This window comes from Haloarcula sebkhae, assembly GCF_014647415.1.
GTDB lineage: Archaea > Halobacteriota > Halobacteria > Halobacteriales > Haloarculaceae > Haloarcula > Haloarcula sebkhae.
In genome coordinates this window covers 389030-444128 of record NZ_BMPD01000001.1, presented here as the reverse complement: position 1 = coordinate 444128, position 55099 = coordinate 389030, and the positions used below count along the sequence as shown (strand labels likewise).

Sequence of the window (55099 nt, the reverse complement as noted above, 5' to 3'; positions counted from 1 at the left end):
GAGTACCCCTAATTTCAAACCCAGCACGGCCCCACCGAGACGTATGGACGACACTGACTGGATCGGCGAGACGTTCACCAGCACGGTCGGGTGGGACCATCTGGAGACGCTGGTCGACATCGGGAACCGGATGGCGGGCAGCGGCGGCGAACGGGCGGCCGCAGAAGCGACCCGTGATGCACTGGCAGAATACACTCGCGACGCCCGACTCTCCGAATTCGAGATACAGGGCTGGGAGCGGGGCGACAGTGCCGTCCACGCCGATGGGTCGGCGGTCGCGGCGCAAGCCCACGAATGCATCGCCCTCCCACGGTCGCCGGCCGACGAGGTGACTGGTAAACTGGTCGATGTCGGTCACGGGCTTCCGGAGGATTTCGAGGACGCCGACTGCGAGGGCCAGATTGTACTGGCCCGCTCGGACGTACCCGACTGGTACGACCGGTATATCCACCGGCGCGAGAAGTACTATCACGCTGTCGAGGCCGGCGCAGTCGGGTTCATCTACCGCAACCACGTCGAGGGTGTGCTGCCGCCGACCGGGAGCGTCGGTACGGCGGACGCACCAATCGGCGAGATCCCGGCTGTTGGCGTCGCCAGCGAGACGGGGGCGCGACTGACCCGGCGCTACGCCGGAGAGGACATAACCCTCAGTGTCGACTGCGGGACCCCCGAGGCGACGAGCCAAAACGTCCACGCCGAACTGGGGCCGGACACCGACGAGCGACTGCTGGTGACCAGCCACGTCGACGCCCACGACATCGCGGAAGGAGCGATGGACAACGGGGCTGGGACGGCGATGGTCGTCGAGGTGGCCCGCGCACTGGCCGGCCGCGAGGACGAACTGGAGACACGTGTGGAGTTCGTCGCCTTCGGTGCCGAGGAGGTCGGACTGGTCGGCTCAAACCGGCTGGCCGACGAGACTGCGCTCGATGGCGTAACGGCCGTGCTCAATTTCGACGGTGTCGTTCAGGGTCGCACGCTGAAGTGTTACACCCACGGCTTCGACGCGCTTTCGGCCGCCGCCGAGGCTGTGGCTGACCGCCTTGACCATCCCATTTCGCTCACACCGGAACAGGGTCCCCACAGCGACCACTGGCCGTTCGTCCAGCGAGGCGTCCCCGGCTACCACGTGACCAGCGAAACCGGTGGCGGGGGTCGCGGTTGGGGCCACACGCATGCCGATACGCTGGACAAACTGGAACCCCGGACGTTCCGCGAGCAGGCTGTTCTCCTGACCGAACTCGCCGTGACGCTTGCGGATGACTCAGTGCAGCCTGCTCACAGAGATCCCGCGGCAATCGCCGATGCGCTCGAAGCCCAGAACCTCGCCGAAGGGATGCGGATTACAGGTGACTGGCCCTTCGATGACTGACGTAACGCGGGTCCCGTCACCGACACGTTCGACACGCGCGACCTGTGATAAAGAATTGCCAGAATTCTAGTATTTCTGGCCCCACCTGCGTTCCGGCGCCTTGGTCGCTAACAGCGGATTATAATGATTTACTCAGTATAGAAGTAACATATTCCGTAGGTTATTTACCATATGGGTACATGGAAATCGATGGCAGGTCGATTGGTCTACGTACTGAAGCCACACGTGAACGCCGTCACCGGCGTTCGCTGCCAAGCTCCCATGCTATTCGGTCTCGCGGAGTCCGAGGCCGAGCCGACGTGAGTAAACCATCCCTGCCGTCGTCAGTCAACACCAACACCAATACTTGACGCGACGGCCGTCCACGTGCCAAGACGGCCGTCGTGTCCACTTTCGGACCGAACTTCTGCGGAACACCAGCTGGTAGCGCACACTGTAGAAAACGACACCCGGCGACGAGGCTCTATGACTCGTACGCCTGTTCAACGTCAGCCTTCGCCGACGGAATGACCTGCTGTTCGGCGCGGCGCATCGACCGCAACGCCTCGTCGGTGAACTCGACATCGAGCGTGGGGAGGGCCCGTGCGAGACCGCCCAGCACCTCGCCAGGATCGATGCTCAGTTCGAAAGCGAAGGCGTTCTGTTCTTCCTGTAGTGGAACGGAGAATTCGAAATGCGTCTGGACGATCTCCGTCGCCGTCTCCTGATCGTATGTGTCGGTGACGGCCGTCCAGAAGTCGTCCCTGTCGGCGGCCACCAGCGGTGCGAGGTCGTCCCCGAACGAGCGCTGGCGGGCTAGCAGTCGCTCCCGGATCTGATCTCGTCGGTCGCCACGGACGGTGTCACGGAGCGCGTTCCAGTAGATATCCCGGGCCAGCACTTCGTCAGCATAGGTGTCGAACGACGCGTCAGTAGCGGCGTAATCCAGCACCGGCTCCAGCTGGTTGAGTATCTCTTGCTGGTAGGACTGGAGCTTCGGCCGGATAACGTGGCGTTCTATCGGACGGCTGTTGTTCAGCAGTTTGCCTGCAACGCGGCCCCCGCTCCCGTTTGATCCGCGTAGCACGGCTGTCACGTCGAACGCCGCGTACGTCTTGTCGACGAACTGCGAGAGGTAACGTTCGAACTCCCGTTCGACGGCACGTCGTGTCACACCCGACTCTGTGGGCTGCAGTGACCTATCCCTTACGCCGATGTTCGCCACCGATAGTCGCTTGCGAGACGGACTGCAGCCCACCCAGCTCGACTGCTGGGTTTCGGTATCACTGCCGGCCTGCACGGACTGCGACGGAGACCCGATTGGCCACAATATTCATTTTGCCGACAATGTTGTCCTTGTGGACGAAATCTGTCACACCGGCATCCAGCGCCTCGCTAGCGATGGATTCCAGTTTCGTCGTCGTCAGGAGGAGAATCGGTAGTGAGTCCGGGAGGTTCCTGGCCAGCTTGATGCCGGTTTCATCCGGCAGATCGTAGTTCGTCACGACACAGTCGACTCCGCGTTGCGCGACGTGTCGCTCTGCTGCACGGGCAGTCGAAACGACATCGACAGTGAAGTTGTAGCCCCGAAGTGCGTCCTGTAGCTGCGTCCCGAGAAAATCACTGTCTTCGACCAGCAACAACCGAACGGTCGTCATAGTACACGATGGGGACAAAACAGATTAAAACCACCGTCAGTGTGTCTCGGAAGCAACCACCGCGACTGCTGTCCAAGGATCGCGCCTCGGTGCTCCGCTGTGGATCTAGCACGACTGTTATCACTGTGCATACCTAACCCTGTCTGTGTCCAGAGACCTTCCCAGCGACGTACACACGGTGCTGACACAACTCGCTGAAGCGGGCGAGACAGCGATCAGTGACGTGGAGTTCGATACGGCTCGACAGACCGTTGCGACGGCCGAGACGGTCAGCCGGAACAAACTCCCGGAGTGTGAGTTGCGCTCGCAGTTGCTCCACGGCTACGAGCAAGTGCGCACCGCGCTCGATAACGACGATCCCGACGCTGCCGCCGAGTACCTCCGAGCGGTGCACCGACGACTTGTGGCTGTCAACGACGGACCACGCTCCGACTAACGCTCCGACTAACACGCGGAACCGGCTTCGGCGGTTGCTGAGCGACAGTATGTGGTGAAAGCTGTTCTCTAGTCACGGTCCGCTCACTCTCGATACACGTCCGCTACTGCACTCGTACTGTCGGACAGTGACTACTGGACTCTCTTCCGTCTTGGTTCCCGTGTTACCGAGGCACTGGCTGGCCCGCTCCCGTGAGAGTTAAGCCACCGACCGATAATACCGTGGTATGTCTCAGCGACTATCACAGGCCGATGACACGCTCGCCGACGCTGGCGAACGCGAACTCGTCGTCGGCGGTGACCGGCCGCTCCGTATCTCTGCGGGCCATCGGTTGTTACACCACGACGGGAAATGCTCGCGCCCGCACGGACACAACTACGAGATCACTGTCCGCGTCACCGGCGAACTCACTGCTGAGGGGTGGGTCGTCGACAAGGGCGAGATTACGGACGTAATCGACGAGTGGGACCACCGCTTCCTGCTTGAGGCCGGCGACCCGCTGGTTGAGGCGTTCGACGCCAGTGGCGACGGCGACGCCGTGGTGGTCCTCGACCACCCGCCGACAGCCGAGGTCATGGCCGCGATACTGGAACAGCGCCTCGCCGACCGCCTCCCGGAGACGGTGTCGGATGTGGCCGTCTCTGTTCGGGAGACCAGCGAACTCTGTATCCGCTGATGCCGGTCGCGAACGACGCGCCCGGGGTCGATATCGAGGGAACCGACGCAGACGCCGAGTCCGGCGACCTGCCCATCAACGAACTGTTCCAGTCGCTTCAGGGCGAGGGCCGACTGGCCGGCGTTCCGAGCGTGTTCGTCCGGACCAGCGGCTGTAATCTGCGATGCTGGTTCTGTGACTCATATCACACCTCGTGGGAGCCGACTCACGACTGGTTCACCGTCGACGATGTAATCGCGGCTATCGAGGAGTACGACGCCAACCACGTCGTCCTGACCGGCGGTGAACCGCTCATTCACGATTCGAGCGAGGACTTGCTGGAACGCCTGGCTGATAGGGGATACCACACGACGGTTGAGACCAATGGGACCGTCGTCCCCGATGCCCCTATCGACCTCGCCAGCGTCAGCCCGAAACTGGCCTCCAGCACACCGACGCCCGAACGCGACCCTGACGGTGATGGCGAGTGGGCGGACCGCCACGAGGAGCGCCGACTTGACGTGCCGACGCTGGCCAACCTCGTCGAGACGTACGACACGCAACTGAAGTTCGTCGTTACGGGCCGCGAAGACATGGCCGAAATTGAGCGCCTCGTCGAGCAACTCCGCGACACTGCGTCTACCCGCGTTCGTGACGACGACGTGTTGCTGATGCCGGAAGGCCAGACGCGCGACCAACTCGAAGCGACCCGGAAGGCGGTCGCGGACCTCGCGCTGGAGTACGGCTACCGATACACGCCGCGACTCCACGTCGACCTCTGGAACGACGCACCGGGCACCTGACTGACCTGACTGACTACAGATGACTGACGATACCCGCGCTGTCGTGCTCGCCTCGGGCGGCATGGACAGCGCCACGGCAGCCTACGAAGCACAGACTCGCGGCTACGACCACCTGTATCTGCTGCATACGAGCTACGGGCAAAACACCGAGGACCGGGAGTACGAATGCGCCAGCGCGCTGGCCGACCACGTCGACGCGGCTGACTTCCTCCACGTCGAAACCGGCCACCTCACCCAGATCGGCGCGTCGTCGCTGACCGATGACTCGATGGAGGTAGCGGACGCTGACACCGACAGCGACGAGATTCCGGCCTCGTACGTCCCGTTCCGGAATGCGAACCTGCTATCGATGGCGGTTTCCTACGCCGAGGCCAACGACTGCGGGGCCGTCTTCATCGGCGCACACAGCGAGGATTTCTCGGGATACCCGGACTGTCGGCCTGCTTTCTTCGACGCCTTTCAGGGCGTCATCGACGCCGGCACGAAGCCCGACACCGACATCGACCTCGTCGCACCCTTCGTCGAGTGGTCCAAGACCGACATCGCCGAACGCGGCGTCGAACTCGGCGTCTCCTACGAGGACACCTGGAGCTGCTACCGGGACGACGAACCGGCCTGTGGAACGTGTGATGCCTGCGCGTTCCGGCTCGAAGCCTTCCAACGTATCGGCGAACGGGACCCCATTGAATACGCGGAACGACCGACATACGCAGAATAAGCAGCGTTCAGGCGGCTGTCCCCCGCCCCCGACGGGCTAGTCGTCGGCTTTGTCCCGAACCAGCCCTTCGAGAATGTACTCTGCCGAGGTCCGCGTCGTCGCCAGCGGTACGTCGTGGACATCACAGATGCGCAGGAGGGCGGAGATATCCGGCTCGTGAGGCTGCGCCGTCAGTGGGTCCCGGAGGAAGACGATGCCGTCCATCCGGCCCTCGGCGACCTCAGCGCCGATCTGCGTGTCGCCCCCCATCGGCCCGCTCTCTTTGCGTTCGACTGTGAGGTCGGTCTCTGCCATGATGCGCTTGCTGGTCGTGCCAGTCCCGACGAGGTCGAACTCCGAGAGTGTTGATTCGTAACTCTGTGCCAGGTCGATCATCTCGGGCTTCTCGTCGTCGTGTGCGATGAGCGCGACGCGGGTCATACCTGGGGCTCTCGGGCCATCGTCTTATGTCATTTGGACGGGGACGTGTCAGCGCCGGTTACCCGTCGACAGAAATCTCTCCGTCAGCGGTTATCGTCACGTCGTGGCCTTCGACAGCGAACGTCAGCGATTCCGTCGTCCTCTCTCCGACGACCGCACGGAGTGATTCGCTGTCGACGTAGGTATCTAACCCGTCAATATCATCCGCATCCAGATCTGTCGCTTCGAGCACCGCATCGGCAATAACATCTCCTGCGGGTTCGGGGCTCACCCAGTCGTCGGACCCCTCCGTGGCCCGGTTCCGCAGCATATATACGGTCCCCTCGTTCGAACTCATACTCCAGTGTATGTTCCCTTCTCTTATAACAGCGGATGAGCTGTTTCACTGTCTGAAGTAACCGGTGCCACGATGGCGGTCTCACACTGCCGGCTCAAACGACCCAAAACGCAGCTATTCGGCAATATATCGCCCCTAGACCTGCTGCTCACAGCGGGTCGCTGTCCCACCACCATCGCTTCCCACCAGCCGGAAGCCGTTCTTATTCTAGTTACTCCGGCGGTGAGCCGACAAGCGGCCGCTCAGGGGCCGCCAATGTGTTCTGTACCAGCGTTCGCGTCCCGCGACGGAGCCGCTCAGAGGCGGCCTGACTGGAGATTCCGAGCTCCGCGGCGAGGTCCGAGAGGGAGGACTCCCGCGGGACAGTGAAGTACCCACGGTTGAGCGCGAGCAACAGCACTTCCTGCTGTGGGTCCGTCACGCCGAACTGGGGGGAGGCTTCCGTGTCGTCAGTGATGGTCTGAATGTCGATGTTGATATCACTGGACACGAGTACGTCACGGAACGACAGCACCGAACTCTTCTCGGGGAACCGGGCTCGGAACACCCAGTCATCTCCGGTCTGTGCGGCACCGAGGAGGAATCCGTCGGCGTTCAACAACGCTTCTCCGATCGTATCGATTATCGTATCAGTTGTATGCAGGGTGTACCAGTGACCATCTCCTTCTGCCGCTACGTGGGCATAATCGGTGATACTCTCGTCCTGGGCCAGATTCGCTTCGATGGCGGGCCGCTCGACGGGGCCAATCCAGGCGACGGCACGGCAGTCGCCACTCTCGCAGTGAAGTCGCTGTATCCGTATCGCTGCTTTACTCAGCGTTTCAGCTGTTCGCTGCAAGAGGGGGGCATCGATGTGAAATTCTACTATCATGTCTCACTGTCACGCAGCAACGGTGATAAACCCCGGTCAGACAGTTGTCGTACCTGAAAACGGTGCTTGTGTAATTTCCGGGTACTGAAGGCTGACGGCGGTATGGACCGGGGTATAGTTGCTTCAAGCACCAATCGATAGCACTCGGGAAATCCACTTAAATTCACAGCATGGCCTACCATGTCTCGGGCTATGAGACACGTCTGGGACCGCGATTACCCATCAGAGATTCTCACCCTGATATGACCCTTCGTACGTCCCCTCGTGCGCGGCATCGGCGAGCACGAGCTGTGCGATCCGCGCGCCCTGTTCGAGTTCGATCGGGTGATGGACCTCAAGTAGCCCCTCGCCTCGCCCTTCGTAGCCGGCGTCCCAGACTGCCGTATCGAGCATACAGGAGTTGCGGAGCAACGACGACCGGGGAAGGAGAAAGCCGATGTGTCCATCTGGAATGACAACCCGGTCGGCGTACTCGACGATATAGCCGCCGCGGTCGAGCTGATAGACACCGTCGTCAGGCTCGATTTCCTGCCGATCCCCGACGGTCTTGTCGCCGCGTTCGATGCGCCCCGGCTCGCTCTGCTCGTAGATCGAACCGAGCGTGAGGTCGACGCCGTTCGGTTGTACCTGCGATTCTCTCAGGTCGCCGAGAGCATCGGCGACGAACCGCCCACTTTTGAACATATGCGGTTCTGTGCGAGTGTCGTGGAAAGAACTGCCGGTCTGGCCGACCGCTGTCCCGACCTGTTGACTCGCTTCTGAGTGACGGACGGAACGGATTTTTATATGAAAAATACGACGGAATACGCGGGATTTATACCGCCGCGCCATCCATTGACGCACGTTATGGGACAGACGCTTACGGAAAAAATTCTCGACGACCATCTCGTCGAAGGGGAGCTAACACCCGGAGAAGAGATCGGGATCGAGATCGACCAGGTGCTGACACAGGACACGACTGGGACGCTTGTCTGGCTGCAGTTCGAAGCGCTGGGCCTCGAAGAGGTTCAGACGGAACTGGCCGCCCAGTACTGTGACCACCAGACCTATCAGTTCGACTTCAAGAACACCGACGACCACCGCTTCCTCCGCTCTGCGGCAGGCACGTTCGGGGCCCACTTCTCGCGCCCCGGCAACGGTATCTGTCACAACGTCCACAAAGAGAACTTCGCCGAACCCGGCAAGACGATGCTCGGGTCTGACTCGCACACGCCGACCCCCGGTGGCCTCGGCGAGCTCGCTATCGGGTCCGGTGGCCTCGACGTCGCCGTCGCCATGGGTGGCGGCGCCTACTACATCGAGATGCCGGAAGTCGTCAACGTCCATCTCGAAGGCGAACTGCCTGAGTGGGCCACCGCCAAGGACGTCATCTTGGAGCTGCTCCGCCGGCTTTCGGTCAAGGGCGGCGTCGGCAAGGTGCTCGAATACACCGGTCCCGGCGTCGAGACGCTGACCGTCCCCGAGCGGACCACCATCACCAACATGGGGACCGAACTCGGTGCGACGTCCTCGATCTTCCCGACGGACGACCAGACCAAGGATTACCTCGAACGCCTCGGCCGCGAGGACGTCTTCGAGGACATCGGCCCCGACGAGGACGCCGAGTACGCCGACGAGATCGTCGTCGACCTCTCGGACCTCGAACCGCTCATCGCAGAGCCGTCCATGCCTGACAACGTCGTCCCCGTCAGCGAAGTCGAGGGTGTCGACGTCGAGCAGGTCATGATCGGTTCCTGTACGAACGGCGCCTACGAGGACATCCTCCCGGCTGCGAAGATGCTGGAAGGGCGCAACATCGACAAGAAGACTGAGATGATCGTCGCCCCCGGCTCCAAGCAGGCCTCCGAGATGCTGGCCCGCGAGGGCTGGACCGCGGAGATGATGGCCGCCGGCGTCAACTTCTCCGAGGCGACGTGTGGTGCCTGTATCGGCATCGGTCACGTCCCGGCCTCCGACTCCGTCTCCCTGCGGACGTTCAACCGCAACTTCGAGGGCCGCTCCGGTATCGAGGACGACAACGTCTACCTCTGCTCGCCGGAAGTGGCCACTGCGGCGGCCATCAAAGGCGAAATCGTCGACCCGCGGGACCTCGCCGACGAACTCGGCGACCTCGAGGCCCCCGGTCTGGAGATGCCCGACCAGTACATCGGCAACTCCGAGTCGGACCTCATCGCGCCGGAGAACGCTGTCGACGACGAACTCATCAAGGGCCCGAACATCGGCGATGTGCCGCTGAAGGACCCGCTCGAGACCGAAGTCGGTGGTGAAGCGCTCCTGAAAATGGAGGACAACATCACGACGGACCACATCATCCCGGCCACACAGGACATCCTGATGTACCGGTCGAACGTCCCGAAGCTCTCCGAGTTCACGCTCTCGCGTGTCGACGACACGTTCGCGGAGCGCGCACTCGAAGCTGACGGCGGCGTGCTCGTCGCTGGCGAGAACTACGGTCAGGGCTCCTCGCGCGAACACGCGGCCCTGTGCCCGATGTACCTGGGTATCGAGACCGTCCTCGCACAGAGCTTCGCCCGCATCCACAAGGCGAACCTGTTCAACTTCGGGATCGTCCCGCTCACCATCGACGAGGAGACCTACGAGAAGATCGAGCAGGGCGACGATATCGAGATCGTCGACGACGCGGCCGAGGCCGTCAAATCTGGCCAGGAAGAGTTCACTATCCGCGTGAACGACGACTGGGAAGCGACCGGCCAACTCGACGCCTCCGAGCGCGAGCGCGAGATCCTCGCCGCCGGTGGCAAACTCTCACACACGAAGCAGCAGCACGACGAAGGCGGCGCTGCACCTGCTGACGACTAAAGCGAGGTCGCGGAGCGACCTCAAATCCGAGCGGGGAGGAACGACCCGCGACGGAGCGATTCCGAGCGGAGCGAGGAATCGCTTTGAAGTCGAACGGCACCTCGTGCCGTGAGACAGCGCGGTCGCTTCCGACCGCGACTTTTTCTGCGCGGCGAAGGCACGAATAGCGAGAAGCCTTTGTAAGGTCGAACGGAGAGGAACGATCCGCGACGGAGCGATTCCGAGCGTAGCGCGGTCGCCTTCTGACCGCGGTTTTCGAGCAGTGAAACGGACATATACGTTAGCCTCAGGACGGCGCTAGCAGAAGTTTGTCCCGCAACAGTACCCCGTACTTCATCCTGACGCGTGCAGTCGGCGCTGACGGAAGTACTTCTAGGACAACTCGGCAGCGATGGAAAAGTTTGGAAAGAGGGGTGGGGGTGGGGGTGGTGGCACCCAAAACGGGTGCGATTATAAGTAGACTCGTCAAACTAAAGAACCTTCCGCCTTTCTAACCTTGTCTCGGTCGTATCGATGCATGAACTATCAGTACTTATCGACAAACAGTCAGAAATCAGGTAGCTTCGGTCGGCGGTAACACATATGTAGGCCCACACCGAACTATGCATGTGACAACGGTCGCTCCTGACGGACCGGAGACGCCGGATACGCCAGCGGTTCGGCGCGCTGTCCGCGCGGACCTCATCGAGATCCACCGCATCGAGCAGGCGTCGTTTCCACAGCCGTGGCCGTTTTCTGCACTGGAGAGCTATCTCGGCGAAGCGGGGTTTCTCGTCGCCGAAACCGGCAATGACGATGATGACCCGCCCGCTGTCGCAGGCTACGTCATTGCGGATACGGTGCCGAACCACGGTACCCCGCTCGGCCACATCAAGGACCTCGCGGTCCGGTCAGCGTACCGGCGGCAGGGGGTTGCGAGCGCGCTGTTGACGCGTGCACTGGAGGTCATCGGCGAGACGGGTGCTGGCTCGGTCAAGCTGGAGGTCCGGGCCGACAACGATGGCGCACGAAAGCTCTACCGGCGCTTCGGGTTCGAGCACCGCAAGACCGTTCCCAACTACTACAGCAACGGCGAGGACGCGCTTGTGATGGTCCGATTACTCTGAGTGTGGCAGCTATGTCTGATACTGTTTGAGCGCTGTGGGTACTGCATGTCTGTTGTCGGATGACCTTGCGCAGCCAGTTCTCCCGAACCGACCACCGCTCCGAGACCCCGACTACATATACGGCTCCGCATCCACGCTTTGCACACCGATGGGATACGCCTGTCCAGTGTGTGACGACCCGCAAGCCGACGACGTGCACTTGGCGAACCACCTCGCGTTTACGGCGATGACCGGCGGTGACGACCACGAAGCGTGGCTCGACGAGCGCGTCCCCGAGTGGGGCCAGCTCGGGGAGGACGAACTCTCCACCGAGGTCGTCGAGTACGCCGAGGAGACGGAGTTTCCACAGGTGTTCGAGGACACGGTTGACCGCAGCGACGATGAGCATAGCCACGACCACGCGCACGGACACGGCCACGGTGACCTCCCGCAGGGCGCGGACCGCCACCGGGGATCGAACGCGCTCAGCGACCACGACAGCGAGGTGCTGGCCGAGGCTCGGGATCTGACGCGGGAGATGTTGCGCGACAGCGACGCCGAAACCGATTCGGACGCCGGTGACAGTAACACGTCGGAGTCAGACGCTGGCGACGACACCGGTGCGAACGGAGACGAAACCGAGTAGTCCCGCCGGCGGCAAGGGGACGTATGGACACTGAGGGGCAGTTCGCGCCGGCATCGGCAGCCGAAGCCCGCGAGCGCTACGACGCCTTCGGGCCGACGGCGCAGGTCGTTGTCAAGGAAGTCGCGAAGGCGATGGGTCTCGACCCGGAGACCTACGAAGAGCGAGTCACCAGCGAGGTGGTCGAAACCGCCCGCGACGTGCTGTTCGCGGAATCGCTGGCAGTTCAGGTCGGTTCGATGACGGAGTTCGAGGAGTGGCGCGAAGACACGGACTGCGAGGTGTCGCTGGTCGGCGCGGAGAACGTCGACAACGTCGTCTGGCACGCTGCCCCGTTCGCGGAGCAGGCCGTCGCGGCGACGTTTCAGGACGAACGCCGGGCTGCTGTCGGGACGCTCCGTCGCCAGGCCTTCGGCCGCATCTACCGCGAGGTCGTCTGATGCGTCCGGTCACACGGAACACCTTGCTCGGCATCATCGCCGTCGTCGTGCTATTGCTGGCGCTGGGTGCGCTGCCGGGCCTGCTCAAGAGCGGGGACCCCTACTACACTGTCGCCACGCCGACCGACGGCGAGTACAGCGTCGACAACGGCACGGCGATCAACTGGAGCAGTCAGTCCGAGCGACGCTTCCCGTACACGAGCGAGGCGCTGGCCGACGCATCCCCGTCGACGGCCGGGCAATCTGAGCCGTACTGGCGCGGCCCGCTCGGATTCAAGGGCGCGTTCACCCACTCGCCATTCGATGAACGCGACGCCTTGCGACAGCAGTACGATGGGGCTGTGACCGACGACGGCGTCGTCGTCCGGCACAACGGCACGTTTTACCACGTCGCGGTCCGACAAGACGTATGACCCGCGAACCGGCCCACGAGTGGCCCATCGTCGAGAGCAAACGCGAGTACGAAACCGGCTGGTACACCGGCGGCTACGACCGGGTTCGCCAGCCCGACGGCTCCGAAAAGGACTACTACTGGGCTGAACTGCCCGATGCGGCCGTCGTGGTCGCCACGACCGGCGACGAACTCGTCATGGTCGACCAGTACCGCCCGACCATCCGCGAGCAGTGCCTCGAACTCCCGGCCGGTATCGTCGAAGACGACGAGTCCTACACGACTGCCGGGGCGCGCGAACTCCGCGAGGAAACCGGCTTCGAGGCTGCCGGTGTCTCACTTATCGAGGAGTTCTCGTGTTCGACCGGCGTGCTCCGGCACCGCCGTGGCATCGTCTTCGCTGAGGGACTCGAACCGGTCGACCGGGAACTGGACGACAACGAGTTCCTCTCGGTGACAACTGTGCCCATCGACGAAGCGCTGCAGGTCGCCCGGCGCGAACCGGCCAACGACGCGACCATCGAAGGCATCCTGCTGGCACAGGCTGACGGTTTGCTGTAGCCGGTGAAGGTTTAGGTATCGCCCGCTAGCAGCTGGGTATGGACGGCGAAATCGACACCGACGAGCTACGGTCGAAACTCGACGAGGAGGCGGTCCGGGTGGTCGATATCCGCTCGCCCGGCGCGTTCGAGCGGGGTCACATCCCCGGGAGCGAGAACGTCCCGTTCCCGTCGCTCGTCGACGAAGTCGAACGGTTCGAAGGCGACGACGAGGTCGTGACAGTGTGTCCGAAAGGCAAATCCAGCGTGCAGGCCGCCCGCCTCATCGCGTCGTACGAAGGGTTTGAGGGCGACGTGGTAAGTTTTGAACCCGGACTGAACGGCTGGGACGGGCCACTAGAACGTGCAAACGCTGACGAGGAGGCGACGGCAGACACTGCGGCTGCTGACGGAGACACCGACGAAGGCCCTGCTGCACCGTTTTAGCCGCTGTTCGGAGTGAAATGGTGGCTCAGGAATAGTCCATCGTCACAAGGGGCTCAGCGGGGGTAACATCTCGTCATCGCCACCAGCATGTCGTACTCCCCCACTCGGGAAAAGTGCATCCGTTGCGGACGACGTGAGCGGACAGTCTGACAGTACCCGTTCTGGCAGTGACGTTGTCGCTTGAAGCGTATCGGACCACCGCTGACTCCAGCGGTAGCGGTATCGCCGTCTATATAGCGAACATATAAAATACCTATACGACGGCAGCCGTCCGTTCGGTCGAGTACTCCGTGTCTGACACTGAGACGAGCCAGCCACAGATCGAGCAGGCGCTCACTGTCGTTCAGCGGGAGGTCGACTGTATAGCGGCTGAACTGTCGGCTTTCAGGCGCTTTCGGTCCAGGCTCGTGTCCATCGAACCGACGGTGCAATCCGCGGGCATCGCCGACACCGCAGCGGGCGGGGTGTCGGCACTCAGTGCCCGGCGGCCGAAACCAGAGGCGAGCCTGCGTGCCGTCCGGGAAGCCTACCGAGAGACGGTCATGGCTGTGCCACACTTCGAGGCCGAGTACGACGACTCGCTGGAAGCGAACATGTCGATGGAGTTCGGGCCGGAACTCGGCACGCAGATCGCCACGGGAACGCGCCTGACTCCGCAGTTGTACGAGGCACTCCTGACCGCGAGCGAGGGAGCACGCGACGAGCGCGAGACGTTGCTCCCGGCACTTGAAGACGAGCGAGAGTCGTTACAGTCTGTGCGAGCGACACTCGACGACTGTGAACGCCGCGGGGCCGCACTCGGTGCGAACGCACGCCGAACGACTGATCCGGCTCGACTCGACAGCATCGACGCGCAGCTCGCTGATATCGAAGCCGACTGCGAGGCGGCCGCGGCGACCCGACAGCAGCAACTCCACAACCGGTCGGCCGCCGCCCTCTCCGGTGTTGACGGAACCAGTCTCGCTCGGTATCTCTACGGCGACTGTCCGGTGACGTGTCCGGCGCTCGCTGACACTGTCGACTGTCTCGACACGATCAGGCGGCATCGTCGTCACTGCATCGTTTCGACGAGCTAAGGCGACAAGGCAGCTGTCTATCGTTCTGCGTTTTGCGGATTCGTCAGGACTGCGGTCGCGGCGCAGCCTTCTGGAGCGCGCTCTCGGCGATGTTACCGCCGTAGTCAGCAGTCCGGGACAGGGAATCGACGATGAGGCCCAGTACCTGTGCGCTCTGTGGGTCGAACTCGCGGATCTGCCCGTCGACCTCACGGGCAGTCTCGTCGACACCGGGGATCTGGCTCCGGGCCTCGTTTGCCAGCTCGACGGCTTCGTCGGAGTCCTCGGTCAACAGGGCGTCCATCGCGGTTTCGGGGACAGCAATCGCCTCTGCTTCCAGCTGATCGAGCAGGTCGGCGGTTTCCCCGGTGATCTCCCCGATTTCCTGGGAGAGGCTGGCGATCTTGGTCGCGTGGTCGGCGATACGCTCTAGCTGGCGGGCACTAGACTGGAAGTCGAAGACAGTCTCGCGAGGGAACCCGATCTCGTTCGCTGCCGTTGGGTTTCGGAGGACGGTTCGGAACACGCGCGAAACCATGTACCAGAGGCGGTCCACGTCGTCGTCGCGTTGCATCACATCCGCCGCAAGGTCGTCGTCGTCTTCGATGAGTGCCTCGACAGCGTCGGAGAGCATCGTCAGCGAGACCAGCCGCATTCGTGTGATCGCGTTGTGGACCGACAGTTCCGACGAATCGAGCAGGTCCTGCAGGACGACCCGGTCGGTCGTCTCCTCGATCATCTCTAAACCGACCAGTCCCTGGGTCGCATCGCGGATGATGCGACGCTGCTCGGCCGTTATCCGAGTCGCTTCGAGTTGGATGATGTCGAAGCCGCTGACGTACATCGTCATCACCGCCCGCGTGAGTTCGTGCCTGTTTTCGAGTCCATCCACGTCGAGACTCCCCTCCACGCGGCCGTTGTCCCGCTGTGGAGCGAGCAACAGCAGGTCCCGTTCGGCGTGGAATTCGACGACGCTGCCCGCGCTCACGTCGTTTTCTGTCGCCCATTCCTTGGGTAGGGAGACGGTGTACGTCGATCCGCCTGTCACCTGGACCTTGCGTGTCTCCATGTGACTGGCACTCGTTCACGAGATGATATAAATCCACTCATATCTATATACTATATCCGAGCTCTAATATTTGGGGACATATTTACCGGCTAAACGCCGAACCTGCGGAGATATTTACTGGTATGAGAAATTCAACGGGCTGAAAATGCTACTTCCGGACGCTCGCCCACATACGCAGTATTCGGGCCTCTAGTGGCCTGAGGCGGTAAAAGTCCAGATATAGTTATGCTTGTTTGTGGGTTTTTTAACACATCAATTCTATATAGTAGTATAGTACACAATATATCCATCATAGTAGGCTACTCATTATCTGTCTCGTCAGGTTTGTGTTCGTGCGGGTGTACGTGGCGTGCAATCGACCGGACCGCACGTCGAAGGAAATCAAAGCCCACCCTCCACGAGCGAGGCCATCAGGTTGAGCGAAATGTAGGGTAGTTGGCGCACAGTTAGGCGGCCCACTCCGGGCGATTGACGCTCGTATTCCTGACTGTGCGGGTCCGGTGTCGAATTTCTACGTGGACCTGCTCGCTGCGAATGGTTGTGTCGTACCGAACCTGAACTGACCGAATTAGACCTGTCTCTATCACGACCACTTGTGCGGTGACGTTCCACGCCTCGCTCACGGAGAGCGGGATCACTGTTGCCGGGAGGGTCGACAGTTCCATCGGTCGGAGCACAGCGCCGTCAGTGGTCGGTTCAACCGTTCGGGGATAGGTCGACGGCAGTATTAGCTTTTGCACCGGAATTCGCGTCGAAATACACCACAGAATAGCGTACGCCGGTAGTAACTGACGAGCGCGTCGGTGCTTGAAACAATCACGTCGTGCGGTCGGCCGGGCGAAGGTCGTCGAGCTCCGACTGAACGGCGGCCCAGTCGACGGGTGGTTGCCAGTCCGATAGCGCCTGTTCCACCGCATCGACGGACGCCCCGTGACGGTCTCGCCACGCTGGCTGGCCGGCTCGTTCTAGGCTCGAAGCCATATCGGTCACCCGCTCGTCGAGCGCGTCGATGCGTTCCGCGACAGCGTCCCAGTCGGGATCTCCGTCGGTCGCAACTGGCCACGACCGGAGCGTGTCCAGCTCGGCTCGAAGATCCCTGACAAAGAGGGCGAGCGACGCGCGCTGTATCGCTGTATCGGCCCAAGCTGCCGCATCGCCGTCCACCATGACATCCTCGACCGAATCCTCAAGTGCGTCGACTGCTGCCGCGAGGTCGTCCACGTCTGCATGTACCCCGGCAGCGCGTTCGTCTTCGTCAGTCACCCACGTCTCGAACTCCGCAAGAGCGACCTGAACCTCGTCGGCACGCCCCTGAACCGACGAGGCGTCCTCATACACGTCCCGCATCTCCCGGACCGCGGTGTAGGTGACTCCCGTGTCGCGGCCGGTGATCGCTCCGAGTGCCGCCTGGACGGTTTCGAGGTCCGCCGTCGCTGCATCGACCTCTGCCGCCAGGTCGTCCAATCGTGTCTGGACGACAGCCAGGTTGGCGACCGGTTCGGCCGCCGCTCGTGCGTCGTCGAGAGCCGAGACGGCCAGTTCAGTCCGTGTCTCGGCTGTCGAGAGGACCTTCGCCGTCTCGCTGAGTGCCGCTTCGAAGGCATCGATGGTGATGACTCCATCCTCGGCGACGCGGCTCAGCGTTGCCCTCGCCGTCTCGCGGGCAACGTCCTCCGCGGCCACCACGTCGTCGACTGCCGTCTCCAACTGTCGGTCAGCCAGGTTGCGGTCCCCGTCTGCTCGGCTCATGAGCGATCGGTCGCGTCGGAGCGGTATCATCTTTTCCGTCGTTCAATATATAGAAATAATAGCAGTATATTTCCTCACATAGACACTGTATCCATATCTATTGATATTGGGGAGTAGAGAGGGTAACAGGCCAGTATTATAAATCGCTTTAGTTATCCCATCTCCCCTTTCAGTTGATGACGTCAGACAGAGAACGGTCGAAACGGGTGTCACGTCGCAAATTCCTTCTCACATCGGGTGCGGTCGGGGCAGCCGGTCTAGCCGGCTGTGGTGGTCAGTCCAGCTCGGACGGGGGCTCCGATGGAAGCAGCGGTGGCGATGAGACCAGCGACGGTTCTTCGGACATGACCAGTGACGGTTCCTCGGACGAGACCAGCGACGACTCGGGCGGAGGCAACTCGACCGAACTGCTTGACGCCGAGGGTTCCTCGACGGTGTACCCCATCGCGAACAAGGGGAGCTCATACTGGAACTCCAACGCGCCGCCGAGTGACGGCGAATACTGGGGCGAGAACGACGAAGGCAGCGTCCCCGGCTGGGACGAGATCGACACCGACATGCTGCTGGCCGACTACTTCGCCAGCCAGTTCGGCTTCGAGCCCACGGAGCAACGCTCGGAAGCTCCGTTCCAGACCACAGTCGGCCTGAGCCACTCCGGGACCGGCTGTGAGGCCGTCGTCAACGGGCTCGTCGACATCGGTAACTCTTCCGGCCCCATTACCGCGGAGCTGGGATGGAGCGAGGAGAAGCGCGACAACACGGTCGTCGATAACGTCGTCGGTCGTGACGGTCAGCCGGTCGTCGTCAGCAAAGACGTCTCCGACGAAGGTATCGATCAGCTGACGGGCGACCAGATTCGTGCGATATATCAGGGCGAGGTCGACAACTGGAGCGACCTCGACGGAGTCAGCTACGACCAAGAGATCTACGTCATCGGTCGCGCCGAGGGCTCCGGGACGGACACCTCCTTCCGCCTGAACATGCTTGGTGACGCGAACGCGTCGATGGAAGTCGACACCCGCCAGGGCCAGAACCAGCAGGTCGCCCAGCTGGTCTCCCAGAACGACGGCGCCATCGCCTACATGGCGCTGGCGTTCACCAGCGACCAAGTCCTTCCCATCGCCATCGACTTCGAGGGGACGGTCTACGAGCCTGACCGTAACGCCGAACACACGATCTACGACAGCGACTACCCGCTTAATCGGGACCTCCACATGTACACGCTCATCGAGGAGGGCAACCCCAACGGCGGGGGCCGCGACCGGCGTGAGGCCGCCTTCATCAACATGTTCCTGACGGAGTTCGGCCAGACGCTCTTCGTCGAGGACAACAATTACATCCCACTGCCGACCTCCGATCTCGAGGAGATGCAGGAAGCGGTCAACCAAGTCAAGCCCTGACGCTGTCGACTCCGTCTTCGCTTAATGAAATCTTCACGTTCTCATACTGTCAAATCTTAAACTACTACACTCCCCCACATGACTGAAACTACAAACGAGCCGGGGACCGGCACGGGACAACGCAGGATACGGCAGGCAAGACGGTTCGTCGACCGCACCGAGACCGGGGCACTGGTGACTGTCTCGGTGATGTCTACGGCCCTGCTGGCTGCGCTGGCAGGGTTCCTCGCCGTCTCCTCGCTGACGATAGCCCCGTTCGCGCTGTTTTTGATCACTGCCGGCTATGGCTGGCTGCGGCACCAAGAACTGACCGCACGAGCGTTGACGCTGGCGATGACTGCCTCGACGCTCCTGATACTCGGCCTCATCATCGTGTTCATTTTCCAGGCTTCTATGCCGGTACTCAGCTACGAGAGCATGCGGGTGTTCGGCGTCGAGGTGCCCGGCCTCCGGATGTTCCTCGAGACGCGGTGGGACGCCGTGAGCGATCCAGTCAGGTACTCGATGGTCCCGATGATCCACGGGACGCTCGTTGTGACGGTCATCGCGACCGTGGTGGCGGCCCCGCTCGGCGTTGCCGCCGCCCTGTTTCTCTCGGAGATCGCACCGCCGGCGGTCCGTGATATCGTCAAACCCGGCGTCGAGATCCTCGCTGGCATCCCCTCCATCATCTACGGATTCATCGGGTTCACGCTGTTGAGTCCCTGGGCCAGCAGGCAGTTCCAGACCACCGGCCAGGGGACATACCTGTTTGTCGGTATCGTCGTCGGCCTCATGGCGCTGCCGACGGTGGTTTCCGTCGCCGAAGATGCGCTGAGCAGCGTGCCCGAGTCGATGAAGAGCGGGTCGCTGGCCGTCGGGACGACCGACTGGCAGACGATGACCTCGATCACACTCCCTGCGGCGTTCTCGGGCGTCTCCGCTGCGGTGATACTCGGAGTCGGCCGGGCCATCGGGGAGACGATGGCTGCGACGGTGATGCTCCGGGGTGTCCCGCGGCTCACTGACCCGCTCATCAACGTCTTCTACGGGCAGGAGACGCTCACGTCGCTCATCGCCCGCAACTACGGGGAGGCCGACGGCCTCCAGATGGACGCGCTGTTCGTCGCCGGGACCATTCTTTTTGTCACAGTCCTGATCATCTCTATTGGGTCCCAGTACATCGAGTGGCGGATGCGAAAGAAGCTTGGGGGTGAGGTCTAATGGCGAGCGCGACCGAGTCCGACCTGATCAGCGGCAGGACGGACTCCACCGAGGCCGTCGCTGGGATCGCCGTGGGTCTGGCCGCCCTCCTGTTTGCGCTCTCGCTGGCCACGTTCTTCGACGTGGTGTCGGTCACCGGCACCCTCGTGGGAGTTCCGGTCGTTCCGCTGGTCGGTGGCCTGCTAATCCTCCTCGGCGGCGCGATCATCACGTTCGGAATCGGGTCCTACCTCGGCTACGTGGAGACGACACCCAGCCCGACCGCCGGTCTCGTCGCAGCCGTCGCCGCGGCCGTCCCGTGGTTCGTCGCTGGCGTCAGCGTCGGGTCGATCATGCTCGGATCCGGTTCCGCGGGCGGTGTAGTTCTCGGCCTTGTCACCGGCGCAGTCGCGTTCGCGGCCACCGCGTTCCCCCGCGAGGACCTCGGGTCGACGCTCCCGATCGGCGCACTCTCGATACTGGCCGGGCTGGTCCTCCTCAGCGGCATCATCGGGCCGGAGTGGGTCTGGGACCTCGGCTGGGAGCAACAGGCGTCGCTTACCGCCGGGTTCGTCGTCCCGGCGTTGACGCTCGCGACGTCACTGTACGTCGGGTGGGCTGCCGCGAAGGCCTACGGCGGGTTCGGGGCCCGCGGCCGCCACGTCGGCGCGTATGCCCTCGTCTACGTGAACGCGCTATCCATCGTTGCGGTACTCGTCATTCTGCTGGCGTTCACCGTCTTCCGGGGCATCCCGGGGCTGCTCACCGGGGCCGAGATAGGGCTGGGCGTCGGCCCCGAGGTCGGCCTGTTTGGCCTCAGCGTCCAGTTGCCGGTGTCGCTACCGTTCGTGATGAATGGCGTGGCACTGCTGAACGACTACCAGGGCGTCCTGCCCGCCATCGTCGGGACGTTTTGGCTGGTGATCGGTGCCGTCCTGTTCGCGGTGCCGCTCGGGATCGGCGCTGCCATCTTCCTCACGGAGTACGCCGAGCGCGGACGGTTCACCCAGGCCGTCGAGGTGGCCACCAACGGCCTCTGGAGCACACCCAGCATCGTCTTCGGCCTGTTCGGCTTCGCCTTCCTCATCCCCCGCTTTGGCAACGGGAAGTCGTTGCTGTCGGGGATGCTCACACTCGGGTTCATGCTGTTGCCGCTGGTGCTCATCACGAGCCGTGAGGCCATGCTGTCGGTCCCCGACGAGTACCGCGACGCCAGTGCCGCCCTCGGAGTCACCAAATGGCAGACCATCCGCAGCGTCGTCTTGCCCGCGGCCCTCCCCGGTGTCGTCACTGGCGTCATCCTCGGCGTTGGCCGCATCGCCGGCGAGACGGCACCTATCCTGCTGACGATGGCCGGTGGCACCTTCGTCCCCGGCAGCCAGACCGTCGACGTCATTGGGGGGTTCAAGTTCACGGCGACGCCGCCGTTCGTCGCCAATCCGGAACTCCTCCAGGCGACCTCGGCGTTACCCTACCAGCTGTTCGCGCTCATCACCGCGGGCGTGGGGTTAGGCGATAGCGTCGCGAACCCGAACGACTTCCGCTGGGCGACGGCGCTGATCCTCCTCGTCGTCGTCCTGTCGTTCTACGCTATCGGTATCGGGGCGCGCTACTACTTCCGACGGAAACTCCAGTACGAGTGATCATGAGCGAAACCACACATTCAGAGAGAACCGATACAGACAGCACGATAGAAACGACCGCGGGCGAGACCATAGAACAGGTCCAAGAGTCTTGGACTGACTACAAGTTCCAGGGAGAGGCCAAGCTCACCAGCGAGGGCCTCGATGTCTACTACGGCGACGACCACGCCCTCAAGGACGTCACCATCGAGATCCCCGAAAAGAGCGTTACGGCGCTCATTGGCCCCTCCGGGTGTGGGAAGTCGACGTTCCTGCGCTCGCTCAACCGGATGAACGACCGCATCCGCTCGGCGCGGGTTGACGGGTCGGTTCAGTTCGACGGCAAGGAGATCTATCAAGAGGGAATCGACCTGGTCGAACTCCGCAAGCGCGTCGGCATGGTGTTCCAGTCACCGAACCCCTTCCCCAAGTCCATCCACGAGAACATCACCTACGGTCCACGCAAGCACGGCGATATCGAGACGGGTCTGCTCGCGCGCCTGCTCGGCCGTGATGACTGGGACGAGGCCGAAGAGCTAGTCGAGCAGTCCCTGCGCCAGGCCGCGCTCTGGGACGAGGTCGCCGACCGTCTTGACGACAATGCCCTCGGTCTCTCCGGTGGGCAACAACAACGGCTCTGTATCGCCCGGTGCCTGTCAGTCGACCCTGAGGTCATCCTGATGGATGAGCCGGCGTCGGCGCTGGACCCCATCGCCACCTCGAAGATCGAGGACCTCATTCACGATCTGGCCGAGGACTACACTGTCGTCATCGTCACTCACAATATGCAACAGGCGGCCCGTATTTCCGATCAGACCGCCGTGTTCCTCACCGGCGGCAAGCTCGTCGAGTACGACGACACGGACAAGATCTTCGAGAACCCCGAGAGCCAGCGCGTCGAGGACTACATCACCGGCAAGTTCGGGTGACCCATGTCACGCGAGTCGTACCAGCAACAACTGGACGAACTTCGGAAGGACGTGGTCGCGATGGGCGAACTCGTCGTCGAGCGTCTCGATGCAGCGCTTACCGCGCTACGGTCCGCCGATGAAGACCTGGCGCAGTCGGTCATCAACGGCGACGACGAGGTCAACGAACTGTATCTGGCCCTCGAAGCCGACTGTATTGACCTGTTTGCCCTCCAGCAACCGGTCGCGACGGACCTCCGATTCGTCGCGGCCTCGTTCAAGATTATCACCGATCTCGAACGCGTCGCGGACCTCGCGACGAACCTCGCCGAGTACGCCCTGTCGGCCGACCGTCGACTCGCCCCGGATGTCGACGTCGACACGATCGGCCGCGAAGCCACTGAGATGGTCGAGCGCAGTATCGACGCCTATCGGCGGGAAGCTATCGAGGAGTGCCGTGCTATCGCTGCTGACGACGATGCGCTCGACACGCTCTGTCAGCGGGCCAGCGAAACCGTCGCCCGGGACCTCATCGAACGAGAGGCCAACGGCGACGACGGCTGGGCGGTCGAGCAGCTGCTCGACGACGTGTCCCGACTCCTGTTGACGGTCCGGGACCTCGAACGAGTCGGTGACCACGCTGTCAACATCGCGGCACGCACCCTGTATATGGTCGAAACTGATTCGGAACTCATCTATTAACCATGGAAACCCGAAAGGTACAGACCGTCGGCGGCGGCACGTACACCGTTTCGCTACCGAAAGAGTGGGCCGAATCGGAGAACTGTACGGCCGGGACGACGGTGAACCTCCACACACACATCGACGGGCTGCTTGTGATTCAGACCCCGGAGTCCCGGACCGCACCGCGGAACCACGTCACACTGGAAGCCGGAAACGACGACCCGGCGGAGATAGAACAGCTGCTTCGGGCCGCTTACGCCGCCGGTGTCGAGTCCGTCGTCCTCGAAGCTCCCGACAGCTTCACTGACAAACAACACCGGGCGATCGAACGCGTCACTCGAAACTTGACCGGCGTGACTGTCGCCGAGGAGACCGAATCACAGGTGACGGTCCAGACACTGCTCGACGCCAGAGAGGTGTCGGTCAGACAGTCGGTCCGTCAGCTCCAGTTCGTCGCGCTGTCGATGCACCGGGACGCGATGGCTGCGCTCACGACCGGGACGGCCGGCGACCGCTGGGCCGACCGGGACGATCAGGCCGACCGGCTGTACGCCATGATCGACCGCTATTTCGAGCGGAGTCTGGGTCGCCTCGACGAGATCGACGCACTCGGCCTGACGCGCCCGGAACTGTTCACTCTCTGGGGGACTGCGAACGACCTCGAACGCGTGGCCGATCACGCAGAGCGCATCGGAACGGTCGCCGACCAACTCAACGGCCAGCCCGACGGACCCATTGTCACGGCCCTCGCTGACATTGCACAGGATATCCACACCATCGTCAAAGACGCAGTCAGCGTCATCATCGGCGACGCCTGCGTCGACACCGCCCGACAGACACTGGCCACGCGCCGGGATGTCCGAGAGCGGATAACCAGTCTCGACCGACAGCTGTTCGAGGCCGGTGACGCCGACTACCGGCTCACGCGCGCTCTCGATAGCCTCGCCAGAACAGCGGAACACGGCGGTAACATCGCCGAGTTCGGGCTTCGGATGGCCGTCCGCGACGGCGCGCTCACGGCTGACAAAGCCGACACTGACGAGGCAAACACGCCGAGTTCGACAGCCGAAACGGAGTCCTGACGAACGCACAGCACACAAGGGCCATCGGTTCCGAGACCCGCTATGGTCGACTGGGACGTGTACCTCGTCACGCAGGCATCGCTCTCGGCGGATCGGACAACCGACGAAATCGTTGCGGAGGCGATCGACGGCGGCGTCGGCGTCGTCCAGCTTCGCGAAAAGGATCGGACCGCACGCGAACGCTACGAACTCGGTCTGGAACTGCGGGAACTGACCCGCGAGGCCGGCGTCACGTTCGTCGTCAACGACCGCGTGGACATCGCCCAGGCACTCGACGCCGACGGGGTCCACCTCGGCGACGACGACCTTCCAGTTCCCGTTGCGCGGGAGCTTCTGGGAGACGACGCGCTCATCGGGCGCTCGGTCTCGACTGTCGAAGACGCTCGGGAAGCGGCGGCGGCCGGTGCGGACTACCTCGGTGTCGGCGCGGTGTTTGCCACTGGCTCGAAAGACGATATCGACGACGACGAGTACGCCGTCGGCACCGACCGCGTCGCTGCTATCGCCGAGGCAGTAGACATCCCCTTTGTCGGCATCGGTGGCATCACGACCGAGAACGCCACCGAAGTCGTCGAAGCCGGAGCCGGCGGTGTGGCTGTTATCACAGCAATTACGCGGGCTGACGACCCGGCGGCGGCGGCTGAAGCATTGCAACACGCAGTCGAACGCAGTCAGTAGCACCGGCAGCCGTCGACGACTTGCATTCCAACGTACCTGTGGGAGGGCAACGAGACGACTCCCGAGACAGTACAGCAGTCAGCCCACGATGAAGTCGGGTGCAACGACGGACACAACGACGAGACAGAGGAGCACAAGAATCGCGACGGAGCGAAGGACACCAGCCGTTTGCCGCCGCCGCTCCGGCAGTGCTTCGGCGATGCCGGCTATTCCGGTCCCGAGTACCATGACGAGCAGCCAACCACCGGAAGACCCACCCACAACCCGGCCATAGATATACAGACCGGCGAAAATGAGCGTGCCGGCGGCGTGGACGAGTGAAATTGGGCGTCCGGACGGTTTGCTGAAGATCGTCTCACTAATACTGGAGGGCATCGCCGACACATTACCACCGAGAAATGATAAGCTCACTGGCACATGGTTGAGAGACCCGAGCTGGTCTCAGTAGTGAGCGATCTGCTTCACTGTCGGTGAGTGTCTGACCCGCTGTGTGACACTCGCAGCGGGAGGCTACCGACTGTTCACTCGATGCCCATAGCCCGCTGATTACGACGCCCTCCGGCTACGCCGACTGCTGCAGTTTCTCGCGCAACTGTCGCTCGTCGACGTGGTATTTGAATGCCGGCGACTCGTCGACGAGGACATACGGGACGCGCTCGCCGTACTCCTCGCGGAGGTTGGGGTCTTCGTCGACGTCGACGAGGTCCAGCGCGATGGTGAGTCCCTCGTCGTCGGCGACTCGCTCAATTGTCTCGATGGCTTCCTCACAGAGATGGCAGTTCTCGCGCGTGTAGACGGTGATCGACACGTCGCTCATCACTGGAACACGGGGGCGACGGCATAAGACTCTCACTCTCCCACCGGCGATGGGTTTCAGTGTCTCGCGCCCGTAACCGTGCCAATGACAGGCTGGACTATCGAAGACATGCCCCCGCTGACGGACCGGACCGTGGTTGTGACTGGCGCGAACAGCGGGCTGGGACTCGAAGGCTCGAAAGCGTTCGCTCGCAGGGGCGCAACGGTGGTGATGGCCTGCCGGAGCGTCGAACGCGGTGAGTCGGCCGCTGCGGAGATCCGCGAGGCCGTTCCGAACGCGACGCTCGATGTCCGGGAGTGTGACTTGGCCGACCTGTCGAACATCGCGTCGTTCGCCGACGCCCTCCGGGACGACTACGACGCCGTCGACATTCTCTGTAACAACGCCGGCGTCATGGCGATTCCCCGGAGCGAGACGGTCGACGGCTTCGAGACGCAGTTCGGCGTCAACCATCTGGGCCACTTCGCCCTGACTGGGCACCTGCTGGACCTGCTCGGGGCCGCCGATAGTGAATCCCGAATCGTCACGCAGTCCAGCGGCGCACACGAGATGGGCGAGATCGACTTCGATGACCTCCAGCGCGAGCGCTCCTACGGGAAATGGTCGGCGTATGGCCAGAGCAAGCTCGCCAATCTGCTCTTTGCCTACGAACTGCAGCGCCGGCTTGGCAACCACGGCTGGGACGACGTGCTAAGCGTCGCCTGTCATCCCGGCTACGCCGACACCGACCTCCAGTTCCGCGGGCCGCGGGAGATGGGGTCGACGCTGCGAACCGCGGCCATGGGCGTTGCCAACGCCGTGCTCGCCCAGTCCGCCGAACAGGGCGCGCTGCCGATGCTGTACGCCGCCACCGCCGAGGATGTCATCGGCGGGGAGTACGTCGGGCCCGGCGGACTGTTCGACATGCGTGGCCCGCCCGAGTTCCAGCAGTCCAACGACGCCTCGCGTGACGAGGAGACCGCCGAGCGGCTCTGGGAAGTCTCGACTGACCTCACCGGCGTCGAGTACGACTTCGGGAGCACCTGAGAACAGCCGACAGCGCTGCTGCGACGCGAGCGGGACCGGCAATCCCCACTTTTTCACCGGCGGAACGTGAACTTCGCCGGCACATGCAACCAGTCGAAATCGCGGTCAGGCTGCTTGCAGGACTCGCCCTGATCCTCGCGAACGGCTTCTTCGTCGCCATCGAGTTCGCGCTGACGAGAGCCAGACAGTACACCGAATCGGAGTTCGACGAGCCCGGCCTCCGGCGCGCCTGGGAGATGACCGACGATCTGGAGATCTATCTCACCAGTTGTCAGGTCGGTATCACCGCCTCCAGCATCGCCGTCGGTATCATCGCGGAACCGGCGCTTGCGGCCATCTTCGAGCCGTACTTCGAGTCATCGGTCCTGGCCGGCGTCGGTCTCGGCGGTGCTATTGCGTTCCTCCTCATCAACCTCGTCCACCTGACTCACGGCGAGCAGACGCCGACGTATCTCGGCGTCGAGCGCGCGAAGTTCGTCTGCCGATACGGTGCGACACCGCTGTACTACTTTGCCAGGCTCATCTCGCCGATTATCGCCGTCGGTGACGGGGTCGCAAAGTGGACGCTGGGCCTGTTCGGCGTCGAGATGTCCGGCGCGTGGCTCGAAACCGAAGTCGATACCATCGAGTCCCGCGCAGAACTGCGCACCGAACTCGGCTCCGTCCTCGACCGCGGCGACGTGTCCGATGAACGCCGCGAGGAAGTCCTCTCCGCGTTCCGCGTCGGTGACCGCGAAGTCAGCGAGGTGATGGTCCCCCGGGAAGACATCGTTGCGCTGTCGCCTACCGATGACGACGCGACCAACGCCAAGCGGATCGCCGAGACGCCCCACACCCGCTATCCGCTCGTCGGCGAGACGCTCGAAGACTTCCTCGGCATCGTCTACATCCCCGCGCTCGTCGACGAGCGTGAGGAGCAGGCCGGTGACGGTGGTCTGCTTGACCGCATCGACCTCGAAGCCGTCGCCTCGCCGCCGATGACGATGTCGCCGGACACGACCGTCAGTGACGCCATCGACCAGTTCCAGACCGAGCGCCAGGAACTCGCGTTCGTCCTTGCGGACGGCGAGGTCGTCGGGCTGGTGACGGTCACAGACCTGCTCGAAGAGGTCGTCGGCGACATTCAGGACCCGATGGACGCCGAGGCCGGCGTCGCCTGACGCTGAAGACATTTGCGGGTCGATGATACCGAGTCCTGAGGCGGCTATCGCGGCGGCGTGTAGAAGTTGACCGTCTCCAGTGGCTCGGTCCCGTCGTTTTCGATGCTGTGGCGTTCGCCGGCCTCGATGCGGACGAGGTCGCTGGCGTCGATCCGGTGGGTCTCGCCATCGACTGTGACGATACGGTTCCGCTGACCACGAACAGCCACTGGTCGCTGTCAGCGTGGTAGTTCTCCGGCCCGCCGACGGACCGGCCGGGCTCGACAGTCATCTCCGCAGCCTGTGCCTCGTCGGACTCTATGGCGACCTCGAAGTAGCGGTCGAAACCGAGCTGCGCCTGCTCCATACGTTTCCGTCCGTCTGTACGGCCGAGTCGCTTTTGGGAGAGCGCACAGCAGGGACTCACTCACCGCTGGTGAGCCGCCCGACCCGCCCGGTGAGTCGGGCTGCGAGCCCCTCGAAATGGGCGGTACTCCAGCCCGCGACGATGAGTGCGCCGACTGTATTGAACACGAGGTCGTTCACGATGTCACTCGTTCCGTGCTGGGCGAGGACCGCCTCGCCGCCGATCATCGACGCAACGCCGCCGCTGGCAAATTCTAGAATCTCCCAGCCGACCCCCACCGCGAGGACGAACAGGACGACGAAGGTTGCGCGGAACTCCCTGTTGAAATCAACCGCCCCGGAGTAGCGTTCGACTGCCCGTGCGATCGCGTATCCCACGCCGGCCACGAGCGATGCCGAGACGGCGTGGGCCAAACTGTCATACCAGCCAAACGCCTCGTACAGTTCGAACGCGCCGGCCGCGTGCAGCGTCGACGCCACTGTGATCCACAGCACGAGACCAGTGTTCATCGCGTAGCCGTACTCCCGGCGGAACAGCGCCGGCAGGAACGTTATCATCAGCGGGCCGCCGCTGTTGACGAACAGCGTCACATTGCCCTGCGCGAGTGCGAATACGGCTATCCCACCGAGGATAGCCTGTAGCGCCCGGACCGCGAGACGATGGCGCTGATCGTCTCCGGGAAGAGACGCTCCCGGTTGGTCAACTGCCGAGAGATCCGGGTCAGAGACGCGCAACCGGGCGATGCGTGCTGACCGCTCGAAGTACAGTTCGAACACGACGCCGGCGACGATACCGGCGGCCGTCGCAGTGACGAGATCCCACATTAGCTCTGTCTGCCCATTGAGAAACGTGGTTCCCAGTAGCGTGTCGGTCGCATAGGTACCGACCGCCCAGACACCCGCGACGGCCATCGTCACGATGACGACGAACACCGTTGCGAACCGCGGCGTCATCGCCAGCGAAGTACACGCATCGAGGACGACGGCCAGCAACAGTGCGACCCCGGCGACTACGAGGAACGGGGTGACCTGCGGGAAGCTACCGAACGCCCGAACGAGTACTGGCACCGCGACCAGTCCGAGCAACTCCGCCGGGACCGTCGTTTCGAGGTCTCGCGTGGCGAGGGGAACCGTGACCGCGATAGCGACGAGGAGTGCCGTGAGTACCGCCCAATCGAATTCGCCACCGGCCGCGAACCGTCCGACGCCACCCATGAGAATTCCCGTTACCGCCCATGCGCCGAGCGCGTCGAGCTGGTGGGAACCGATCAGAGACTGTAGCGAACCCATCACTGTGGATACGCCACGAGCCGTAATCAAAGCACGGCGGTTTCCTGATACTCTTCCGGAGTTGCTTGCCTTTGTGACCGCTGTCACGCGACTGACCGACGGCTGTCTGACGAGGATATATTTCTCTGGCCGTCTAACTCCCTGTAATCAATGGACGAAGCGTTTCTGGACCTCGAATCGATCGAGGTCGAACTGGACGAGGAGTTGCTCGACGCGATCGACGACAAGGCGTTCGCCGACCACCGCGACAACCGGGATGCCGCGATCCGCGACCTGCTTGACGAGTGGCTGAAACAGCGTGCTGCTGAGGATGCTGACGAGAGTGACTGAGCGGGGCCGCGGTCGCCTGTGTGACTGCCTACTGGAGGGCCACGGTCGCGCCTAACTCGGGCGCTGTCGCGTCGTAGCCATCCTCGCGAAGCGTAGTTGCAAACGCTTCACAGCGGTCGCCGTGGTTCACGAGTACTGGCGTGTCGCGGTAGCTATCGAGGAACGCCAACAGCCCGTCTCGGTCGGCGTGTGCCGAAAAGTCGTACTGCTCGACCCGTGCGCTGACCGGCATAATCTGGCCGTCGATCTCGGCACTGCCCGTCTCTAGCAGGTCCCGACCCGGCGTTCCTTCGACCTGATATCCGGTCATCGTGATCTTGTTCATCGGATTGCCGCGGATTTCCGGGATGTACGTCATCGCCGGGCCGCCCGAGAGCATCCCGCTGGTGGTGACGATTGCCGCCTTCTGGTCGGTGATGCGCTTGCGCTGGCCGTCTTTGCCCGTGACGAACCGTGCGTGAGACTTCGCCCGCCGGAGCGCGTCCGCGTCCCGAACGAACTCGGGATACTGCCCGAGCATCTCGGTCACTTGCTTCCCCATCCCGTCGACGTAACACGGGATGTCGTGTGCCTCACAGACGAGCAGCATCTCCTGCGTTCGCCCGATAGCGAAGGCGGGTACGACGACGGTGCCGCCCTCCCAGAGCGTCGTCTCGACGCTTTCGACGAACCGCTCCTCAACTGTCTCTCGGGGTTCGTGGTCGACGTCGGCGTAGGTACTCTCACAGATAACCGCATCCGCGTTCGGACGGGCCGTCGTCCCGGCCACGAGGCGCTGGTCGTCGGTGTGGAAATCGCCCGTGTACAGCAGTCGGGTGTCGCCGTCGTCGACGAGGACGTGTGCACTTCCCGGGATGTGGCCGGCGTTGTAGAAGGTGACCTCGTAGCCGGCGGCTTCGAAGGACTCGCGGTAGCCGTGGGTCTCTGACACCTGCGTAACTCGCTTGACGTTCGTCTCGGTAAAGGGACAGTTGACCGTCCCCCCATGGAGCTTGAGTGTGTCACGCGCGAGCGTCATCGCCAGTTCGTACGTCGGCGGCGTCCAGTGGATCGGCGGCCGCGCATCGCCCGACACCAGCGCCGGGATGGTCCCGACGTGGTCGAGATGGCCGTGCGAGACGACGACGGCGTCCGGCGACGGCGTCCGCACCGGGAACTGTGGCGGCGAGTCGGTCAACATCCCGAAATCCAGCAGCAGCGACTCGTCGATGAGAACGGCGCTCCGCCCGATCTCACCCGCCCCGCCGAGAAACTGCACATCCATTATCGGGATGGACGCGTCGTGCCCGTTTCCGTTCGTCGGTTCTGACTGAACCGTGTCGCCGGCCGCTGGACAGACAGAATACATTTGAACCAGAACATGACGATATCTGGACGTTCAGTGGCTATGAATCGTCAGGGCGTTGCTTTCGGCTACAGTATTGTGTACAGATAACACATCGATTGAGCAGTGTTATCACGCTAGCATAAACAATTATTATACTCGGGGCTCATTATCCACCTGTCATGGCGACACGCCAGCAACCCCCGACGACGTACCACACGTGCAGTTGCGGTGAGGAGTTCGACACGACGGAGGAACTCCTTGAACACGCACGAGAGGCACACGGGCTTAGCGTACACTGACTGGCGTCGCGCCGTTTTTCGCACACAGAAATCCCCGACAGCGACAGTCAAGACGTTTTGTCGATGTCCTGTCGCACGCTGAACCGCGCGTAGCCGCCGTGTGAGAGGTCAAGTGCACCCAGCCACCAGTTCCATCGCTCGGCGAGTTGATAGTCCTCGGGCGCGTCCGCGAGGTTGTCGACGACATCTTCAACGGTCAGTTCCGCCCCGAAGTCGGTCACGAACTGGTCCGACTCCGAGAGGTCCCGCGCCTGTCTGGCGACGACCGTGACGATATCCGGGTCGGCGTCGAAGGCGTCGCGGAGTTCCCGTTCGAGTTCCGTTCGGTCCACACCCGGGTGTAGGACCCGCATCTGACTTGAATGTACGGTTGGGAACACTGCTGTCTTTTCCGACTGAAAGAGAGCCGTTCGGAACGTGTCACTCTCTCGGCTACGGGCGTTGTCACTCACCGAACAGCGCCACAAAAATTCGAAAGTAGGTCTCCGATTTTGCGCCGTCGCTTACTCGGCTTTGCTCTGCTTCACGGGTCGCCTCACGGGCTCCCCGTTCCGCTACGAAGCGAACTCCTTCGCTTCGCTTAGTCGTCCGCTTCGCCCTTCTCAATAGGCGCACCAACCAGATTGCCCCATTCGGTCCAGGAGCCGTCGTAGTTGATGGTGTCGTCGTAGCCCAGCAGTTCGTGCAGGGCGAACCAGGCGACAGAGGAGCGCTCACCGATGCGGCAGTAGGCGACCGTCGTGGAGTCGCCGTCGATGCCGTACTCGGCGTAGAGTTCTTCGAGTTCGTCGTAGTCTTTGAACGTCCCGTCGTCGTTGGTGACGGCCGCCCAGGAGATGTTCTGTGCGCCGGGGATGTGGCCGCCGCGCTGCGCGGTCTCCTGGAGTCCAGGGGGTGCGAGGATCTCGCCGGAGTACTCCTCGGGCGAGCGAACGTCGACGAGCGGCAGTTCGCGCTCAATGGCGTTCTCGACGTCCTCTCGGTAGGCGCGGATGGACTCGCGCGGGCCGGAGGCTTCGTAGTCGACCGCGGAGAACTCGGGCTCTTCGTCGGTGAGTTCGTAGTCGTTCTCGACCCAGTACTCGCGGCCGCCGTCGAGCAGCTTCACGTCGTCGTGGCCGTAGTACTTGAACTGCCAATATGTGTACGCGGCGAACCAGTTCGAGTTGTCACCGTAGAGGACGACTGTCGAGTCCTCGCTGATGCCGTGTGACCCGAGCAGGTCCTCGAAGTCCTCCTTGTCGAGGATGTCACGGGTGGTCTGGTCCTGGAGTTGCGTCTCCCAGTTGAAGCCGATCGCGCCGGGCGCGTGGCTCTCGTCGTACAGTTCCGTGTCGACGTCCACCTCTACCAGTCGGTGGGCGGGGTCGTCGCTCTGGAACTCGTCCAGGTGCTCGCTGACCCAGTCGGCCGAGACGAGCACGTCGTTAGCGTAGTCAGTCATAATGCATCGAAGCGTAAGTCTACCAGACATATATTACTACGACTTTCGGCATGTTCGGCCACTCATCCACCGTGCCGGCAGATATTGCTTCTACTGGGATATGTCGCTGTCCACTACGTTCGCCGCCCAGCGGACAGGGGCCATGGCGTTCCATGTCCGGATATGAATCAGGCCGCGCTCTCGCGAGAGGCGGCAGCATTTGCAGCCACCTTCGACCGGCTGTGATGGGAGTTTTCAAGCGGACGGAGCGGTTACGCGTGGACGATGACTGATTTCGTCTCTGCGGAGTGGGTGTCGAGTCGGGGCGACGACCTTCGGGTGGTCGACGTGCGAGACGCTTGGGAGTACGACGGCCTCGGACACCTCCCGAGCGCGGTGAACGTACCCTTCGATTCGTTCCGGGCGGACGAACACGGCGCGGAGTCCGATGCCGGTGAGGGGATGCCCCCCGACGAAGACGACTGGGCGAAGCTACTCTCAGAGGCCGGCATTACGCCGGAAAGCGATATCGTCGCGTACGACGACCACCACGGCGTCTTCGCCGCACGGTTTCTGGTCACTGCGGAACTGTTCGGCCACGACCCCGACCGGCTACATCTCCTCGACGGCGACTTCTCCAGTTGGCAACTCGAACGGGAGACGACGAGCGAGACGCCGACCGTCGAGCCGACCAACTACGAGGTGACGCGACCCGACTCGACGCCGCTGGTCGGCCCGGATGCGGTTGCTGATGCCGCGGACGACCCTGACGCGGTGCTGGTCGACACACGCGAGGACGAGGAGTACGACGCAGGCCACATTCCCGGTGCAGTCCTGCTGGACTGGCGGGACCTCGTCGACGACGAGACGCGGGGACTGCTTCCGCAAGACGAAGCACGATCGGTTCTTGAACGCGCGGGCATCGTCCCGGACAAACGCATCGTCCTCTACTGTAACACCGCCCGTCGAATCAGCCACACCTACGTCGTCTTGCGCCACCTGGGCTTCGAGCAGGTGGATTTCTACGAGGGGAGCCTCACCGAATGGGAGGCACAGGGGCGGCCGCTGGAGACCAACTGAGTCGGCGTCGCGGCCGCTGGCACAGCCACATTACGTCAGTTTCTGCTGGTCTCCCTGTCGCTCGCTCGTCAACAGCGACGACAGTTCGACCAACAGCGCGATGACGACTGGCCCGGCGATGAAGCCGATAACACCCAGGGTCAACACGCCGCCGGTGAATCCGACGAAGTAGAGGCTAGCTGGGAGGCCGGTCGTGTAGCGGGCGAGCTTCGGTCTGATGACCGCGTCGGGGAGGAAGCCGACGAAGACGAGGCCGAGCACGGTTACCAGTATCGCACCGGTGATGTTACCGTTGATGACATCCGTGACAGCGATGGTCAGGACGACGACGCTGGGGCCGACAACGGGGATGAACTGCAGGATTCCGGCGACCACTGCTAGCGCGAACGCGCCCTGATAGCCCAGTATCCAGAACACGAGCCACGCTACGACGAAGGTCCCGAACGCCGTCGCCGCCTGGAGAACGTAAATCGCGTACAGGGTTCCCCGGAGCCGCTGATGGAGTCGGTTGACGACCTCGTGATACGATGTCGGCACCGTCCGGTAGACGGCCTTTTTCGGGGCCTGTGGCTGCCAGAGCATCGCGTAGACGAGAATCGTAAACAGGACGGCTTTCAGCGCCAGGACGGGCGATTCTGCCGCGAGGTCGACTGCGAAATCCGTGAGTATCCGTCGTGCTGATATCAGCGTCGGCGCAATCTCGACCGGATAGCTAAACTCGCCGATATCGATGGTCACCATCGGCGGAAGTTGCTGAAAGAATGTAAACAGGTCACGGCGGCGCAGGTACAGCACGGCCCCGAGCGGGACGACGATGAGTGCCCCGCTGACGAAGGCGATACCTGTCGTCACGGCCGCCGAAAGCCGCTTGTTGAGCCCGTGGCGTCCGAGCCATTCCGAGACGGGGAACAGCACGTATGCGACCGTGATTGCGAAGAATATCGTCGATAGCACTCGCGCGAGCAGGACTGTCGTCAGACAGCCAGTGAGAACGAGCAAGCCCGCGAGGACGTAGGTTCGTCGGCGTGTTACCACGCCCGCCCTTTTCCAGCGGTCGGTAAAAACGTTACCTGCACACGATAGTTCGGTAACACGTCATCAGGACCGGGAGAACAGCGCTGCTAACTGCTCCCGGGAGAACAGCGTCGTCGGCCGGTCCATGTGGACGCCGATCTCGCCCTCGAAGGCTTTCATCCCGGCTTTCTGTATCGGCTCCGGCGCGGAGTAGCCGGCCCGCACCGCGTGGCCAAGGCGGATCTCCTGTCGGAGGTCGTCGCGCCACGCCCGCTCGTACTCGCCCAGCGTCGCCGGGTCCTCGGGATCGATTTCTCGTGCAGCGTGGTCAGCGGCGGTCATACCGTAGCGGATGCCGCCGCCGGTGAAGGGCTTGGTCTGGGCCGCAGCGTCGCCGATGAGGAACGACCGCCGGCCGGTGACTCGCTTCGGCGGGCCGATCGGGATGAGTCCCGAACAGCGGTGGTCGGTTTCGACGCCGTAGCCGTCGACGAACTCCTCAAAGCGACCCCGGGCGTCGTCGCCCGGCGGCACCGCCAATCCGTACTCGACGCCGGCCTCGCCCCGCGGGATACGCCAGGCGAAAAACCGTGGGACCGTGAGGTGGACATCGACGAAATCGCTGTGATCCACCTCGTCGCTGAACCCGAGGACGCCGTGCAGCAGTTCGTCGGGCTCCGGAAGGTCGAGTTCCCGCCGGACGCGGCTCTTCGGACCGTCACAGCCGGCGACCATCTTCGCCCGGTGTGTCTCGACGCCGTCGTCGCCACGTACTTCGACGGTGACGCCATCCCTGTCTTCGGTGACGCCGACGACCGAATGCTCCTCACGCACGTCCGCACCGGCGTCGCGGGCCACTTCCGCGAGGTGCTTGTCGAGGCCCACGCGGTCGATGACGTTCGAGATGACCTCGTCCTTGTAGAAGGGGTGGTCCTGGCTACCGGGACCGCCGGTGTGGAACCGCGCGCCGGAGATCTCGTTCTGAAACAGTTCGTCGCGGGCGTCCTCGGTGAACTCCCAGATATCTGTGCTCACGTGGCCCGAGCAGGCCAGTGGTTTGCCGATCTCCCCCTGTTCGAACACCACCACGTCGAGCCCCCGACTCGCCGCCTGGCGCGCGTACCGGGACCCAGCCGGACCCGCACCGACCACCACAACATCGTGCATACACGTTCTCTCGGTGTCACGAACCAAATAGCTTCTCGATTCAGACGGACTGCTGTCCCTGTTTTCGGGACGACCGCCGGGTCAGCTACCCGCCGTGGGGACCCGTGGATGGTCCTGTCGCTCGGCCAGCCAGCCGCCGAAGCGGCCGGCCAGGCCACCGACCACCATCGGGACCACCAGCAGTAGTACGCCCACTACCAGTGCCATGCCGACACCGACGACCCGGAACCACAGCGGGTTCGGAATCGTCGGGATAGCGACCACCAGCTCTTTCAGCGACCAGAGCGCTGGAATACCGCCGATGAGTCCGACTCTGACTCCGGCGGCAGTCCCTGTCCCGCCGTGGCGTTTGACCAGATATCCTGCGATGACGCCACCGAGGAAGAGCCCCTGAAATGTGATATCCGATCCTGACCGCAACACGTCTACGAGCGTGAACGCTGCGGGGACAAGGCCGCCGATGAGGGCACACTTCCACGTCTTCGATAGCTTGAATTGGAGGGGCATAGCCGGATGGTTGACCGCCGAAATGAAAAATCACATCCCTGATGATACAAACTGCCGGCAGCGTCCGTTGCGCCACCGGTCCAAGCAGGGCGTATTTGTCGGTGTAGCCCCTGTTACCGCCTATGGCAGAGTATCAGCCCGGGGTGTGTAACATCGGAGCGAACCAACGCCGCGCCCGCCGACTGTCGGCCATTGCTTCATTCGCGGTCGCCATCGGTGTCGCCCTCGCCGTTGCAGTGGGTGCGGTCCCCGACCTGTCGCTGTGGGCGACTATCCCCTCCGTTTTCGGGGGGTACGTCGGCGCGTTTCAGGACTACTTCCGATTCTGTGTCGCCTTCGGTGCGCTGGCCCGCTACGACCTCTCGGGGTCCGGCGGTTCCAGCGGGCGCGTCGACGCCAGCGAGGCCGTCCGCGCCGATCGGCGAAAAGCGGCGAAGATTCTCCTGCTTGCGACCGCCGCGACGGCGGTGACGACCGGCCTCGGGTACGCGGCCGTCACCATCCTGTGATCGGTTACCACCGTCACCGCAGTGAAAGCGTAAACGTGACGACAGCGAGCAGCAGTAGGCCCAGCGCCAGCGGCGACGGCGTCCCCGTCACAGACCGGTAGACGAGATAGCCGATACCCCCGCCCGCGGTCAGGAGTACCACGACCGAGACGGTGTGGACGAGTTCGACCCGGAGCGTCGAGGCCACGGAGCCCACCTGCGCACCCAACCGCAACGCGTGTCTGGCGGTCACCCAGGCCAGCACGACCGGCACCGTCGCGCCCAGGACCCACTCCGGCGACCCGTCAGCACCGGCCTGTAGCACGGCCACGAACAGGCCGCCGACGCCGGCCGTCAGCGCGAACTCGATCCGACGCAGCAGGCCGACGCCAACCGCTAGCCCGCCGACGACGGCGAACGCCAGGGATACAGGGTCGGACGCGACGAATCCGAAAACGGCCAGAACCGAAACCGCGCTGACGCCGGTGCTGAACCGCGGCAGCCCGGGTTCGAACCGTCGGTCCCGCTCAGACGGCCGCGCCACGGGCTTGCACCTCCCTGAGCGGGGTCGTCGGGTCCCAGTCCCGGATCGGGATGTCGTGCCCCCGAAGCGTGGAAAGTCGGTTTTCACGGGCGAGATGCGCGTAGGCCCCGGCGACCGTCGACGGGTCCGTACAGTCCGGGCTGACCACCGAGACACCGTGGCCGGCTCCCTCCAGCTGTCGGACGAGGTCGACACCGTCGTCGTCACAGAGCGGCGAGACGACGACCACCTGCACGTCGGGGTTGAGCCGCGCCGTCAGGTCGTCGACGGCCTCGCGGATCTGCGTCGACTCCTCCGGTGGCGTCCACGGAACCGCGGCGTCGCCGGCTAGACGCGTCCGGATGGCCTCGCGGTGGGCCTCGCCGGTTGTCGCCGGCAGCCAGCAGTCGTCCGCCCCGACAGTCCCGATACCGACTGGAACCCCGTCGTCGAGCAATCGGTCGGCGACGCTGTAGGCGGCCGACGCGCCGTGGCGTGGCGCTGGGACATCGCCGGGTGTCGCCGCGACGTACGCCGCACGGCGGGCGTCGACAACCACGGCGACCTGCGGCTGTCGCGGTTCCTGAAACTCGACTGTCGCCAGGTCTCCGGTCTTTGCGCGGTGGTGCCAGTCGATCCTCGACGCCGGGTCGCCGGGGCGGTAGGCACGCAGCGAGTCGAACTCGACGCCGCTCCCGGTGACTCCTGCCTTCTGTTGCCCCGGCATTTGCGTCGCCTGCTCTCGGGGCGGGCTGGCGTCGTCACTGCGCCGCTCGAAGCCACACGTCAGGCTGTCGTGGCCGTCCGTCACTGCGACGGTCCGGACCGTCTCGCGTGCGCCAGCGAAATCGCCCGCAATCACGAGCGGCGATTCGAACGCGTGGGTGCCCGGGACCGCCGTCAGCGCGTAGGTGAACGACCGCTCGGTGCCGGGCCGCAACGCGGTGGTCAGCCGCGGCGATCCCGACCGGACGCTGAGTCCGGCGGGGACCCCGTCCAGCAGCCGGAGGTCCGGAACCGTCGTCTCGCCGACGTTCCGCACCGTCACGGTGACCTCGACGGTAGATCCGGGGGTCGGCGTCCGCGGTTCGAGCGTCCGAGTGAGTTCGATGTCGGCCGTCGGCTCCCAGACCCGGGCGGCCCCGGCGAGTGCGATCCCGAACGCGGCGGTCAGTACCGCTCCGGGAACGCCCATCACGACGCCGCCCGCGCTGGCAAGCAGAACCGCGACGGCGACGCGCCTGGTCCGTCCGGTCGACCGCGTTCGGGGGAGTTCGGCGGTGGGCCAGTACTCGCCCTGGGCCGCCCCGTCACCTATCGTTTCGACCGGAGCGAGCCGGCTGGCCGGGTCGGGCGCGTTGGCCGCCAGTCGCTCGGCTAACTCGGCGACGGCGTGGCGCGCCCAACGCACCACAGGTAGCTCGGGTCGAACGAGGGGGAGTGACGCCCGACGCGGCAGCGGCGGGCACAGCCCGTCGGCGAAGAAGGCGGCGGCCGCCTCGTCGTCGGTCCACGCCCCGTCCGCGAGCCGGTCGGCGGCCGCGCCCGGCGTGTCTCCGTCGGTCCGTCCGAGTACATCGACGCCAAGCTCGTGGAGCGACGCGTACACCCGCTCCCTGGGCGTTCGCTCCCGCGTCCCGTCCCACTCGTCCGCGTCGTCGGCAGCGCGGCGACCGACAGTGCTGATCCGGTCGAGCCGCTCGGCGAACGCCGCCCCGGGGACCCGATACTGGGGCCGGGACTCGGGCGTCGGAAGCTGTAGCTCCGGGTCGTCGCTGTCGAACAGCTCTCTGGCCGCGAGCACCACCGCCGCGGCCCCAACCCCGACTGTCAGCAGCGTCGCGGCCACGCGGGGCAGAAGTCCACCGCCCAGTTCGGGTAGTGCCAGCAGGAGCACGCCGGCACTGATAGCCAGGAGGCCGACGATAGTCGGAATGCGTCGCCGCCTCACGACGCATCACCCCGGACAGGCGTGTCCAGCGACAGTGTGGTTGCGACCGCTCGCGCCCGCCGCTCCCGCTCCGGTGTCGCGGCCGCGTCGCCGTACCGGACCGCACAGAACAGTTCGGTCAGCGCCGTCACCGGCTGCTGTGGGAGGCCGGACTCGATTGCCCCCTCCCGAACGTCGGCAGGTGTCACGGGCTTCTCAGCCGACAGTCCGGACGCCTCGCCGACCGATTCGACGTGGGTTCTGAGTGCGGACCACGCCCGATACACGTCGTTTTCTGGTGGCACGTCCCCTGTGAGCAACACGGAATCGGCCGCGGGTGCCGTCGGCGTGGGCGGCGGGTCCTCGTCGTCGGAGTCCGGTTCGGTCGCCTCGCCACGAGTCAGTTCGTACAGGACGACCAGCCCGCCCAGCACGACGAGTGCGAGGCCGGCGACGACCTGCCAGCGCGGCGGCCCGTCACCTGCGTTCGACGCGGCCGCAGTCTCAGCGTCCGTCTCGGGAATACGGGTCGCCGACTGGGTCCCTTCCGGGGTACCGGGTCCGCCGCCACCCGGCCCTTGCGGGGGCGGCGTCGAATCGTCTGTCGACTCCCCGGTCGTCACCGTCGGCGCTGTCGAGACGGTGTCGAGCGACGCGGCGACCATCGCCAGCGCGACGACCGCGAGAACAGCCAGCGCCAGCGAGCCGAACCGCGCCACAGTTACGCCTCCCGATTGCCGGCTCCAGCAGGCCGGTGCGACTGTCTTTCCACCATCCGACTCACTCTCCGGCCGCCGGCGTCTCGGGGGCAGCCGGCGACACCGTCGGCACTGCGACGCTGTCGAACACGTCAGCGACGACATCGTCGGCGGTCGTCCCGTCCACGGTCGCATCGGTCGTCAGGACCAGTCGGTGGGCCAGAACTGGCGCACCGACGGTCTGTACGTCGACCGGGCGCACGTACTCCCGGCCGGCGATCACCGCGTGGCTCCGGGCGGCTTCGAGCAGGCGCTGGCTCCCGCGAGGGGAGACGCCGACCTCGGTCCGGGCGTCTCGGCGGGTCCTGTGGACGATGTCGATGAGGTAGCTCAGGATGTCGTCGTCGACGGTCACTCGCTCGGGAACGGATTGCAGACGGCGCACGCCCTCGGGGTCGAGGACATCGTCGACAGAGGGGGCCTTGGACTCCCGCTCGGTCCGCTGGCGGAGCAGCCCCTTCTCGGCGCTGGCCTCGGGGTAGCCGATGCTGGTCTTGACGAGGAAGCGATCGCGCTGGGCTTCCGGCAGGGGGAACACGCCCTCGCTCTCGACGGGGTTCTGGGTCGCAACGACGACGAACGGCTCCGGAAGCGGGTGGGTGTCGCCGTCGACGGTCACTTGGCCCTCCGCCATCGCCTCCAGCAGCGCGGCCTGGGTCTTCGGCGGCGCGCGGTTGATCTCGTCGGCCAGCACGAAATTAGCGAAGATCGGGCCCTCGGAGAACTCGAACTCGCTGTCGCCCTCGCGGTAGACATGCGTCCCGGTTACGTCCGCCGGCAGCAGGTCGGGCGTGAACTGCACTCGCGAGAAGGAGAGGCCAAGCGCAGATGCGAAGCTCCGGGCAGTCAGCGTCTTTCCGGTCCCCGGTACGTCCTCGATAAGGACGTGACCACGCGCGAGGACGGCGGTCAACACGGTTTCGAGGAACTCTCGTTCGGCGACGACGCTCTCAGAAACCGTCTCGAGAAGTCGGTCGCAGTCGGCGCAAGCGTCTGAAACGTCCATCGTACTCCCGGCTGGGACCCCCAATATGTTAGTAGTGTGAACAGATCTTCTCACCGAGAAAACGGGGTTAGACGACGGCCAGCCCGCTCGGGACCTGGTCGTACTCGGCTGTCCAGTCTCCATCGTCAGGCCATCGCCTGACCCATGTCTCCCCATACTTCGACTGGAACAGGCCGTGGTTCGTCAACGCGAGAAAGCCGTCGTCCGGGTCAGTGGCGAGCACCGGCCGGGCCAGCCCCGACGGTCCCGGCAGGCCGTCCATCGATTGCGTCCACCGGTCACCGTCCCACCGATACACGTAGCTCTCGCCGCTGGTGCTGTGCGCCGACCGGGGGCCGCTGGCGGCCGAGACGACGACGCGGTCCGGGTCGTCGGGGTGAACGGCTAGTCCCCACACGTACCGATGCTCTAGTCCCTCCTGTGGGTGGGTCCACGTCTCGCCGCGGTCGGTCGACAGCGCGAAGCCGCCGCCAGCAGCGGTGTACACCCGATCCGGGGCATCGGGATGGGTCGCCAGCGTGTGGTTGTCCCGCCGCGCGCCGTCGGGATGGTCGACCCACGTCTTTCCGCCGTCCGGACTGCGGACGAACGCGCCGGCCTCGATGGCGGCGTACACCTGCTCCGGGTCGTCCGGGGCGAGGGCGATCCAGCGCACGTGGTGAGTCTGTGGCCGCGGCGGGAACGACCACCGCGACGCCGAGTCCAGTCCCGTTAGCCCGGGTTTCTCGGTCCACGTCTCTCCACCGTCGGCCGACTGATAGGCCGCGCTCGGTTCCGTTCCGGCCCAGATTTCGGTCGAATCGTGTGGGCTGACCGTGACGCTCGTCACGCGGTCGCCTGCGTCGAGAACTGTTTCCCACGTCGCTCCACCATCGGTCGTCCGCTTGAGGCCAGCGTCCGAGGTGCCCACGAAGGCACGCCCCGGCTCGGCGGCTCCCGCGGCAACGCCCTCGATGTCGTGGCCGAGGAGACCGCCGTCCCAGCCGCCGCGGCTGTCGCCGACGAGGACGCGGTCTCCGAGCGCGGCGTAGACGGTGTGCATAACCGACTGTACGACCGCCGAGCGAAGAAAGCTGGCGGTGGTCAGCGACTGACCGACCGTGTCAGTGCGAAGACGTACAGCGCGACGAAGAAAGCGCCGAGGAACGCCTCGGACTGTGCCAGCAGGGAGACGGTCGGATCGCTGACCTCGCCGACGCCGCCGAGGAAGAAGGCGATGAACGACCCGAGGCTGAGCTGGGCGTACTGGCCCACGCTCTCGAACAGGGCCGGCGCGATAGCGAGGTACAGGCCGGCGTAGGCGGCGATGAGTACCGCCGACGCCGCGAGCGTGTACGACGCCCGCTCGCCGTAGCCGGTCGTCACGAACAGGAACGCGTTCATCCCCCAGCGGGCGAGCGCCCGTGCTCGCTCTCGCAGGGATGCGCCGCTGTCGCGGACGCGCCGGGACTGACAGCGCCGCCGGTAGGCCAACTGTGACATGAAGAACTCGGAGGCGGCGGTGTTGTCGGCGATGTCGTTCGCGCCGTTTTTCGCTCGGAGGTACGTCACTTCGCCGGCGGCAGCGTCGATTCGCTCCGCTGTGGCCGTCGAAAGACGCTCGAAGGTCGCGCTGGCGTCCGGTCCGAGCGCCCCGTCACTTGCCTGTTCGGCCGCCAGGTCGACCACTGTCGCCGGTTCGTCGGCCGCTGAGTCCGTGCTGTCCGCCAGGGCTCCGACCGCGTCATCGAGGGCGGCCGGGTACGCTAGTGCGGCCCGAAGGCCGTCCCGAAGCGCGCTATCGAGTTCGTGCAAGCAGTAGTTGGCCCCCTCCAGATCGAGAGCATCGTCATCACGGAAGTCGAAGCCCGCGAACCGCGTCCGATAGAATACAACTCTGTCGAGGACGCTGTTTGTCCCGTCGCCCTCGAACCTGACTGTTCCCAGCGTCGCCCGCTCCAGATCGTACACAGCGGCGCCCGCGTCCGGCTGGCCGAACGCGCCGTCCTCGACCGCCGTCTCTGACAGCGAGACGACCACGACCCCGTTCGGTCCAACAGCGGTCGGTTGCAGGTCGACCGTACCGACGGTGCAGTCGTGGAGACGGACAGTGCCAAGACAGGTCACGTCCGCCGCACGCAGCCGGTCGATTGTGCTGTCCGCGAACCGCGGGCTTGCCAGCGTCGCCCCGTCCAACTGCAGGTCTGCGATGGCCGTGTCAGCGAACTCAGCCCCGAGTACCGCCGCGTCTGTGGCGTCGAGTCGCTCGACGTCCGCCCCCGTGAAGTCGGTACCCACGAACACCGAGTCGTGGACGACCAGTTTCATCGAGACGGCCGCATCGGCAAACGTCGCGTCGGTGAGCGTCACCTCTGGAAGGTAGAGCCGCTCGGCCTCGACCCGCTCGAAGACGGCCTCGTCGTAGCTGGTCCCGTTGAAGTAACCGCCGCTGAACGTCGCGCCGTAGAACCGCGCCGTGCCGAACTCCGCCCACCGGAAGTCCGCCTCGTCGAAGGTGGCATGGTAGAAATCCCCGGTGCCGAACGTTGCCTCGTCGAAGTCGGCCATCTCCAGCGTGGCGTGCTGGAACGACCCTTCCTCGACGGTCGCTCGGTCGAAGGCGGCGTCGATCACCGACGCCCGGTCGAAGGTCGCGGTTCCGATTGTCGCGTCACGGGCGTCAATCCCGGAGAGGGTTGCGCGCTCGAACGCAGCGGTATCCAGTTGTGCCTCCCGGATGTCCACCAGGTCCGCCGTTACCCCGGTAAACACCGCCTCGGCAATCGTCGCGTCCCTCGCGTCGACCTCGTGGTACGTCCCGTCGAACGTCGCCGTCTCCGTGACCGTCGCGCCCCGGAGGTCGAGCCGCTGGCCGAACTCGCTATCGGTACAGTCAATCCGGTCGATCGTCGCTCCGCGGAGGTCGACCGGATGGTTGTCGCCGGCGTCGACCACCGCGTTCGACAGGTCGAGAACGTCGAAGGTGGCTCCAATGAACTGTTTCGCTCGCTTGCGATCCTGCCGACTCTCGGTAGGATCTCCAGCAATCGCATCGAGGAACGCCTCGGATACGTCCACGCTGTCGGGGACATCCTCGGGCTGGCAGTGGAACGGACAGCGCTCTTTGCCTTCGAGTGCGCCGTGTGGACACTCCCACTCCTGTTCGGTTTCGCCGTCCAACTCCGTGCGGTCGACTGTGAATGCACACTGGCTCTCGGTACGCCCCGACCAGACCATCGTTGACAGAAACGCTCGGCAGGCAGGGTGATAAGCGCTGTCACACCCGTCACAGTAGTGATTAGTTGGGCAGAGATCCTTCGACAGCCAGCACGCCTCCCAGCCCGCGTCAGACTGGCTTCGCGTGGACGGAAACGCGGCTGCTGGCTCTCTCCGCAGGGTTTGATACCGGAGACCGGGCCTACGGCGTCCACCAGCGCAGGCCGACCATCACGAAGACGATCGCTAGTTGCATCAGTCCCTGTAGCCCCCCGAGCCTGGCGTTTCGCATCCCGATCTCCGAGACGAGGTCCACGTCCGGGTTCTCGGAGACGACCTGCCGGTAGATGCGGACCTCACCGGGCAGGACGACGCCGAAGCCCTGCACGGATAGCAGGGTCACGATACCGAGCGTGGCGACGAGCCACCACGATGTCATCGCGAAGGCCGGCAGCGTCGTCACGAGATACGCGCCGGAGCCGACGATGGCGACGCCGAGGACGCCCAGCGTCTTCGGGTCGGTCAGCGCGTCGAACTGGTAGCCGATGAGGAGGATGACCGGAATTAGTGTCGCGGCGGTCAAGATTGCCAGCCACGGGTCGGCGTTGGGGAACTTCCCGAGGCGAAGCGCCAACAGGATGCCGCCGGCGATGGTCACCGTCGCCAGCGTCGGCATCAGGAACGTCATCTTGGGCGTGAACGAGGCGAAGAAGTCGGCCCGTGCTTCCGGTTCCTGACCGCCGAGTACCGGCCCCAGAACGAGCCCCATGAACAGGTCGATACCGGTCCACAGTACGCCCGCCATCACGTGCACGTAGGTCAGCGCCCGGATGTTTCCGCTGGCGAGCGCCCCCGCAAACGCGATGAGCGGGACGGCGACTGCTCCCACAGCAAACGCTGGGTTCGCCTGTTTCGCCAGCCCACCGATACCCCGTTTCCGCTCGACGCGGTCCGCTGTCGACTGTGCCATGGTTGGGAATATCAGGGTCCGCTACCGGCAAAAACGTTGGTGGCCGTTTCAGCTATTGCCAGCTTTCACGGTCCAGACTGTCTCAGTCGTCGTCCGCAGCCGGCTGTTCGGCCGCTGTGTCGCGGTCCGCCCGCGGCCCCTCCAGGTCGACGTTCGGCAGCAGGTCTCGGAGGTACTGCCCGGTGTAGGATGCCTCGGTCCGGGCCACCTCCTCCGGTGTCCCCTGCGCGACGAGTTCGCCACCGTTCTCCCCGCCCTCCGGGCCGAGATCGATGATCTGGTCGGCGTTCTTTATCAGGTCGAGTTCGTGCTCGATGACGACGACGGTGTTGCCGTCGTCGGTGAGCCGGTGGAGCACGTCGATGAGTTTGCGCTCGTCCTCGGGGTGGAGCCCAGTGGTCGGCTCGTCGAGCAGGTATAGCGTCTCGCCGGAGTCCTTCTTGCCGAGTTCCTCGGCGAGTTTGACGCGCTGGGCTTCGCCGCCGGAGAGCGTTGTCGAGGGCTGGCCCAGCCGCATATAATCCAGCCCCACATCTTTCAGGAGTTCCAGCCGGCGACGGATGCCGCTGTGGCTCTCGAAGAAGTCGTATGCTTCCTCGACGGTCATATCGAGCACGTCGGCGATGGTTGCGTCCTTGTAGGTCACGTCCAGCGTCTCGTCGTTGTAGCGCGCGCCGCCGCACTCCTCACAAGGCACCGTCACGTCCGAGAGGAAATTCATGTCGATGGTGACCGTCCCTTGGCCGCCACAGCCCTCACAGCGGCCGCCCTTGACGTTGAACGAGAATCGACCCTTCTCGTAGCCGCGCTGTTTCGAGAGGCTCGTCTCGGCGAACAGCTCGCGGATGTGGTCGAAGACGTTGGTGTACGTCGCCGGGTTCGAGCGGGGCGTTCGGCCGATCGGCGACTGGTCGATGAGCCGCACCGTCTCGATGTCGTCGAGGCCGTCGATGGCGTCGTGCTCGCCGGGGTTCACGTCGGTGTCGTTCATCCGACGCACCAGCCCCTTGTACAGCACGTCGTGCATCAGCGTGGACTTGCCGGAGCCGGAGACGCCCGTGATGGCGGTGAACGTCCCCAGCGGGATGGACACGTCTAGATCGGCGAGGTTGTGCTGGCGAGCGCCCCGGACCGTGAGTTCGCCGTCGGCCTCGCGGCGGCTGTCGGGCACCGGAATCGTCCGCTCGCCCGAGAGGTACTCCCCGGTCACCGATTCCTCGGTGTCGATGACCTCGTCCATCGGGCCGTTGACGACGACCTCGCCGCCGCGCTTGCCCGGCCCGGGTCCCATGTCGATTATCTGGTCGGCCCGACGCATCGTCTCGGTGTCGTGTTCGACCACGAGCAGCGTGTTCCCGAGGTCTCGAAGCTCTTCGAGCGTGTTCAGCAGGCGGTCGTTGTCCCGCTGGTGGAGGCCGATGGAGGGCTCGTCGAGGACGTAGAGGACGCCGACGAGGCCGCTCCCGATCTGGGTCGCCAGCCGAATCCGCTGGCTCTCACCGCCTGACAGCGTCGACGCCTCCCGGTCCAGCGTCAGGTAGTCCAGCCCGACCTCGGTCATGAAGCCCAGACGGGCGCGGATCTCCTTGAGAATCTCCTCGGCGATCTTCCGGTCCCGGGCTGAGAGGTGCTCCTCCATCCCCTCGAAGTGGGCCAGCGCGTCGCTGATGGACATTTCGTTGACCGCGGTTATCGAGGTGCCGTCGACGAGCACTGCCCGCGACTCCGCTTTGAGTCGCGTCCCTTCACAGGCCGGGCACGTCGTCGTCGCCATGAACTCCTCGATGTGCTCGCGGGCGCGGTCTGAATCCGTCTCGACGTGTCGCCGCTCCAGGTTCGGGATGACGCCCTCGAACCGCTCGGTCTTCTCGCGGGTGCCGTTCTTGGTCCGCCACTCGAAGTGGACCTGGCTGTCGGTGCCATAGAGGAACTGCCGCTGAATGGACTCGTCTAGCTCCTCGAACGGCGTCGTGAGGTCCACGCCGAAGTGCTCGGCGACGTTGTCCAGTTGCCGCGAGTAGTACGTCCGGTCGTAGCTCCAGGGCTCGAAGACGTGCTTGAGCGGCTTCGTCGGGTCGGTGATGACCAGATCCTCGCTGACCTCCTTCGTCTCGCCCAGCCCCTCACACTCCGGGCAGGCCCCGTGCGGTGAGTTGAACGAGAACGACCGCGTCTCGATTTCGGAGATGTCGATGCCACAGTGCGTGCAGGCAAGGTCCTCGGAGAGTTCGACGACGATGCGGTCCGAGGTGGCCCCGTCGTCCGCTTCGTCTCCGTCGGCGAGATCACCTGTTGCCCGGGCGTCCGACCCGCCGAGCGTCTCCGCCGCGCTCTCGGGCGGGTCCGGCAAGATGACCTTCAGCGTCCCGTCGGCCTCTTCGAGCGCGGTTTCGACGGAGTCCGTGATGCGCGAGCGGGCGTCCGGCGAGATCTTGACGCGGTCCACGACCACGTCGACGGTGTGGTCGTAGTTCTCGTCCAGTTCGGGCCGATCCAGCGTGAGGTCGAACTCCTCGCCGTCGACCTCGACGCGGCTGTACCCTTCACCGACGAGGTCGTCGAACAGGTCCTCAAAGGCTCCCTTCTGGTCGCGGACGACCGGCGCACACAGTTTGGCGCGAGTGCCCTCTGGCAGTTCCAATAGCCGGGAGACCATGTTCTGAGCGGACTGCTCGCCGACCTCGCGGCCACACTCCGGACAGTGGGGCGTGCCGACGCGCGCGTACAGTAGGCGGAGATAGTCGTGCAGTTCGGTGACGGTGCCGACCGTCGAGCGGGGGTTGTTGGCGGCGTTCTTCTGGTCGATAGAGATCGCCGGTGAGAGCCCTTCGACGTTCTCGACCTGCGGCTTGTCCATCTGCCCCAGGAAGTTCCGTGCGTAGGCGGAGAGCGATTCGATGTAGCGCCGCTGGCCCTCGGCGTACACCGTTTCGAATGCGAGCGAGGACTTGCCTGACCCCGACAGCCCGGTGACGACTGTCAGCTCCTCGCGGGGAATCTCCACGTCGACGTCCTTGAGGTTGTGTTCCTCGGCCCCTCGGACCTCGATGATATCCTTGCTCATCTTTGCATCTTCGTTGGCCGGCAGGAGGGAAACCCTGTCGGTTCGGGTGCCTATAGGCGACGCCTCGCGCATGACTAGTTTTATTTTGGAAAATATGGCGAAAGATTTACTACCGTTATTGGATATGAGATAGTATGGGTACGAGCGACTACGACATTGCAGGGATTGACCTCTCCGACGACAGTTACACAGTCGAACAGAGTCTGATCCGCAGCAAGTACAAAGCCATGGACGCCGCCGGGAACGTCGTCCTCCGCGGGAAACAGAAGATGATGAAGATGAAAGAGGAGTTCCCGTTCGTCGACGCAAACGGCAACGAGGTGTTTCAGGTCAAGGCCGGTGGCATCATCGACGTGGCTGGCAACTACGTGCTGACAGACTCAAAGACCGGCGAGGACATCGTTATCCTCGACAACGACTACTCAATTTTTCAGGACACGTGGAAGATTCGGGACGCCAGTACCGAGGCGAAGATCGCCGAGATCAATTCGCAGGGCGCGCTCGTGACCATCGCCCGCAACGTTGTCCCGTTCGGCGGCTGGATTCCCCACAAGTACGAGATCACCGATCAGGACGGCAACCACGTCGGCAACATCGACGGGCAGTTCTCGCTGAAAGACCGCTACGAGATCACTATCGACGACGCCAGCACGGTTCCGAAAGAGCCGATCATCGCCGCGGCGATGGTTATCGATGCGATTCAGGGGCACTGAACTCCACCGGAATCCTTCTTGCCCTGGCTCCCCCAACGACCGCTATGCGCCGCCGGACGGTCCTCCGACGACTCGCTCTCGCAGGAACAGGTGTCGGCCTCGCTACGGGGCCGACCCGAGGTCACCCGACGCCGACCGGTGACGGAACGGCCGAGCCAGCGGCCTCCGGCACCTCGACCGGCGAGGACCCGCTTGGCGTGCTGGAGATGGAAACGGTGTACGAGGTCGTCACCAGCCCCGACGGACACACGGCCTACGTCGCGACGGGTGACGGCATCGCGTTCGTCGACCTCGTTACGCCGACCAGTCCTCGACTACTCAGCCGCCGAACCGACCTGCTGGCCGAGAGCGACGACGGGCCGATACAGCGCGTGCAGGACCTCGCCGTCAGCGGCTCGCGGTTGCTGGCCGCCGGTCCCGCCCACCCCGCCGACGGGGCCCACGGTCTCGTCGTCTTCGACGTGAGCGACCGGCAGGACCCGACACGGATTGCGGGGCTGGAACTGGACACGCGGGTTCACAACTGTCACTTCGACGGCCGCTACGCCTACCTGACCGCAAACGATCGCGACGGCAATCCGCTGCTCGTGGTCGATACCGACGCCGAACAGGAAGTCGGCGACTGGTCGCTGCTCGACGCTGGCGATGCCTGGACCGACGTGCCGACGAGCCTGTGGCCGCTGCACGACGTGTGGGTGCAAGACGGCCGGGCGTACCTAGCCTACTGGGACGGCGGGACGTGGATCTTAGACGTGTCGGACCCGAGCGACATCTCGCTCGTCTCGAAGGTCCGCGGGCGCTCCCCCGAAGACCTCGCCGCCATTGAGGACCCCGGGACCGAACGGAGCGAGCCGCCGGGCAACGACCACTTCGTGACGGTCGACGAGGATGCCTCGCTGCTTGGTGTCGGCGGCGAATCGTGGGACCTCGCGGACGACGACAGCGGCGGCCCCAGCGGCATCGAACTGTACGACATCAGCGATCCGGCCGACGCCGAGCTGCTGTCGACGCTCGACCCGCCGCCGACCTCGGACCCGTCGCCGGGGGGCATCCTCACGACGGCACACAACTTCGAACTGACCGCTGACCGCTGTTACTCGGCGTGGTACAACGGTGGTGTCCGGGTCCACGATTTGACAGACCCAACCCAACCCGACCTCGCGTTCGAGTGGCGCGACACTGAGTCGACCTCATTCTGGACCGCCCAGCGGGCCGCCGGCTGTTTCGTCGCCGGGAGCACGAACGCGAGCCAGGGGACGGAGGTCCAGCCCGGACTGTACACGTTCCCGGACCCGCAGATACGGACGCCGACGGCCACGGACGACAAGGGTGGCGGCGCTGATGCCACCGACGGCACCTCCTTGGGCGTCGGCGGTCCCGGCTTCGGCGTCGGGTCGGCGGTCGCGGCGGTCGGACTCGCAGCGTGGCGCGCCCGACGCCGGCGCGACTGATCTCGCGCCGCCTGACTGTGCTCCGTTCTGTTACTCCAGCGCGCTCTTGACAGCGGCGGCGACGCTCCGTGCGCGCTCGGCCAGCGGCTCGGGGACGTGTCCACGCTCGACGGCCGCATCGAGTTCGTCGTCGTCGACCCGCTCGACGGTCCCGTCGGCGTGTTTCACCACGTCGACGTGGAGGTCGACGTACCGGGCGGTGTCGGGGAATATCTCGACGGGCGTACAGACGTTGACGTACGTGCCCTTCTTTTCGCCGTCGCTGTCGCGGTACACCGTCGGGTACCACCAGCGACCCTCCTTGACTTTCGTCTCGGCGATGTCGCCGGCCTCCTTCGGGACGCCCAGCGCGTCGTAGGTGCCGCCGGGACTCATCTCGCGCTCGATGGTCACCGTCCCGTCGTTGTCGACGGACTGGACCTTCCCGTTGCCCAGCGTGATGAATCGGCCGTCGGGCTTGCCGTGCCCCAGCGACAGGGACTCGCCGACTTGCGGGCCGAACTGCCGGGCCGTCACGGCGAAGGGGAAGTCCGTCTCACCGCTCTCTATGTCGTCACACAGCGCTTCGACGTAGTCGACGGCGGCGCTGGCCGCGCGGTCGCCGGCCTTCACGCGGTGGTGGCCCGGCATCGTCGCCGTCACCTCGCGGCGCGCCTCGTCGAGGGCGAACCGGCTCTCGCGGCCGAACCACAGCCACGTCGTCGAGAGCCCCTCGTCGTACCGAGTCGGCGCGCAGTCCTCGGGCGGGTCGGCTCCCGTAAGCGCGTCGTCGACCGCCGCCGCGCGGTCGTTTGCGGCGTCGAGCGCGTCGGCCAGCGCGTCGAAGCTCGCGTCCTCGCTTGCCGATTCCCACGAGACGCCCCAGCCGTCTCGGGGCTCCGCGGCGATGAGGTCCAGCATCGCCGGGCCGCCGGTCCCCGACGACGACCCGCTTCCGCCGCGGACGAGCGAGAGCAGCGACCCGCGAACCGCGACGGTGGTGTCCAGCACGGGCCGGCCGTTCGTCCACGGCGCGCTCGCTTCGACGACCTGCACCCGGAGCGCATCGCCCGTTTCGACGCGCTCGTCAGAGGACGAGTACGGGAGAAAGCCCTCGCCGTCGCTGAGGTCGACGATAGCGCCGCTCCCCAGTGTTTCGGTCACGGTACCGGCGTAGATCGCGCCCTTGGGCGTCGGGTCGTCCCAGTGGAGCGTGTCTCGCCCGAGTTCTGTCAGGCGGTCCGTAACGGCCGCGGCAGCTTCGTGGTCGCCGACGACGCCGACGCCCTGCTGATCCTCCGTCGTCGCCACGGTGACCGCCGCCCGCTCGTCGGCGAACTCGCCGTCGAAGCGGTTCTGGATCGGTCCCGACGCCTGGACGACCTCGTGACCTGCCTCGCGAAGCAACTGGGTCAGCGCCGTCGCGTAGATGCCCCTGACCCGGACGGTCATAGCGCGTCCTCGTCGGCGGCGAAGCGGACCCGCCCGTGGACTGTCGGCCCGAGCGAGAGCTCGACCTTCTCCTCGCTCAGAACGCGTCCGCCCTCGACCGGGACGCCCCAGGTGTCGAACCGGAGGTAGCCACGGATATCGTCGGCGTGGGTGAACAGGTCGCAGTACTCGACGGTGTGTTCCTGTATCTCGCTGGAACTATGGGCGATATCCATGTCCGAGTACACCGTCTCACGGCCGTGGAAGAAGGCTTCGAGCGCCGCGGCTGCGTCGTCGGTGGCTTCGACCACTGCGTCGGAGGCCGCTTCGATGGTGTCTTGATCGACACCGGCGTCACGGAGTGCCTGCTGTTCGCGTTGCGTGAAGTGCATACCCGCGAGTCAGTGGCGGGGAGAGGAAAACAGTGCGGAATCGCCTACACGATCATCGCGTTCAGCACGAGCATCAACAGCCCGAACATGACGCCGGTCGCGACGATTGTTCGAGGGTCGATACGGACCGTGTTCTGGTCTTCAGCGTCGAAATACCGGACCAGTCCCGCACTGGACATCAGCCCGCCGCTGTCGCTCCCACTCATACTTCAGGGTGGTGTATCACCAATACTAAGCCTTTCGGGTCGCCCGCGATTGCGTGGCCAAGGTACACATGGATAACCCTTATCAGATACCGCGGGCTAAGACGAACAGAGTACTATGACGGTTACACTGAAGGACTTCTACGCGGACTGGTGCGGCCCTTGCAAAACGCAGGACCCGATCCTCGAAGACCTCGAGGAGGAGTGGACGGACGTCGAGTTCGAGAAGGTCAACGTCGACGAGGAACAGGACGTTGCGAACGAGTACCAAGTACGCTCCCTGCCGACGCTCATCATTGAGAACGACGACGGCATCGTCGAGCGCTTCGTCGGCGTCACGCAGGCAGACGACATTGACGACGCGCTGCAGCAGGCCTCGGCGTAACGCGGTCACTTTTGCGGTTCGTCACACGGCCAGTAGCGACCGCTGACTCACTCCTGTTCGGCCAGTCCCGAATCGTCGATTTCGTCGACGGCGATCAGCATCCGCCCACCGTCGAGTGCCGTCACCATCTTCGACTCGGTGAAGGTGGTCTCGTCGGCCCGCAGTCCTTTGCTCTGGCCGGTCCACTTCCCGCCGCTTCTGACGACGGGAATGACGTGCGTCCTGATGTGCTGGACCTCGTTGCTCGGGTGGAGTTCCGACCAGTGCTCGCCGACGAGTTCCTCCGACTCGTAGCCGTAATACGAGGCGTAGGTCTCGTCGACGCGCTCGAAGCGTTCGTCCGAGCCGATGACGCCGACGCCGCTGAGTTTGACTTCGCTGCCTGTTTCGAAGCTGCCGTCCGAGTCGACAGCGTGTTCGACCCGGCGGATGAGCGACGTGTACTGGTCCGTTCCGACTGATTTCTTCAGGTAGTCGGTGACGCCGGCCTGAATGATTTCGGCGGCGACGTCACCGGTCTCCTCACCAGAGAACAGCAACACGGGTAACTCCTGATGTGTCTCCCGAACGGCTTCGAGGAAGTCGATACCGTTCATCTCCGGCATGTCGTAATCGCTGACGACACAGTCGAAGTCGGTCTCCGACGACCGAATCAGCGACAGCGCGGTTTCGGGGTTTGTCTCCGTCGTGACGGTACAATCGAGGCCGCTTTTCTCTCGCTCGAGATATAGTTCCACGAGGTCTCCCAACGCCCCGTCGTCGTCAACATGGAGTATTGCGAGCGGCTCTTCGGTCTCCACCCTCTACTAACATGGCTGCAGCACGCAAGTATTTGCTGCTCGCCTGAATCCATCTAATAACTATATGAAACCGCAACCCTCGCTTCGGGCCGCGCCAGCGTTTCATCGCTGGCGACGGGGAAGGGCAGGCCTGCAGTGGAAGCGGGATGCGGAACGGCACTGCTGCCGGCGGTTGGGCGGTCGCGGCGGGCATACCGCTCGCCGATGGCGAGCGGTTTCATCCCGTGCGCGCGAGGAGAGGGGGGTGACGTAAAAAGGTACTACTGGAAGCGCACGCCGAGGTCGTGCAGACCGTCGTTGTGGCGAGCGACGTTGATGAGAAGCGGTGTCAGTCCCTCGATTTCGGCGGCGTTGGCGAGCGGGCCGCCGTCAAGCGCGCGAATCCCGTCGATGCCCTCGGCGAGTTCACAGACAGTGTCTTTGGCGTCAGTGTCGTCGCCGACGACGATGGTGTCCCAGTCGAGGTCAGCGTCGAGGTTGGCGAGGCGGCCGGCCGCGAGGTTGTGGAAGGCACCTACAACGGGGGTATCATCGGGGGCGGCGTTGGCGGCCAGCTGCGTGACGCTGCCAGCACCAGGGCGGTTGTAGTGGAAACCGTCCTCGTCGCGTTGCATCCCGACAGCGGGGGAAACGAGCGTGGTGTCGTCGAGTTCGTCGGCAACGGCGTCGATTGTGTCCGTGAGGTGGTAGGCCGGGACGGCAGCGACGACCACGTCGGCGCGGGCGGCGGCCGCCTCGTTACCCAGGCCGGCGATTGACACGTCGTCGTGGCCGCGGCTGGCCAGTTCTGCCTCGTACTCCTCGGCTTTGTTCGCCGCCTTCTGGGCTTTCCGGGAGCCGATGATGATCGTGTGGTTGGTGTCGTCAGCCCAGCGGAGGGCGAGGCCTTGGCCGATGTCTCCAGTACCGCCAAGCAACGCGATGTCCATACTTACGGCGTAGGCCGACCACTGAATAAACGTTGTGTGACAGGTTCCCTCAGG

59 protein-coding genes and 2 pseudogenes (1 of these 61 only partly in view) are annotated in these 55099 nt (G+C 64.4%); 28 read left to right on the top strand and 33 right to left on the bottom strand.

Going from position 1 to position 55099, the window contains the following annotated elements; genetic code table 11:
* The first annotated feature begins 43 nt into the window (after positions 1-43).
* A complete protein-coding gene (locus IEY38_RS02285; protein WP_188974996.1) occupies positions 44-1372 on the top strand; it encodes a M28 family peptidase in 1329 nt (442 codons plus the stop codon).
* Between the two features lie 463 nt (positions 1373-1835).
* Here IEY38_RS02285 and IEY38_RS02280 read toward each other — a convergent pair whose 3' ends face one another.
* Positions 1836-2525, bottom strand: a complete 690-nt coding sequence (locus IEY38_RS02280) for a hypothetical protein (RefSeq protein ID WP_188974994.1) — start codon at positions 2523-2525, stop codon at positions 1836-1838.
* Positions 2526-2634: 109 nt separating this feature from the next.
* Positions 2635-3009 carry a response regulator gene (locus IEY38_RS02275; protein ID WP_005537403.1) on the bottom strand — a complete coding sequence of 125 codons (375 nt, stop codon included), beginning with the start codon at positions 3007-3009 and terminating at the stop codon, positions 2635-2637.
* Between the two features lie 145 nt (positions 3010-3154).
* Between IEY38_RS02275 and IEY38_RS02270 the strand changes: the two genes are divergently transcribed.
* From IEY38_RS02270 to queC, 4 genes are all read left to right on the top strand, one after another.
* Positions 3155-3445, top strand: a complete 291-nt coding sequence (locus IEY38_RS02270) for a hypothetical protein (protein ID WP_188974992.1) — start codon at positions 3155-3157, stop codon at positions 3443-3445.
* Positions 3446-3671: 226 nt separating this feature from the next.
* Positions 3672-4121 (top strand): 6-pyruvoyl trahydropterin synthase family protein, encoded by a 450-nt coding sequence (locus IEY38_RS02265; protein ID WP_005537405.1) that lies wholly within the window; start codon positions 3672-3674, stop codon positions 4119-4121.
* Positions 4121-4903, top strand: a complete 783-nt coding sequence (locus tag IEY38_RS02260; RefSeq protein WP_188974990.1) for a 7-carboxy-7-deazaguanine synthase QueE — start codon at positions 4121-4123, stop codon at positions 4901-4903. The genes IEY38_RS02265 and IEY38_RS02260 overlap by 1 nt, the downstream gene beginning before the upstream one ends.
* 19 nt (positions 4904-4922) lie before the next feature.
* On the top strand, positions 4923-5621 hold the full coding sequence (gene queC, locus IEY38_RS02255; RefSeq protein ID WP_188974988.1) for a 7-cyano-7-deazaguanine synthase QueC: 699 nt from the start codon (positions 4923-4925) through the stop codon (positions 5619-5621).
* 36 nt (positions 5622-5657) lie between these two features.
* On the opposite strand, the gene IEY38_RS02250 is transcribed toward queC, so the two are convergent.
* From IEY38_RS02250 to IEY38_RS02235, 4 genes and pseudogenes are all read right to left on the bottom strand, one after another.
* Positions 5658-6041 (bottom strand): methylglyoxal synthase, encoded by a 384-nt coding sequence (locus IEY38_RS02250; protein WP_188974986.1) that lies wholly within the window; start codon positions 6039-6041, stop codon positions 5658-5660.
* Between the two features lie 58 nt (positions 6042-6099).
* Positions 6100-6378: a HalOD1 output domain-containing protein gene (locus tag IEY38_RS02245; protein WP_170096977.1), complete on the bottom strand. Its 279-nt coding sequence runs from the start codon at positions 6376-6378 to the stop codon at positions 6100-6102.
* A gap of 211 nt (positions 6379-6589) precedes the next feature.
* Entirely contained in the window at positions 6590-7249 is a 660-nt protein-coding gene (locus IEY38_RS02240; RefSeq protein WP_005537411.1) for a helix-turn-helix domain-containing protein, read from the bottom strand.
* A gap of 222 nt (positions 7250-7471) precedes the next feature.
* A pseudogene (locus IEY38_RS02235) lies at positions 7472-7954 on the bottom strand (deoxyuridine 5'-triphosphate nucleotidohydrolase); the annotation flags it as partial.
* A gap of 141 nt (positions 7955-8095) precedes the next feature.
* Between IEY38_RS02235 and IEY38_RS02230 the strand changes: the two are divergent.
* The 8 genes from IEY38_RS02230 to IEY38_RS02195 all read left to right on the top strand — a co-directional run bounded on the left by IEY38_RS02230 (position 8096) and on the right by IEY38_RS02195 (position 14690).
* Positions 8096-10069 carry an aconitate hydratase gene (locus IEY38_RS02230; RefSeq protein WP_170096978.1) on the top strand — a complete coding sequence of 658 codons (1974 nt, stop codon included), beginning with the start codon at positions 8096-8098 and terminating at the stop codon, positions 10067-10069.
* 608 nt (positions 10070-10677) lie between these two features.
* Positions 10678-11175 carry a ribosomal protein S18-alanine N-acetyltransferase gene (gene rimI / locus IEY38_RS02225; protein ID WP_188974984.1) on the top strand — a complete coding sequence of 166 codons (498 nt, stop codon included), beginning with the start codon at positions 10678-10680 and terminating at the stop codon, positions 11173-11175.
* A 148-nt stretch (positions 11176-11323) separates the two neighbouring features.
* A complete protein-coding gene (locus tag IEY38_RS02220; RefSeq protein ID WP_188974982.1) occupies positions 11324-11800 on the top strand; it encodes a DUF5810 domain-containing protein in 477 nt (158 codons plus the stop codon).
* Positions 11801-11823: 23 nt separating this feature from the next.
* Positions 11824-12237: a DUF5809 family protein gene (locus tag IEY38_RS02215; protein ID WP_005537419.1), complete on the top strand. Its 414-nt coding sequence runs from the start codon at positions 11824-11826 to the stop codon at positions 12235-12237.
* Positions 12237-12650: a hypothetical protein gene (locus tag IEY38_RS02210; protein WP_188974981.1), complete on the top strand. Its 414-nt coding sequence runs from the start codon at positions 12237-12239 to the stop codon at positions 12648-12650. Before IEY38_RS02215 ends, IEY38_RS02210 begins: the two co-directional genes overlap by 1 nt.
* Positions 12647-13189, top strand: a complete 543-nt coding sequence (locus tag IEY38_RS02205; RefSeq protein WP_005537421.1) for an NUDIX hydrolase — start codon at positions 12647-12649, stop codon at positions 13187-13189. The genes IEY38_RS02210 and IEY38_RS02205 overlap by 4 nt, the downstream gene beginning before the upstream one ends.
* 38 nt (positions 13190-13227) lie before the next feature.
* Positions 13228-13614, top strand: coding sequence for a rhodanese-like domain-containing protein (locus IEY38_RS02200; RefSeq protein ID WP_005537422.1), 387 nt, complete (start codon positions 13228-13230; stop codon positions 13612-13614).
* Between the two features lie 290 nt (positions 13615-13904).
* Positions 13905-14690, top strand: a complete 786-nt coding sequence (locus IEY38_RS02195) for a DUF7260 family protein (protein ID WP_188974979.1) — start codon at positions 13905-13907, stop codon at positions 14688-14690.
* A 43-nt stretch (positions 14691-14733) separates the two neighbouring features.
* Here IEY38_RS02195 and IEY38_RS02190 read toward each other — a convergent pair whose 3' ends face one another.
* The 3 genes from IEY38_RS02190 to IEY38_RS02180 form a co-directional block, all read right to left on the bottom strand.
* On the bottom strand, positions 14734-15738 hold the full coding sequence (locus IEY38_RS02190; RefSeq protein ID WP_188852773.1) for a phosphate uptake regulator PhoU: 1005 nt from the start codon (positions 15736-15738) through the stop codon (positions 14734-14736).
* Between the two features lie 446 nt (positions 15739-16184).
* Positions 16185-16478: a hypothetical protein gene (locus IEY38_RS02185; RefSeq protein ID WP_188974977.1), complete on the bottom strand. Its 294-nt coding sequence runs from the start codon at positions 16476-16478 to the stop codon at positions 16185-16187.
* A gap of 76 nt (positions 16479-16554) precedes the next feature.
* The gene (locus tag IEY38_RS02180; RefSeq protein WP_188974975.1) at positions 16555-17487 is read right to left on the bottom strand and encodes a hypothetical protein; all 933 of its coding nucleotides are present in this window, start codon (positions 17485-17487) and stop codon (positions 16555-16557) included.
* 176 nt (positions 17488-17663) lie between these two features.
* Here IEY38_RS02180 and IEY38_RS02175 point away from each other — a divergent pair, with 176 nt between their 5' ends.
* The 7 genes from IEY38_RS02175 (at position 17664) to thiE (ending at position 25043) form a co-directional block, all read left to right on the top strand.
* Positions 17664-18887 carry a PstS family phosphate ABC transporter substrate-binding protein gene (locus tag IEY38_RS02175; protein ID WP_188974973.1) on the top strand — a complete coding sequence of 408 codons (1224 nt, stop codon included), beginning with the start codon at positions 17664-17666 and terminating at the stop codon, positions 18885-18887.
* 78 nt (positions 18888-18965) lie between these two features.
* The gene (pstC, locus tag IEY38_RS02170; protein WP_188974971.1) at positions 18966-20090 is read left to right on the top strand and encodes a phosphate ABC transporter permease subunit PstC; all 1125 of its coding nucleotides are present in this window, start codon (positions 18966-18968) and stop codon (positions 20088-20090) included.
* Positions 20090-21712 carry a phosphate ABC transporter permease PstA gene (gene pstA / locus IEY38_RS02165; protein ID WP_188974969.1) on the top strand — a complete coding sequence of 541 codons (1623 nt, stop codon included), beginning with the start codon at positions 20090-20092 and terminating at the stop codon, positions 21710-21712. Before pstC ends, pstA begins: the two co-directional genes overlap by 1 nt.
* Before the next feature lie 2 nt (positions 21713-21714).
* Entirely contained in the window at positions 21715-22620 is a 906-nt protein-coding gene (pstB, locus tag IEY38_RS02160) for a phosphate ABC transporter ATP-binding protein PstB (protein WP_188974967.1), read from the top strand.
* A gap of 3 nt (positions 22621-22623) precedes the next feature.
* Positions 22624-23301 (top strand): phosphate signaling complex protein PhoU, encoded by a 678-nt coding sequence (gene phoU / locus IEY38_RS02155; protein WP_188974965.1) that lies wholly within the window; start codon positions 22624-22626, stop codon positions 23299-23301.
* A gap of 2 nt (positions 23302-23303) precedes the next feature.
* Positions 23304-24365 carry a phosphate uptake regulator PhoU gene (locus IEY38_RS02150; RefSeq protein ID WP_188974963.1) on the top strand — a complete coding sequence of 354 codons (1062 nt, stop codon included), beginning with the start codon at positions 23304-23306 and terminating at the stop codon, positions 24363-24365.
* Between the two features lie 42 nt (positions 24366-24407).
* Positions 24408-25043: a thiamine phosphate synthase gene (gene thiE / locus IEY38_RS02145; protein ID WP_188974961.1), complete on the top strand. Its 636-nt coding sequence runs from the start codon at positions 24408-24410 to the stop codon at positions 25041-25043.
* A gap of 78 nt (positions 25044-25121) precedes the next feature.
* On the opposite strand, the gene IEY38_RS02140 is transcribed toward thiE, so the two are convergent.
* Together IEY38_RS02140 and IEY38_RS02135 are read right to left on the bottom strand one after the other, a co-directional pair.
* Positions 25122-25418 carry a hypothetical protein gene (locus IEY38_RS02140; protein WP_188974959.1) on the bottom strand — a complete coding sequence of 99 codons (297 nt, stop codon included), beginning with the start codon at positions 25416-25418 and terminating at the stop codon, positions 25122-25124.
* A 187-nt stretch (positions 25419-25605) separates the two neighbouring features.
* Positions 25606-25860: a glutaredoxin family protein gene (locus tag IEY38_RS02135; RefSeq protein WP_188974957.1), complete on the bottom strand. Its 255-nt coding sequence runs from the start codon at positions 25858-25860 to the stop codon at positions 25606-25608.
* 84 nt (positions 25861-25944) lie between these two features.
* Between IEY38_RS02135 and IEY38_RS02130 the strand changes: the two genes are divergently transcribed.
* On the top strand, positions 25945-26886 hold the full coding sequence (locus IEY38_RS02130) for an oxidoreductase (RefSeq protein ID WP_188974955.1): 942 nt from the start codon (positions 25945-25947) through the stop codon (positions 26884-26886).
* An 83-nt stretch (positions 26887-26969) separates the two neighbouring features.
* The gene (locus IEY38_RS02125) at positions 26970-28046 is read left to right on the top strand and encodes a CNNM domain-containing protein (protein WP_188974953.1); all 1077 of its coding nucleotides are present in this window, start codon (positions 26970-26972) and stop codon (positions 28044-28046) included.
* Between the two features lie 44 nt (positions 28047-28090).
* Here the strand turns inward: IEY38_RS02125 and IEY38_RS21755 are convergent.
* Positions 28091-28392, bottom strand: a pseudogene (locus IEY38_RS21755) (cupin domain-containing protein).
* A gap of 56 nt (positions 28393-28448) precedes the next feature.
* Positions 28449-29681 (bottom strand): hypothetical protein, encoded by a 1233-nt coding sequence (locus IEY38_RS02115; protein WP_188974951.1) that lies wholly within the window; start codon positions 29679-29681, stop codon positions 28449-28451.
* 150 nt (positions 29682-29831) lie between these two features.
* Here IEY38_RS02115 and IEY38_RS02110 point away from each other — a divergent pair, with 150 nt between their 5' ends.
* Positions 29832-30011, top strand: coding sequence for a ribbon-helix-helix protein, CopG family (locus IEY38_RS02110; protein ID WP_170096999.1), 180 nt, complete (start codon positions 29832-29834; stop codon positions 30009-30011).
* Positions 30012-30039: 28 nt separating this feature from the next.
* On the opposite strand, the gene IEY38_RS02105 is transcribed toward IEY38_RS02110, so the two are convergent.
* The 3 genes from IEY38_RS02105 to IEY38_RS02095 all read right to left on the bottom strand — a co-directional run bounded on the left by IEY38_RS02105 (position 30040) and on the right by IEY38_RS02095 (position 33081).
* Positions 30040-31275, bottom strand: a complete 1236-nt coding sequence (locus tag IEY38_RS02105; protein ID WP_188976123.1) for an MBL fold metallo-hydrolase — start codon at positions 31273-31275, stop codon at positions 30040-30042.
* Positions 31276-31684: 409 nt separating this feature from the next.
* Positions 31685-31990 (bottom strand): hypothetical protein, encoded by a 306-nt coding sequence (locus IEY38_RS02100; protein WP_188974949.1) that lies wholly within the window; start codon positions 31988-31990, stop codon positions 31685-31687.
* A gap of 227 nt (positions 31991-32217) precedes the next feature.
* On the bottom strand, positions 32218-33081 hold the full coding sequence (locus IEY38_RS02095; protein ID WP_188974947.1) for a sulfurtransferase: 864 nt from the start codon (positions 33079-33081) through the stop codon (positions 32218-32220).
* Positions 33082-33345: 264 nt separating this feature from the next.
* On the opposite strand from IEY38_RS02095, the gene IEY38_RS02090 reads away from it, so the two are divergent.
* Positions 33346-34140 carry a sulfurtransferase gene (locus tag IEY38_RS02090; protein ID WP_188974945.1) on the top strand — a complete coding sequence of 265 codons (795 nt, stop codon included), beginning with the start codon at positions 33346-33348 and terminating at the stop codon, positions 34138-34140.
* A gap of 30 nt (positions 34141-34170) precedes the next feature.
* Here the strand turns inward: IEY38_RS02090 and IEY38_RS02085 are convergent, their stop codons facing one another.
* From IEY38_RS02085 to IEY38_RS02075, 3 genes are all read right to left on the bottom strand, one after another.
* Positions 34171-35175, bottom strand: coding sequence for an AI-2E family transporter (locus IEY38_RS02085; protein ID WP_188974943.1), 1005 nt, complete (start codon positions 35173-35175; stop codon positions 34171-34173).
* Between the two features lie 63 nt (positions 35176-35238).
* Positions 35239-36321, bottom strand: coding sequence for a geranylgeranyl reductase family protein (locus tag IEY38_RS02080; protein WP_188974941.1), 1083 nt, complete (start codon positions 36319-36321; stop codon positions 35239-35241).
* Between the two features lie 81 nt (positions 36322-36402).
* Positions 36403-36828 (bottom strand): DUF5518 domain-containing protein, encoded by a 426-nt coding sequence (locus tag IEY38_RS02075; protein ID WP_188974939.1) that lies wholly within the window; start codon positions 36826-36828, stop codon positions 36403-36405.
* A gap of 122 nt (positions 36829-36950) precedes the next feature.
* On the opposite strand from IEY38_RS02075, the gene IEY38_RS02070 reads away from it, so the two are divergent.
* Positions 36951-37337 (top strand): hypothetical protein, encoded by a 387-nt coding sequence (locus tag IEY38_RS02070; protein ID WP_188974937.1) that lies wholly within the window; start codon positions 36951-36953, stop codon positions 37335-37337.
* Between the two features lie 13 nt (positions 37338-37350).
* Here IEY38_RS02070 and IEY38_RS02065 read toward each other — a convergent pair whose 3' ends face one another.
* From IEY38_RS02065 to uvrA, 8 genes are all read right to left on the bottom strand, one after another.
* Positions 37351-37860, bottom strand: a complete 510-nt coding sequence (locus IEY38_RS02065) for a DUF7519 family protein (RefSeq protein ID WP_188974935.1) — start codon at positions 37858-37860, stop codon at positions 37351-37353.
* A complete protein-coding gene (locus IEY38_RS02060; RefSeq protein WP_188974932.1) occupies positions 37844-39790 on the bottom strand; it encodes a DUF58 domain-containing protein in 1947 nt (648 codons plus the stop codon). Before IEY38_RS02060 ends, IEY38_RS02065 begins: the two co-directional genes overlap by 17 nt.
* Positions 39787-40488, bottom strand: coding sequence for a DUF4129 domain-containing protein (locus IEY38_RS02055; protein WP_188974930.1), 702 nt, complete (start codon positions 40486-40488; stop codon positions 39787-39789). Before IEY38_RS02055 ends, IEY38_RS02060 begins: the two co-directional genes overlap by 4 nt.
* A gap of 61 nt (positions 40489-40549) precedes the next feature.
* The gene (locus tag IEY38_RS02050; protein WP_188974928.1) at positions 40550-41533 is read right to left on the bottom strand and encodes an AAA family ATPase; all 984 of its coding nucleotides are present in this window, start codon (positions 41531-41533) and stop codon (positions 40550-40552) included.
* Between the two features lie 67 nt (positions 41534-41600).
* Positions 41601-42575, bottom strand: coding sequence for a WD40/YVTN/BNR-like repeat-containing protein (locus IEY38_RS02045; protein ID WP_188974926.1), 975 nt, complete (start codon positions 42573-42575; stop codon positions 41601-41603).
* A gap of 41 nt (positions 42576-42616) precedes the next feature.
* Complete coding sequence (locus IEY38_RS02040; protein WP_188974924.1) at positions 42617-44749, bottom strand: pentapeptide repeat-containing protein; 2133 nt, start codon at positions 44747-44749, stop codon at positions 42617-42619.
* Between the two features lie 181 nt (positions 44750-44930).
* Positions 44931-45698, bottom strand: a complete 768-nt coding sequence (locus tag IEY38_RS02035; RefSeq protein ID WP_188974923.1) for a hypothetical protein — start codon at positions 45696-45698, stop codon at positions 44931-44933.
* Positions 45699-45780: 82 nt separating this feature from the next.
* On the bottom strand, positions 45781-48762 hold the full coding sequence (gene uvrA, locus IEY38_RS02030; RefSeq protein WP_188974920.1) for an excinuclease ABC subunit UvrA: 2982 nt from the start codon (positions 48760-48762) through the stop codon (positions 45781-45783).
* 134 nt (positions 48763-48896) lie between these two features.
* Between uvrA and IEY38_RS02025 the strand changes: the two genes are divergently transcribed.
* Positions 48897-49475: an LURP-one-related/scramblase family protein gene (locus IEY38_RS02025; protein ID WP_188974919.1), complete on the top strand. Its 579-nt coding sequence runs from the start codon at positions 48897-48899 to the stop codon at positions 49473-49475.
* A gap of 44 nt (positions 49476-49519) precedes the next feature.
* On the top strand, positions 49520-50926 hold the full coding sequence (locus tag IEY38_RS02020) for an LVIVD repeat-containing protein (protein WP_188974917.1): 1407 nt from the start codon (positions 49520-49522) through the stop codon (positions 50924-50926).
* Between the two features lie 30 nt (positions 50927-50956).
* Here the strand turns inward: IEY38_RS02020 and IEY38_RS02015 are convergent, their stop codons facing one another.
* From IEY38_RS02015 to IEY38_RS02005, 3 genes are read right to left on the bottom strand one after another with little or no spacing between them, the layout of a single operon-like run.
* Positions 50957-52357 carry a DUF402 domain-containing protein gene (locus IEY38_RS02015; protein WP_188974915.1) on the bottom strand — a complete coding sequence of 467 codons (1401 nt, stop codon included), beginning with the start codon at positions 52355-52357 and terminating at the stop codon, positions 50957-50959.
* A complete protein-coding gene (locus IEY38_RS02010) occupies positions 52354-52728 on the bottom strand; it encodes a DUF7532 family protein (RefSeq protein ID WP_188974913.1) in 375 nt (124 codons plus the stop codon). Before IEY38_RS02010 ends, IEY38_RS02015 begins: the two co-directional genes overlap by 4 nt.
* A gap of 44 nt (positions 52729-52772) precedes the next feature.
* A complete protein-coding gene (locus IEY38_RS02005) occupies positions 52773-52934 on the bottom strand; it encodes a preprotein translocase subunit Sec61beta (protein WP_170097013.1) in 162 nt (53 codons plus the stop codon).
* A 115-nt stretch (positions 52935-53049) separates the two neighbouring features.
* On the opposite strand from IEY38_RS02005, the gene IEY38_RS02000 reads away from it, so the two are divergent.
* Positions 53050-53316 carry a thioredoxin domain-containing protein gene (locus IEY38_RS02000; RefSeq protein ID WP_004514909.1) on the top strand — a complete coding sequence of 89 codons (267 nt, stop codon included), beginning with the start codon at positions 53050-53052 and terminating at the stop codon, positions 53314-53316.
* Positions 53317-53363: 47 nt separating this feature from the next.
* On the opposite strand, the gene IEY38_RS01995 is transcribed toward IEY38_RS02000, so the two are convergent.
* From IEY38_RS01995 to IEY38_RS01985, 3 genes are all read right to left on the bottom strand, one after another.
* Positions 53364-54116 (bottom strand): response regulator, encoded by a 753-nt coding sequence (locus IEY38_RS01995; protein ID WP_188974911.1) that lies wholly within the window; start codon positions 54114-54116, stop codon positions 53364-53366.
* A gap of 260 nt (positions 54117-54376) precedes the next feature.
* Positions 54377-55045, bottom strand: coding sequence for an NADPH-dependent F420 reductase (npdG, locus tag IEY38_RS01990; RefSeq protein WP_188974909.1), 669 nt, complete (start codon positions 55043-55045; stop codon positions 54377-54379).
* Between the two features lie 49 nt (positions 55046-55094).
* Positions 55095-55099: the 3' portion of a hypothetical protein gene (locus IEY38_RS01985; protein ID WP_188974907.1), read on the bottom strand. Its footprint extends 385 nt past the window's final position; only the last 5 of its 390 coding nucleotides appear in the window; the start codon falls outside the window, past its right edge; the stop codon is at positions 55095-55097.

Coding starts and splice junctions, on each gene's coding strand:
- IEY38_RS02285 (WP_188974996.1), top strand. CDS start 44: ATGGACGACACTGACTGGATCGGCGAGACGTTCACCAGCACGGTCGGG.
- IEY38_RS02275 (WP_005537403.1), bottom strand. CDS start 3,009: ATGACGACCGTTCGGTTGTTGCTGGTCGAAGACAGTGATTTTCTCGGG.
- IEY38_RS02265 (WP_005537405.1), top strand. CDS start 3,672: ATGTCTCAGCGACTATCACAGGCCGATGACACGCTCGCCGACGCTGGC.
- IEY38_RS02260 (WP_188974990.1), top strand. CDS start 4,121: ATGCCGGTCGCGAACGACGCGCCCGGGGTCGATATCGAGGGAACCGAC.
- queC (WP_188974988.1), top strand. CDS start 4,923: ATGACTGACGATACCCGCGCTGTCGTGCTCGCCTCGGGCGGCATGGAC.
- IEY38_RS02250 (WP_188974986.1), bottom strand. CDS start 6,041: ATGACCCGCGTCGCGCTCATCGCACACGACGACGAGAAGCCCGAGATG.
- IEY38_RS02245 (WP_170096977.1), bottom strand. CDS start 6,378: ATGAGTTCGAACGAGGGGACCGTATATATGCTGCGGAACCGGGCCACG.
- IEY38_RS02240 (WP_005537411.1), bottom strand. CDS start 7,249: ATGATAGTAGAATTTCACATCGATGCCCCCCTCTTGCAGCGAACAGCT.
- IEY38_RS02230 (WP_170096978.1), top strand. CDS start 8,096: ATGGGACAGACGCTTACGGAAAAAATTCTCGACGACCATCTCGTCGAA.
- IEY38_RS02220 (WP_188974982.1), top strand. CDS start 11,324: ATGGGATACGCCTGTCCAGTGTGTGACGACCCGCAAGCCGACGACGTG.
- IEY38_RS02215 (WP_005537419.1), top strand. CDS start 11,824: ATGGACACTGAGGGGCAGTTCGCGCCGGCATCGGCAGCCGAAGCCCGC.
- IEY38_RS02210 (WP_188974981.1), top strand. CDS start 12,237: ATGCGTCCGGTCACACGGAACACCTTGCTCGGCATCATCGCCGTCGTC.
- IEY38_RS02205 (WP_005537421.1), top strand. CDS start 12,647: ATGACCCGCGAACCGGCCCACGAGTGGCCCATCGTCGAGAGCAAACGC.
- IEY38_RS02200 (WP_005537422.1), top strand. CDS start 13,228: ATGGACGGCGAAATCGACACCGACGAGCTACGGTCGAAACTCGACGAG.
- IEY38_RS02190 (WP_188852773.1), bottom strand. CDS start 15,738: ATGGAGACACGCAAGGTCCAGGTGACAGGCGGATCGACGTACACCGTC.
- IEY38_RS02180 (WP_188974975.1), bottom strand. CDS start 17,487: ATGAGCCGAGCAGACGGGGACCGCAACCTGGCTGACCGACAGTTGGAG.
- IEY38_RS02175 (WP_188974973.1), top strand. CDS start 17,664: ATGACGTCAGACAGAGAACGGTCGAAACGGGTGTCACGTCGCAAATTC.
- pstC (WP_188974971.1), top strand. CDS start 18,966: ATGACTGAAACTACAAACGAGCCGGGGACCGGCACGGGACAACGCAGG.
- pstA (WP_188974969.1), top strand. CDS start 20,090: ATGGCGAGCGCGACCGAGTCCGACCTGATCAGCGGCAGGACGGACTCC.
- pstB (WP_188974967.1), top strand. CDS start 21,715: ATGAGCGAAACCACACATTCAGAGAGAACCGATACAGACAGCACGATA.
- phoU (WP_188974965.1), top strand. CDS start 22,624: ATGTCACGCGAGTCGTACCAGCAACAACTGGACGAACTTCGGAAGGAC.
- IEY38_RS02150 (WP_188974963.1), top strand. CDS start 23,304: ATGGAAACCCGAAAGGTACAGACCGTCGGCGGCGGCACGTACACCGTT.
- thiE (WP_188974961.1), top strand. CDS start 24,408: ATGGTCGACTGGGACGTGTACCTCGTCACGCAGGCATCGCTCTCGGCG.
- IEY38_RS02140 (WP_188974959.1), bottom strand. CDS start 25,418: ATGCCCTCCAGTATTAGTGAGACGATCTTCAGCAAACCGTCCGGACGC.
- IEY38_RS02135 (WP_188974957.1), bottom strand. CDS start 25,860: ATGAGCGACGTGTCGATCACCGTCTACACGCGCGAGAACTGCCATCTC.
- IEY38_RS02130 (WP_188974955.1), top strand. CDS start 25,945: ATGACAGGCTGGACTATCGAAGACATGCCCCCGCTGACGGACCGGACC.
- IEY38_RS02125 (WP_188974953.1), top strand. CDS start 26,970: ATGCAACCAGTCGAAATCGCGGTCAGGCTGCTTGCAGGACTCGCCCTG.
- IEY38_RS02115 (WP_188974951.1), bottom strand. CDS start 29,681: ATGGGTTCGCTACAGTCTCTGATCGGTTCCCACCAGCTCGACGCGCTC.
- IEY38_RS02110 (WP_170096999.1), top strand. CDS start 29,832: ATGGACGAAGCGTTTCTGGACCTCGAATCGATCGAGGTCGAACTGGAC.
- IEY38_RS02105 (WP_188976123.1), bottom strand. CDS start 31,275: ATGGATGTGCAGTTTCTCGGCGGGGCGGGTGAGATCGGGCGGAGCGCC.
- IEY38_RS02100 (WP_188974949.1), bottom strand. CDS start 31,990: ATGCGGGTCCTACACCCGGGTGTGGACCGAACGGAACTCGAACGGGAA.
- IEY38_RS02095 (WP_188974947.1), bottom strand. CDS start 33,081: ATGACTGACTACGCTAACGACGTGCTCGTCTCGGCCGACTGGGTCAGC.
- IEY38_RS02090 (WP_188974945.1), top strand. CDS start 33,346: ATGACTGATTTCGTCTCTGCGGAGTGGGTGTCGAGTCGGGGCGACGAC.
- IEY38_RS02080 (WP_188974941.1), bottom strand. CDS start 36,321: ATGCACGATGTTGTGGTGGTCGGTGCGGGTCCGGCTGGGTCCCGGTAC.
- IEY38_RS02075 (WP_188974939.1), bottom strand. CDS start 36,828: ATGCCCCTCCAATTCAAGCTATCGAAGACGTGGAAGTGTGCCCTCATC.
- IEY38_RS02070 (WP_188974937.1), top strand. CDS start 36,951: ATGGCAGAGTATCAGCCCGGGGTGTGTAACATCGGAGCGAACCAACGC.
- IEY38_RS02050 (WP_188974928.1), bottom strand. CDS start 41,533: ATGGACGTTTCAGACGCTTGCGCCGACTGCGACCGACTTCTCGAGACG.
- IEY38_RS02045 (WP_188974926.1), bottom strand. CDS start 42,575: ATGCACACCGTCTACGCCGCGCTCGGAGACCGCGTCCTCGTCGGCGAC.
- IEY38_RS02040 (WP_188974924.1), bottom strand. CDS start 44,749: ATGGTCTGGTCGGGGCGTACCGAGAGCCAGTGTGCATTCACAGTCGAC.
- IEY38_RS02035 (WP_188974923.1), bottom strand. CDS start 45,698: ATGGCACAGTCGACAGCGGACCGCGTCGAGCGGAAACGGGGTATCGGT.
- uvrA (WP_188974920.1), bottom strand. CDS start 48,762: ATGAGCAAGGATATCATCGAGGTCCGAGGGGCCGAGGAACACAACCTC.
- IEY38_RS02025 (WP_188974919.1), top strand. CDS start 48,897: ATGGGTACGAGCGACTACGACATTGCAGGGATTGACCTCTCCGACGAC.
- IEY38_RS02020 (WP_188974917.1), top strand. CDS start 49,520: ATGCGCCGCCGGACGGTCCTCCGACGACTCGCTCTCGCAGGAACAGGT.
- IEY38_RS02015 (WP_188974915.1), bottom strand. CDS start 52,357: ATGACCGTCCGGGTCAGGGGCATCTACGCGACGGCGCTGACCCAGTTG.
- IEY38_RS02010 (WP_188974913.1), bottom strand. CDS start 52,728: ATGCACTTCACGCAACGCGAACAGCAGGCACTCCGTGACGCCGGTGTC.
- IEY38_RS02005 (WP_170097013.1), bottom strand. CDS start 52,934: ATGAGTGGGAGCGACAGCGGCGGGCTGATGTCCAGTGCGGGACTGGTC.
- IEY38_RS02000 (WP_004514909.1), top strand. CDS start 53,050: ATGACGGTTACACTGAAGGACTTCTACGCGGACTGGTGCGGCCCTTGC.
- npdG (WP_188974909.1), bottom strand. CDS start 55,045: ATGGACATCGCGTTGCTTGGCGGTACTGGAGACATCGGCCAAGGCCTC.